General features: G+C 60.0%; 52 protein-coding genes and 1 pseudogene (1 of these 53 running past the window's edge). 22 read left to right on the top strand and 31 right to left on the bottom strand.

Going from position 1 to position 57671, the window contains the following annotated elements:
• Positions 1-119: the final stretch of a Re/Si-specific NAD(P)(+) transhydrogenase subunit alpha gene (locus tag V6R85_RS07575; RefSeq protein ID WP_111834176.1), read on the top strand. 1456 nt of this gene lie to the left of the window's left edge; 119 of the gene's 1575 nt are visible here — the last part of the coding sequence; the start codon falls outside the window, past its left edge; it ends in the stop codon at positions 117-119.
• Between the two features lie 19 nt (positions 120-138).
• Positions 139-1572 (top strand): NAD(P)(+) transhydrogenase (Re/Si-specific) subunit beta, encoded by a 1434-nt coding sequence (locus V6R85_RS07570; protein WP_111785240.1) that lies wholly within the window; start codon positions 139-141, stop codon positions 1570-1572.
• A gap of 179 nt (positions 1573-1751) precedes the next feature.
• Here V6R85_RS07570 and rutF read toward each other — a convergent pair whose 3' ends face one another.
• From rutF to V6R85_RS07535, 7 genes are all read right to left on the bottom strand, one after another.
• On the bottom strand, positions 1752-2276 hold the full coding sequence (rutF, locus tag V6R85_RS07565) for an NADH-dependent FMN reductase RutF (protein ID WP_111792391.1): 525 nt from the start codon (positions 2274-2276) through the stop codon (positions 1752-1754).
• A gap of 26 nt (positions 2277-2302) precedes the next feature.
• A complete protein-coding gene (locus V6R85_RS07560) occupies positions 2303-2893 on the bottom strand; it encodes a malonic semialdehyde reductase (RefSeq protein WP_107675966.1) in 591 nt (196 codons plus the stop codon).
• Between the two features lie 16 nt (positions 2894-2909).
• Positions 2910-3701, bottom strand: coding sequence for a pyrimidine utilization protein D (gene rutD / locus V6R85_RS07555; protein WP_162695502.1), 792 nt, complete (start codon positions 3699-3701; stop codon positions 2910-2912).
• A 13-nt stretch (positions 3702-3714) separates the two neighbouring features.
• Positions 3715-4101, bottom strand: a complete 387-nt coding sequence (gene rutC, locus V6R85_RS07550) for a pyrimidine utilization protein C (protein WP_111792390.1) — start codon at positions 4099-4101, stop codon at positions 3715-3717.
• 26 nt (positions 4102-4127) lie between these two features.
• On the bottom strand, positions 4128-4868 hold the full coding sequence (gene rutB, locus V6R85_RS07545) for a pyrimidine utilization protein B (RefSeq protein WP_060723695.1): 741 nt from the start codon (positions 4866-4868) through the stop codon (positions 4128-4130).
• On the bottom strand, positions 4865-5956 hold the full coding sequence (gene rutA / locus V6R85_RS07540) for a pyrimidine utilization protein A (RefSeq protein WP_111781986.1): 1092 nt from the start codon (positions 5954-5956) through the stop codon (positions 4865-4867). The genes rutB and rutA overlap by 4 nt, the downstream gene beginning before the upstream one ends.
• Before the next feature lie 407 nt (positions 5957-6363).
• On the bottom strand, positions 6364-6975 hold the full coding sequence (locus V6R85_RS07535) for a biliverdin-producing heme oxygenase (protein ID WP_060723697.1): 612 nt from the start codon (positions 6973-6975) through the stop codon (positions 6364-6366).
• 282 nt (positions 6976-7257) lie between these two features.
• Between V6R85_RS07535 and V6R85_RS07530 the strand changes: the two genes are divergently transcribed.
• From V6R85_RS07530 to V6R85_RS07490, 9 genes are all read left to right on the top strand, one after another.
• The gene (locus tag V6R85_RS07530; RefSeq protein ID WP_003504010.1) at positions 7258-8142 is read left to right on the top strand and encodes a dihydrodipicolinate synthase family protein; all 885 of its coding nucleotides are present in this window, start codon (positions 7258-7260) and stop codon (positions 8140-8142) included.
• 21 nt (positions 8143-8163) lie between these two features.
• Positions 8164-8820 (top strand): GntR family transcriptional regulator, encoded by a 657-nt coding sequence (locus tag V6R85_RS07525; protein ID WP_003504009.1) that lies wholly within the window; start codon positions 8164-8166, stop codon positions 8818-8820.
• A 104-nt stretch (positions 8821-8924) separates the two neighbouring features.
• Entirely contained in the window at positions 8925-10256 is a 1332-nt protein-coding gene (locus tag V6R85_RS07520; protein ID WP_111792387.1) for an ABC transporter substrate-binding protein, read from the top strand.
• Positions 10256-11194, top strand: coding sequence for a carbohydrate ABC transporter permease (locus V6R85_RS07515; RefSeq protein ID WP_065662131.1), 939 nt, complete (start codon positions 10256-10258; stop codon positions 11192-11194). The genes V6R85_RS07520 and V6R85_RS07515 overlap by 1 nt, the downstream gene beginning before the upstream one ends.
• A complete protein-coding gene (locus tag V6R85_RS07510; RefSeq protein WP_003504003.1) occupies positions 11194-12030 on the top strand; it encodes a carbohydrate ABC transporter permease in 837 nt (278 codons plus the stop codon). The genes V6R85_RS07515 and V6R85_RS07510 overlap by 1 nt, the downstream gene beginning before the upstream one ends.
• A 32-nt stretch (positions 12031-12062) precedes the next feature.
• A complete protein-coding gene (locus tag V6R85_RS07505; RefSeq protein WP_013636780.1) occupies positions 12063-13121 on the top strand; it encodes an ABC transporter ATP-binding protein in 1059 nt (352 codons plus the stop codon).
• A gap of 49 nt (positions 13122-13170) precedes the next feature.
• Entirely contained in the window at positions 13171-14133 is a 963-nt protein-coding gene (locus V6R85_RS07500; protein WP_111834175.1) for a sugar kinase, read from the top strand.
• Between the two features lie 143 nt (positions 14134-14276).
• Positions 14277-15335: a P1 family peptidase gene (locus tag V6R85_RS07495; RefSeq protein ID WP_111834174.1), complete on the top strand. Its 1059-nt coding sequence runs from the start codon at positions 14277-14279 to the stop codon at positions 15333-15335.
• Positions 15336-15355: 20 nt separating this feature from the next.
• Positions 15356-16222 carry a D-amino-acid transaminase gene (locus V6R85_RS07490; protein WP_111834173.1) on the top strand — a complete coding sequence of 289 codons (867 nt, stop codon included), beginning with the start codon at positions 15356-15358 and terminating at the stop codon, positions 16220-16222.
• A gap of 65 nt (positions 16223-16287) precedes the next feature.
• Here the strand turns inward: V6R85_RS07490 and V6R85_RS07485 are convergent, their stop codons facing one another.
• The 7 genes from V6R85_RS07485 to V6R85_RS07455 all read right to left on the bottom strand — a co-directional run bounded on the left by V6R85_RS07485 (position 16288) and on the right by V6R85_RS07455 (position 24077).
• On the bottom strand, positions 16288-17184 hold the full coding sequence (locus V6R85_RS07485) for a LysR substrate-binding domain-containing protein (RefSeq protein ID WP_111834172.1): 897 nt from the start codon (positions 17182-17184) through the stop codon (positions 16288-16290).
• A gap of 128 nt (positions 17185-17312) precedes the next feature.
• Positions 17313-18824, bottom strand: coding sequence for a serine hydrolase domain-containing protein (locus V6R85_RS07480; RefSeq protein WP_111834171.1), 1512 nt, complete (start codon positions 18822-18824; stop codon positions 17313-17315).
• A 171-nt stretch (positions 18825-18995) separates the two neighbouring features.
• Positions 18996-19736 (bottom strand): ABC transporter ATP-binding protein, encoded by a 741-nt coding sequence (locus V6R85_RS07475; RefSeq protein ID WP_111834170.1) that lies wholly within the window; start codon positions 19734-19736, stop codon positions 18996-18998.
• Complete coding sequence (locus V6R85_RS07470) at positions 19733-20563, bottom strand: ABC transporter ATP-binding protein (RefSeq protein ID WP_111834169.1); 831 nt, start codon at positions 20561-20563, stop codon at positions 19733-19735. Before V6R85_RS07470 ends, V6R85_RS07475 begins: the two co-directional genes overlap by 4 nt.
• A gap of 3 nt (positions 20564-20566) precedes the next feature.
• A complete protein-coding gene (gene nikC / locus V6R85_RS07465; protein ID WP_099085871.1) occupies positions 20567-21469 on the bottom strand; it encodes a nickel transporter permease in 903 nt (300 codons plus the stop codon).
• Positions 21466-22479: an ABC transporter permease gene (locus tag V6R85_RS07460; RefSeq protein ID WP_003503982.1), complete on the bottom strand. Its 1014-nt coding sequence runs from the start codon at positions 22477-22479 to the stop codon at positions 21466-21468. The genes nikC and V6R85_RS07460 overlap by 4 nt, the downstream gene beginning before the upstream one ends.
• Before the next feature lie 2 nt (positions 22480-22481).
• Complete coding sequence (locus V6R85_RS07455) at positions 22482-24077, bottom strand: ABC transporter substrate-binding protein (protein ID WP_111834168.1); 1596 nt, start codon at positions 24075-24077, stop codon at positions 22482-22484.
• A 236-nt stretch (positions 24078-24313) separates the two neighbouring features.
• Here V6R85_RS07455 and V6R85_RS07450 point away from each other — a divergent pair, with 236 nt between their 5' ends.
• Complete coding sequence (locus tag V6R85_RS07450; protein WP_111834180.1) at positions 24314-25354, top strand: dipeptidase; 1041 nt, start codon at positions 24314-24316, stop codon at positions 25352-25354.
• 58 nt (positions 25355-25412) lie between these two features.
• Here the strand turns inward: V6R85_RS07450 and V6R85_RS07445 are convergent, their stop codons facing one another.
• Entirely contained in the window at positions 25413-25706 is a 294-nt protein-coding gene (locus V6R85_RS07445) for a hypothetical protein (RefSeq protein WP_003503976.1), read from the bottom strand.
• 275 nt (positions 25707-25981) lie between these two features.
• Between V6R85_RS07445 and mprF the strand changes: the two genes are divergently transcribed.
• The 3 genes from mprF to V6R85_RS07430 all read left to right on the top strand — a co-directional run bounded on the left by mprF (position 25982) and on the right by V6R85_RS07430 (position 31575).
• Entirely contained in the window at positions 25982-28582 is a 2601-nt protein-coding gene (mprF, locus tag V6R85_RS07440) for a bifunctional lysylphosphatidylglycerol flippase/synthetase MprF (RefSeq protein WP_111834167.1), read from the top strand.
• On the top strand, positions 28579-29949 hold the full coding sequence (locus V6R85_RS07435) for a virulence factor (RefSeq protein ID WP_111834166.1): 1371 nt from the start codon (positions 28579-28581) through the stop codon (positions 29947-29949). The genes mprF and V6R85_RS07435 overlap by 4 nt, the downstream gene beginning before the upstream one ends.
• 297 nt (positions 29950-30246) lie before the next feature.
• Positions 30247-31575, top strand: coding sequence for a telomere resolvase (locus V6R85_RS07430; protein ID WP_111794756.1), 1329 nt, complete (start codon positions 30247-30249; stop codon positions 31573-31575).
• A gap of 106 nt (positions 31576-31681) precedes the next feature.
• Here V6R85_RS07430 and V6R85_RS07425 read toward each other — a convergent pair whose 3' ends face one another.
• The 7 genes from V6R85_RS07425 to graD form a co-directional block, all read right to left on the bottom strand.
• Positions 31682-32968: an MFS transporter gene (locus V6R85_RS07425; protein ID WP_162695501.1), complete on the bottom strand. Its 1287-nt coding sequence runs from the start codon at positions 32966-32968 to the stop codon at positions 31682-31684.
• A gap of 218 nt (positions 32969-33186) precedes the next feature.
• Positions 33187-33525, bottom strand: a complete 339-nt coding sequence (locus tag V6R85_RS07420; protein ID WP_020011713.1) for a YciI family protein — start codon at positions 33523-33525, stop codon at positions 33187-33189.
• Positions 33522-34409: a hydroxyquinol 1,2-dioxygenase gene (graB, locus tag V6R85_RS07415; RefSeq protein ID WP_020810145.1), complete on the bottom strand. Its 888-nt coding sequence runs from the start codon at positions 34407-34409 to the stop codon at positions 33522-33524. Before graB ends, V6R85_RS07420 begins: the two co-directional genes overlap by 4 nt.
• A 12-nt stretch (positions 34410-34421) precedes the next feature.
• Entirely contained in the window at positions 34422-35477 is a 1056-nt protein-coding gene (gene graC, locus V6R85_RS07410; protein ID WP_111834164.1) for a maleylacetate reductase, read from the bottom strand.
• A gap of 3 nt (positions 35478-35480) precedes the next feature.
• Positions 35481-36464, bottom strand: coding sequence for a gamma-resorcylate decarboxylase (gene tsdA, locus V6R85_RS07405; protein ID WP_111834163.1), 984 nt, complete (start codon positions 36462-36464; stop codon positions 35481-35483).
• Between the two features lie 46 nt (positions 36465-36510).
• Positions 36511-37740, bottom strand: a complete 1230-nt coding sequence (gene graA / locus V6R85_RS07400; RefSeq protein ID WP_107675988.1) for an FADH(2)-dependent resorcinol hydroxylase oxygenase component — start codon at positions 37738-37740, stop codon at positions 36511-36513.
• An 81-nt stretch (positions 37741-37821) separates the two neighbouring features.
• Positions 37822-38361: an FADH(2)-dependent resorcinol hydroxylase reductase component gene (gene graD, locus V6R85_RS07395; protein ID WP_003503955.1), complete on the bottom strand. Its 540-nt coding sequence runs from the start codon at positions 38359-38361 to the stop codon at positions 37822-37824.
• A gap of 205 nt (positions 38362-38566) precedes the next feature.
• Here graD and V6R85_RS07390 point away from each other — a divergent pair, with 205 nt between their 5' ends.
• Complete coding sequence (locus V6R85_RS07390; protein WP_003503954.1) at positions 38567-38998, top strand: MarR family winged helix-turn-helix transcriptional regulator; 432 nt, start codon at positions 38567-38569, stop codon at positions 38996-38998.
• Between the two features lie 138 nt (positions 38999-39136).
• On the top strand, positions 39137-39526 hold the full coding sequence (locus V6R85_RS07385) for a hypothetical protein (protein WP_111834179.1): 390 nt from the start codon (positions 39137-39139) through the stop codon (positions 39524-39526).
• 124 nt (positions 39527-39650) lie between these two features.
• On the opposite strand, the gene V6R85_RS07380 is transcribed toward V6R85_RS07385, so the two are convergent.
• From V6R85_RS07380 to V6R85_RS07365, 4 genes are all read right to left on the bottom strand, one after another.
• On the bottom strand, positions 39651-40280 hold the full coding sequence (locus V6R85_RS07380; protein ID WP_003503951.1) for an outer membrane protein: 630 nt from the start codon (positions 40278-40280) through the stop codon (positions 39651-39653).
• Positions 40281-40568: 288 nt separating this feature from the next.
• Positions 40569-41966 (bottom strand): sensor histidine kinase, encoded by a 1398-nt coding sequence (locus tag V6R85_RS07375; RefSeq protein ID WP_174054537.1) that lies wholly within the window; start codon positions 41964-41966, stop codon positions 40569-40571.
• A gap of 35 nt (positions 41967-42001) precedes the next feature.
• Entirely contained in the window at positions 42002-42676 is a 675-nt protein-coding gene (locus V6R85_RS07370; protein ID WP_336377046.1) for a response regulator transcription factor, read from the bottom strand.
• A 157-nt stretch (positions 42677-42833) separates the two neighbouring features.
• Entirely contained in the window at positions 42834-43466 is a 633-nt protein-coding gene (locus V6R85_RS07365; protein ID WP_162695500.1) for a TetR/AcrR family transcriptional regulator, read from the bottom strand.
• A gap of 141 nt (positions 43467-43607) precedes the next feature.
• Here V6R85_RS07365 and V6R85_RS07360 point away from each other — a divergent pair.
• A pseudogene (locus V6R85_RS07360) lies at positions 43608-45639 on the top strand (oxidoreductase).
• Positions 45640-45717: 78 nt separating this feature from the next.
• Here V6R85_RS07360 and V6R85_RS07355 read toward each other — a convergent pair.
• The 4 genes from V6R85_RS07355 to V6R85_RS07340 form a co-directional block, all read right to left on the bottom strand.
• Positions 45718-46779, bottom strand: a complete 1062-nt coding sequence (locus V6R85_RS07355) for an ABC transporter ATP-binding protein (protein ID WP_112958743.1) — start codon at positions 46777-46779, stop codon at positions 45718-45720.
• Positions 46776-49007, bottom strand: coding sequence for an ABC transporter permease (locus V6R85_RS07350; protein WP_111834160.1), 2232 nt, complete (start codon positions 49005-49007; stop codon positions 46776-46778). Before V6R85_RS07350 ends, V6R85_RS07355 begins: the two co-directional genes overlap by 4 nt.
• Before the next feature lie 85 nt (positions 49008-49092).
• Positions 49093-50118: an ABC transporter substrate-binding protein gene (locus tag V6R85_RS07345; RefSeq protein ID WP_020810392.1), complete on the bottom strand. Its 1026-nt coding sequence runs from the start codon at positions 50116-50118 to the stop codon at positions 49093-49095.
• A 113-nt stretch (positions 50119-50231) separates the two neighbouring features.
• Positions 50232-51224 (bottom strand): ABC transporter substrate-binding protein, encoded by a 993-nt coding sequence (locus V6R85_RS07340; RefSeq protein WP_060726764.1) that lies wholly within the window; start codon positions 51222-51224, stop codon positions 50232-50234.
• A gap of 239 nt (positions 51225-51463) precedes the next feature.
• On the opposite strand from V6R85_RS07340, the gene V6R85_RS07335 reads away from it, so the two are divergent.
• Together V6R85_RS07335 and V6R85_RS07330 are read left to right on the top strand one after the other, a co-directional pair.
• A complete protein-coding gene (locus tag V6R85_RS07335; protein WP_060726763.1) occupies positions 51464-52204 on the top strand; it encodes a response regulator transcription factor in 741 nt (246 codons plus the stop codon).
• Positions 52201-54306, top strand: a complete 2106-nt coding sequence (locus tag V6R85_RS07330) for a sensor histidine kinase (protein WP_111834159.1) — start codon at positions 52201-52203, stop codon at positions 54304-54306. Before V6R85_RS07335 ends, V6R85_RS07330 begins: the two co-directional genes overlap by 4 nt.
• Here the strand turns inward: V6R85_RS07330 and V6R85_RS07325 are convergent.
• Entirely contained in the window at positions 54303-55637 is a 1335-nt protein-coding gene (locus tag V6R85_RS07325; protein ID WP_111834158.1) for an aspartate aminotransferase family protein, read from the bottom strand. The genes V6R85_RS07330 and V6R85_RS07325 overlap by 4 nt on opposite strands.
• A gap of 102 nt (positions 55638-55739) precedes the next feature.
• Between V6R85_RS07325 and V6R85_RS07320 the strand changes: the two genes are divergently transcribed.
• Together V6R85_RS07320 and V6R85_RS07315 are read left to right on the top strand one after the other, a co-directional pair.
• The gene (locus V6R85_RS07320; RefSeq protein WP_174054538.1) at positions 55740-56588 is read left to right on the top strand and encodes a LysR family transcriptional regulator; all 849 of its coding nucleotides are present in this window, start codon (positions 55740-55742) and stop codon (positions 56586-56588) included.
• A gap of 292 nt (positions 56589-56880) precedes the next feature.
• Positions 56881-57084, top strand: coding sequence for a cold-shock protein (locus tag V6R85_RS07315; protein WP_003503933.1), 204 nt, complete (start codon positions 56881-56883; stop codon positions 57082-57084).
• The last annotated feature ends 587 nt before the right edge of the window (positions 57085-57671 follow it).

Raw genomic sequence — 57671 nt, 5'->3', positions numbered from 1 at the left:
GTTCCGGCAACTGGCTGGTGGTGCTCCTTGCCTCGCTTTCCGTCCTGATCGCGACGATCAACATCGTCGGCGGTTTCCTCGTGACACGGCGCATGCTCGCCATGTTCCAGAAGTCCTGAGCCGTGTAGGGGACACTTTATGACCATTGGTATCGTTTCCGCGGCCTATGTTGCCGCAGCCGTTCTTTTCATCCTTTCCCTCGGCGGCCTTTCCGGACAGGAAAGCGCCAAACGCGCCGTCTGGTACGGCATAACAGGCATGGGTCTCGCCATTGTCGCCACCGTCTTCGGACCTGACGTCGGCAACTGGTTCATCGTGCTTCTGATGCTGGCGGGTGGCTCCGTTCTCGGTTACTTCGTCGCAAACCGCGTGCAGATGACCGAGATGCCGCAGCTTGTTGCCGCACTCCACTCCTTCGTCGGTCTTGCCGCCGTCTTCATCGGCTTCAATGCCCATATCGAAGAAGCGCATGTCGCTTCGCTCGATGAGACGGCGCGTTCGTTGTTGACCGGCTTTTCCGCCCTCCTCGCCCACAAGACGCCGGTAGAACTGGCCATCATGAAGGTCGAGGTCTTCCTCGGCGTCTTCATCGGTGCCGTCACCTTCACCGGTTCGGTCGTTGCCTTCGGCAAGCTTGCCGGCAAGGTGGACGGCAAGGCGAAGAAGCTGCCGGGCGGACATGTCCTCAATGCAAGCGCTGCGATCCTGTCGCTCGTGCTGCTCCTCATGTATTGCAACGGTGCCGGCGCATGGACGCTGGTGCTGATGACGCTGGCCGCCTTCTTCATCGGCTATCACCTGATCATGGGCATCGGCGGCGCCGACATGCCTGTCGTCGTCTCGATGCTGAACAGCTATTCCGGCTGGGCAGCCGCCGCCATCGGCTTCACGCTCGGCAACGATCTCCTGATCGTGACAGGCGCGCTGGTCGGTTCCTCGGGTGCGATCCTGTCCTACATCATGTGCAAGGCCATGAACCGCTCCTTCGTCTCTGTCATCCTCGGCGGCTTCGGCGGCACGACGGGTCCGGCGATGGAAATCGATGGCGAACAGGTAGCGATCGATGCCGAAGGCGTTGCTTCGGCGCTGAACGATGCCGACAGCGTTATCATCGTGCCCGGTTACGGCATGGCGGTGGCACAGGCACAGAGCGCGGTCTCCGAACTGACCCGCAAGCTGCGCGCTGACGGCAAGACCGTGCGTTTCGCCATCCACCCGGTGGCGGGCCGCCTTCCCGGCCACATGAACGTGCTGCTGGCCGAAGCAAAGGTGCCTTACGACATCGTGCTGGAAATGGACGAGATCAACGACGACTTCCCCAATACCGACGTCGTTATCGTCATCGGCTCCAACGACATCGTCAACCCGGCGGCACAGGACGATCCGAACTCACCCATCGCCGGCATGCCGGTTCTGGAAGTGTGGAAGTCCAAGCTGGTCATCGTCTCCAAGCGCGGTCAGGGAACGGGTTATTCCGGCATCGAGAACCCGCTGTTCTACAAGGACAATACCCGCATGTTCTACGGCGACGCCAAGAAGTCGATCAACGATCTTCTGCCGCTGATCAAGTAACGGAAAGGGCGTTTCCGGGAGACCGGAAACGCCCTTTCGAATTCTGAGAACGCATTCCACCTTGACGTCATCCTCGGGCTTGACCCGAGGATCCATCGCGCGTCGGGTTGTGGATCCTCGGGTCAGGCCCGAGGATACGACGGTGGGGTTCGGGCTGGTAATCAGCCAAAACGGTCGCCTCAAAGCACCCGGTAACGCCGGTTGAAATACAGCAGCGCTTCTTCGCCCTCATTGATCTTCATATCGACGACATCGCAGATCAGGATATCGTGCGTGCCGCCATCATGCGCCTCGCGGATGCGGCAATCGAAGGAAACGAGCGCGTCTTCCAGAACCGGAGCGCCGGTTTCGAGCACGCCCCAGCGCCCGGCGGCGAAACGTTCTTCCACCGGCGTCTTGCCGCCGAACAGGGTGCTCAGCGCCTCGTGCTTCGAGGCAAGCGTGTTGACGCAGATGACGCCGTTGCTCTTCACCACCCTGTAGGCGGAAGCATTGCGATTGAGGCAGACGAGCAAGGTAGGCGGATTGTCGGAAACGCTGCAAACGGCCGTCGCTGCAAAACCCGCACGTCCAGCCACACCATCAGTGGTGACGATGTTGACCGCCGCACCGAGCCGCGCCATGGCGTTTCTGTATTCGAGGCTGCGCTGCTCAGCAGTCTTCGTCTCCATTTCCGCTTCCTTTTCAAGAGACATCATCCGCATCTAACCCATCCTTCCTTAACAGGCCATCAAGCCAGTACACAGGCGTCTTCAAAGCCAAGGCGTGGCAGGCGGCCAAAGAGCTTGGACGGATCGCCGTAGCCGAGATTGATCAGGAAATTGGATTTCCACGTCGTGCCCGCGAAAAACGCCGTATCCACTTTGCCTTTGTCAAAACCGGACATCGCCCCGGTATCCAGTCCCAACGAGCGGGCCGCAATAATGAGATAACCCGCCTGCAAAGTGGCATTGCGGAAGGCCGTTTCCTCGGCGACGGCCGGGCTGGAGGTAAACCACGAACGCGCGTCAGCATGTGGAAACAGCACCGGCAGTTTCTCGTAAAATTCGCGGTCGATAGCAGCGATCACCGTCACCGGTGCAGCCATGGTCTTTTCGAGATTGCCCGAAGAAAGCGCGGGCCTCAGCTTTTCCTTGGCTTCCGGGCTGCGCACGAACACGAAACGCGCCGGCGAGCAATTGGCCGAGGTCGGCCCCATCTTCGTCAGATCGTAAAGTGCTCTCAGTGTCTCGTCGCCGACCGGCTTGTCAGCCCAGCCATTATGGGTGCGTGCCGCGGTGAAAAGTGCTGCAAGTGCCTTGTCGTCGAGTGCTGTCGTCATCGTCTTAAAAATCCTGTCAGAATGGCCGTGTTGCCGGCAGCAGAAACCGCAAAAGCCGCGTGTTGAAAAGGTCAGTCTCGGTGATATTGACCGCATGCGCCCCGAAATCGAGGAGGCAAAGTTCGCTTTGCGGCAAACCCTCCGCAAGACGCAACGACCGGGTGTAGGGCACCAGAAGATCGTCCTTCGTCGCCACCAACAGCACCGGATTGTCGATCTCGCCAAGATGGGTATCGATATCGAAGGCCCTGAGCGCCGCGATGCGCCGAAGCACATTTGCCTTGCCCTGAAAATGCGCGACACCATGCGCGTCGTCCCGCGCCAGCCTCTCCTGATGGTCCGACATCCACGCCGCCGGATAAAGAAACAGCGGCTGGGCTTTCACGAAAGCCTCGACGCCGGATTTTTCCAGAAGCTCGATCCGCACATCGAAACAACGCCCCGAATGCGGATCGGCCTTGCTCCAGGCATTGATAAGAACAAGCCGGTCGATCAGATTAGGCTTGCGCAGCGCGATATCGAGGCCGATCAGACCGCCGAGCGCATGGCCCATGAAATGAAACTTTTCGAGCTTCAGAGCCGAGACGATCTCCAGCACATCATCCGCCATCGCCGATATACCGCCATCCGCCGGCACTTCGCCGCCGGTCCTGCCGGTTCCGCGATGGTCATAGGTGACGATCCGGAAATGATCGGAAAGAGCCTCGATCTGCGGCGTCCAATAGGTGCCCGATCCACCCAGCCCCGAAGACAGCAGGATAGTCGGCGCCTCGACGTCGGTCCGGCCATGAACCTTGAAATGCATCATCTGCCGTTTCGCCCTATTTGCCGATATGGGCGACGGTGGCGATTTCCACCAGCGCATCGGGCTTTACCAGCCCGCACTGGATGCAATAGCGCGCCGGCTTGTCGCCGGGGAAATATTCGGCATAGACGGCGTTGACGGCCTGATAATTCGCCCAGTCGGTGATGAAGATGTGGTTCATCGTCACGTCTTCCATCGTGCCGCCGGCAGTTTCGATGACCGACTTGATGGTTTCAAGAACATGGCGGGTCTGCGCACTGGCATCACCCACATGCACAACATTATTGTCCTTGTCGAAGGGCAGCGTGCCGGAAACATAAACCACGCCATCGGCAAGGGTTCCCGGCGAAAAGGGAGCGATGGGTTTGCTGGTACCGGCAGGCACCACGATCTTCTTCGGCATTTCATTCTCCTCTTTGTGTTTCTCAATCAATCGGTGACGGGTGCGGCCTGCGAAATCACGCCGCAGAAATCATTGACGGTTGCCACCCAGCCGAAAAATTTCTCGACATTGTAGACCGTCGCCTGCTGGATATAGTCCGGCCCCAGATGATGCGTGGCATCCTCCAGCATCACCCCGAAATATTCGAGATGGAAGGCGTCGCGCAGCGAGCTTTCGACGCAGACATTGGTGGCGATGCCGACGAACACCAGATTGCGGATGCCGCGGGCACGCAACACGCTGTCCATATTGGTGTTGAAGAAACCGCTGTAACGTGTCTTCGGCACCAGAATATCGCCGGGCTGCGGCTGCAACTCATCGACGATGGCATAGTCCCACGTTCCCTTGGCCAGCAGCTGGCCCTGCAGTTCCGGCCTTTTGCGCATCGTCTTCAGCGCATTGGACTTGTGCCAGTTGGGCGAACCCGGCCCGCCCGCCTCGACATAATCCTTGTCCCAGCCGTTCTGGAAATAGATGACCTGAACGCCCGCCGCCCGCGCCGCATCCAGCGTCTTCTTGATGTTGGCGATGGTGCCCTTGGCCCCGGAAATATCGAACCCGGCAAGGTCGACATAACCGCCCTCGGTCGAATAGGCGTTCTGCATGTCGACCACGACAACGGCGGTCTCGCTGGGCTTCAGGGTAATCGGCTCAGGCCTTGCGGGAAGCGTCACGCTTTCCGAACGGCTTTCCGGCCCCTTGTAACCCGCCACGACGGCTTCGCTCATTCCGCAGCCTCCAGTTCGGCCTGAACATGCGCCCTACTCTTCATCAGCGGCTGCACATATTTGCCGAATTTTTCGACGCCTTCGAGGAAGTCGTCAAAGGTCAGCATCACGCCGCCCGTTCCCGGCACTTCGCTCATCTCGTCCAGCATGGCCGCCACCTCCTCATAGGAGCCGATCAGCGTTCCCATGTTGATGTTGACCGCCGAGACGGGGTTGGACATGTGCCGGACATTGGTGTCGGAGCCGGATTTGGTGTCGACAGAACTTTGCAGGCCGAGCCACTTGATCGCCTCCTCATCCGCGCCCGCCTTGTAGTGCTCCCACTTCGCCCAGGCATCCTCGGATTTTTCCTCGGCAAGGATCATGGTCAGCACCACGGATTTGACGTCGCGGCCGGTCTTTTCGGTTGCCGCCAGAAGTCGCTCATTGGTGGGCGCAAAAGCCTTGGGCGTATTGACGCCGACGCCGAAGCAGAAGCTGTAATCGGCGAACTTGGCCGAGAACGCCATGCCCGAATTGGAGGAGCCGGCGCAGATGAGTTTTACATCCCCCTGCGGCACTGGCTTCATGCGGCAATCCTCCATCTTGAAGAACTTGCCGTTGAAATCCGATTGGCCGTCGGCCAGAAGCTCTTTCAGAACGGTGGTGTACTCGCCGAGATATTCGTAGCGATCACCGAAATAATCATCGCCCGGCCAAAGCCCCATCTGGCTGTATTCAGGACGCTGCCAGCCGGTAATCAGGTTGATGCCAAAGCGGCCGCCGGAAATGGAGTCGATCGTTGTCGCCATGCGGGCAACGATGGCCGGCGGCATGACCAACGTGGCGGCCGTGCCGAACAGCTTGATCTTGGAGGTGACGGCGGCAAGGCCCGCCATCAGCGTGAAGGATTCCAGATTATAGTCCCAGAATTCGGTCTTGCCGCCGAAGCCGCGCAGCTTGATCATCGATAGCGCGAAGTCGAAACCATATTGCTCCGCCTTCAGCGTGATCGCCTTGTTCAAGTCGAAGCTCGGCTTGTATTGCGGCGCGTTTTCGGAGAGGAGCCACCCATTGTTTCCGATCGGTATAAAAACACCAACTTCCATTTTGCTGTTCCCTTTTTAGCGTCAGGTGTCTCCTGACTTGACAAAAGAGTAGCAGGTTCTGTGCCAGACCAAATAAAATAATTTTATCAAATGGATAAAATTTTGGGACACATTGAGCCTTGACCAAAAGATAAAAAATTTATCATTTGGTCAAAATATTTGCCTGTTTATTCGGCAGTTATAAATAGAAAAAGGACGGCCCTCGAGCCGTCCCCAATATACGCGACGAAAAAGCTCCAACCTCTCCGCCGTCATCCTCGGGCTTGACCCGAGGATCCATAACCCACTGAAATCAATGGATCCTCGGGTCAAGCCCGAGGATGACGTCGAATGCTGAGCGAGTTCTGTCGGCAAATTTTAGCTAACCTACCGGCCGCCATTTTCAATCACGGAGCTATGCCAAAACCTCAGACGAGACGCTGCTGCGCATAGGCATGCACGGCGCGGAAGGCAGCCTCGGCGCCTGCGACAACACGCTCTTCCTCTTCGACCGTCAGCGAAATTTCATCGAGCGCGGCGGTGAAGGTGCGCCAGTGCAGGCCACGCCCTTCCGGAGCGCCGGCCAGATGGCGCGCGCCGAATTCTTCGCTGAGGCCAAGCTTCGCCGCATCTTTCAGGAGGAAAGCCGCACCGAGATTGGAACCTTCGACCACGTAAAGCCAGCCCATGGCCTCCGGCAGATCGAACGGCGTTTCGTCAGTAAAGCGTGGGGCTTCCGTTTCGGGAATAGCGTGACCGAGATCGGCAAGGTCCTGCTCGATCATGGAGAGACGGCGGCGGCCTTTGAGATCAGGCAGCAGGCCATCGAGCGTTGCGTTGGAGAAGAAGGCATCGAGGTCGCGATGGAAAAGATATTGCGTTTCCACGAATTTGCCGAAGTTCTCCCGGCTCTCGAACGGCTTGGCTGCCATGATGAAGGTATCGAGACCGCCATGCGCGCCGCGCGTTGCAGCCCTCAGGCGCTTCACTCGGCTCTGCTCGATCTCTTCCACAGGCGCTGACGGCTCCACAACGGTCATGATACTTCCCTTTATCCCACAAACAGATTGCCTGATAAAAATCTTTACTGAAACAGTCAAATTTTATTTTCGCATTTTTTGGTGTTCCGCGGAAAAATGGCATCTGCGAAAACCGCCGCAAACATACCATGCCCCACCGGACGCAACACACCCCATCAAGCAGCCTCCGGAACCAATCCGCCCACCATTCCAGCCTACCGAACAATCATCTTGCAATTACCGCTTTACAACTAACATGTCAGTGTGCCATCAATCTGCAGCCATCTTGGAGGAGCATCTTAATTGACCCAGAAATTCGGCCTTTCGGCAGCACTGACGACCCCTTTCAAAACTGACGGAACCGTCGATACAGACGCCATGATCGCGCATGCCCGCCGTTGCCTTGCAAATGGTTGCGACAGCGTGACACTCTTCGGCACCACCGGCGAGGGATGCTCCGTCGGCAGCCGCGAACGGCAGGTCATTCTCTCCCGCTTCATTGAGGCAGGCATTGCGCCTTCCCGTCTGGTCACCGGCGTTCTCGTGGATTCCATCGAGGATGCAGCCGACCAGTCCGCCGAGGCCCTGAACGCAGGTGCCCGCAATATTCTTCTCGCCCCACCATCCTATTTCAAGAATGTCAGCGATGACGGCCTGTTTGCCTGGTTCTCGGCGGTTTTCGAAAAGATCGGCAAGGGCGCGCGCGACATTCTCGTCTATAACATCCCTTCCGTGACCATGGTAACACTGTCGGTCGAACTGGTGGGGCGGCTGAGACAAGCGTTTCCGGGCATCGTCACCGGCGTGAAGGACTCCTCAGGCAACTGGAGCCACACAGAGCGCCTGCTGAAAGAACACGGCGATCTCGCCATTCTGATCGGCGATGAGCGTGATCTGGCCAAGGGCGTTCGCCTGGGCGGTCAGGGAGCCATCTCCGGCGTTGCCAATTTCCTGACGCAGGAAGTCCGCGCCATGGCCGTTGACGGCAAGGACGATGCGCGCATCGTCGATCTTGTTGTGGAACTTCTGAAATTTCCGGTTACGCCCGCCGTCAAGGTGCTGGTATCACACACGACAGGGGAAAATATCTGGTCTGACGTGCGCGCGCCGCTCGTTGCCATTTCACCGGAGGGCCGGCGGCAGATCGAAGGCGCTTTCGACGCGCTGTTTCGCAAACAGGCCGCCTGAACAGACCTTGAAAGGTTGAGCATGGACGATACCGGCGAACAGACATTGCGGGAACGGGCGTATGAAAGCTTTACGCATCACCTTCTCTCGCGCGACGTTCGCCCTGGGCAATTCATCTCGCAACGCCGCCTCGTGGAATTGACGGGTCTGCCGCTGGGCGCGATCCGGGAAGCAATTCCACGGCTGGAGGCGGAAGGTCTGATCAAGACCGTGCCGCAGCGGGGATTGCAGGTCGCCCATATCGACATCAACCTCATCCGCGAGGCGTTCCAGTTCCGGATCTTTCTCGAGAAGGAGGCCGTGGCGCTCTTTACGCGTTCGGCCTCGGACGAGACCATCGCCAAGCTGTTGAAACAGCACCGCGATATCGTCGAGGCGACGGAAAACGGTGGGGAATCGCCGGAGCTGGACCAGCACGCGCAGCAGGTGGACTGGGGCATGCACGACGCCTTCATCGATAGTCTCGGCAATTCGATCATCTCGAACGCCTACAGGGTCAATTCCATCAAGATGCGCCTCATCAATCAGGAGCGCTTTCGCATCGCAGGCCATGTCAAATCGGTGATGAAAGAACACCTCGCCATTCTCGAAGCCATTGAGAAGCGATCCGTCGAAGACGCCGTGGAGCGGCTGACCGCCCATATCCGCAACGCAAGGGACAGGGCGCTGGCAGTATAGGGCAATTCCGGTAGGGCAGAAGAAAGGTCCTGCCCGGAATTGCATGAAAATAAGCAACAAGCCGGAGGTGAGGAGAATTTCCGGCTAACTGGAGGAGAACTGACATGACGCATTCATTGCTCAACCCCACGCGTCGCGCCTTTCTGGCAGGCACGGCAGCGATCGGTGGCAGCGCGGTGCTCGGCATCCGCCCCGCATCGGCGGCGGTGAACTGGAAAAAACACGCCGGCACCACGCTTGAAGTCAACCTGGTCAAAAGCCCGCGCAGCGAAACGCTGATCAAATATCTGGGCGAATTCGAGGAACTGACCGGCATCAAGGTCAATGCCGAAGCAACACCTGAACAGCAGCAGCGCCAGAAGGTGGTAATCGAGCTTTCCTCCGGCAAGCCGAGCTTCGACGTCGTTCATCTGAGCTACCACGTGCAGAAGAGACAGTTCGAAAAGGGCAAGTGGCTGGCCGATATCAGCGGCTTCCTGAAGGACCCGTCGCTGACCGATCCGTCCCTCGTCGAAAAGGATTTTGCCGAAGCCGGCATGCTGTTTGCCAAGGATAGCGACGGCGTGCTGCGCTCGCTGCCATTCTCGGTGGATTACTGGATCGTCTACTGGAACAAGGAACTCTTCGAAGCCAAGGGCCTGAAATACCCTGAGACCTTCGAGGAACTGGTGACGGCAGCGGAAAAGATCACCGATCCCGCAACCAACACCTACGGTTTCGTCGCCCGCGGTCTGAAAAATGCCAATACCCCGGTCTGGACTTCGTTGATGCTGGGTTACGGCGCAAAGCCGATCGGCGCGGACGGAAAGGTCGACACCGAATCCAAGGAAGCGGTCGAGGCAGCGAAACTCTATCAACGCTTGATGACCAAAGCCGCCCCTCCCGGCGTTTCCGGCTTCAACTGGGCCGAAGCGCAGTCTGCCTTCCTTCAGGGCAAGATCGGCATGTGGTTCGATGGCGTCGGTTTTGCACCGCCGATCGAAAACCCGGAAAAATCCCGCGTTGTCGGCAAGGTCGGTTACGGTGTCATGCCGAAGGGCCCGGCAGCACAGGCGGCCGGCACCTTCGGCGATGGCCTCGGTGTCGTCGAAGCCAGCAGCAAGAAGGAAGCGGCCTACCTCTTCTGCCAATGGGCGATTTCGCACGACATGGGTGCGCGCCTGCTGCAGGCAGGTGCGGGTGTTCCATTCCGCCAGTCCATCCTCGAAGACCAGAAGGTGCGGGAAGGCGTGAAGATGCCGGCCGCCTGGCTGGATGCGGTCGTCGGTTCCGGCAAGGTCTCGCAGCTTGCCCTGCCGGTCATCATTCCAGTCACGGAATTCCGCGACATCTACGGCGTCGGCCTCACCAACATGATCGGCGGCGCGGACCCGGCAGCTGAGCTGAAAAAAGCGACGGAACAGTTCGCACCCGTTCTGGCGCGTAGCGAGGGATAATGGCCTCCGTGAGCATCGAAAACACCAAAACAAGCGTCAGCCGGAAAGAAGGGAGCAGGCCCGCAAGGCTTGCTCCCAACTACTGGCCTTTCGTCATACCGGCACTTGTCGTCATCTCGGCGGTTATCGTTTTTCCGTGGGTCTTCACCCTGTGGATGAGCGTCCATCGCTGGACGCTCGGACAGGAGCAGAGCTTTATCGGTTTCGATAACTATATAAGGCTCGCAAGCGACGTGAGGTTCTGGGAATCGCTCTGGCACACCCTCATCTATACCGTGCTGTCGGTCGTCGCTCCGCTGTTTCTGGGAACATTGGCGGCGCTGGTTTTCGATGCGCAGTTTCCGCTGCGCGGTTTTCTGCGCGGCGTGTTCGTGATGCCGATGATGGCGACCCCGGTCGCCATCGCGCTCGTCTGGACCATGATGTTCCACCCGCAGCTCGGCGTTCTGAACTATCTCTTGTCCTTCATCCATATCGGACCGCTGGAATGGATCTACAACCAGTCCACCGTCATCCCCTCGCTGGTGCTGGTGGAAACCTGGCAATGGACGCCGCTCGTCATGCTGATCGTGCTCGGCGGACTGGCTGCAGTACCCCGCGAACCCTATGAGAGCGCCGAAATCGATGGTGCCAACGCCTGGCAGAAGTTTCGTTACCTGACCATGCCGATGATCGCGCCGTTCCTGATGATCGCCGTCATCATCCGTTCCATCGATGCCGTCAAAAGCTTCGACATCATCTACGCGATGACGCAGGGCGGCCCTGGCACGGCCTCGGAAACCATCAACATCTACCTCTACAACACGGCGTTTTCCTACTACGATATCGGTTACGGCTCGGCCATGGCCGTCGTCTTCTTCATCATCATCGTGGCGCTGTCCTTTGTGCTGTTGATGGTGCGCCAGCGTGCGCAATGGAACGAGATGGAGGATCGCTGATGGCTCGCCAATTGCTCAAACGTAAAAACCTCGACCGCATCGGCCTGTTTTTCGTGGCGCTGGTGATGATTTCGCCTGTTATCCTGTTCTTCATCTGGATGATCTCGCTGTCGCTGAAATATGAAATCGACAACGGCGCTTATCCGCCGATCCTCATCCCCGAGCGTTTCGCATGGTCGAACTATGTGAAGGTGTTCGAGGAGAATAATTTCTTCCTCTATTTCTGGAATTCGGTGCTCGTCACCGGTGCGGCCACCATTCTGGCGCTGGTGATCGGCGTGCCCGCCGGTTACGGCATCGCCCGGCTGAAGGCGGAAAAGTCGGCTGTCGTCATCATGATCGCCCGCATGACGCCCGGCCTCTCTTTCCTCATTCCGCTATTCCTGCTGTTCCAATGGCTGAACCTGCTCGGCACGCTCTGGCCGCAGATCATCATCCATCTCGTGGTGACGGTTCCGATCGTGGTCTGGATCATGATCGGTTATTTCGAAACCACGCCGAAGGAACTGGAAGAAGCGGCAAGCATCGATGGCGCATCCTCCTGGCAGGTGTTCCGGCTGGTGGCGTTGCCGATTGCCAAGCCCGGCATCGTCGTCTCCTTCATTCTGGCGGTCATCTTCTCGTGGAATAACTTCGTCTTCGGCATCGTGCTGGCAAGCCGTGAAACGCGCACCCTGCCGGTGGCGGTCTACAACATGCTGTCCTTCGAACAGGTGAGCTGGGGACCGCTTGCCGCAGCCGCGCTGATCGTGACGCTGCCGGTGCTGCTGCTCACCATGTTCGCGCAGAAACAGATCGTGGCGGGCCTCACCGCCGGCGCCGTCAAGGGCGGCTGAATCAACCAATTAAAAATACGGGAACCAAAAACATGGCACCGGTCAATATTCTAAACGTCCAGAAGCGCTTCGGCGCGGTCAATATCATCCACGGCATCGATATCGATATCAAGGATGGCGAATTCGTCGTGCTGGTCGGCCCGTCCGGCTGCGGCAAATCCACCCTGCTGCGCATGATTGCGGGCCTAGAAGAAGTCAGCGACGGCGAAATCCACATCGGCGCGCGTGAGGTGAGCAACCTGCCCGCCCGCGACCGCGATATCGCCATGGTCTTCCAGAACTACGCCCTTTATCCGCACATGACGGTGAAGGATAATATGGGCTTCGCGCTGAAGCTGAAGAAGGTGAGCGCCGACGAAACCAAGGCCAAGGTCGACAAGGCTGCCGCCATTCTGGGACTGGACAAGCTGCTCGACCGTTATCCGCGCCAGCTTTCCGGCGGCCAGCGCCAGCGTGTGGCCATGGGACGCGCGCTGGTGCGCGATCCGCAGGTCTTCCTGTTTGACGAACCGCTGTCAAACCTCGACGCCAAGCTGCGCGTGCAGATGCGCGGCGAGATCAAGGCCATGCACCAGCGCATCGGCACCACCACCATCTACGTCACGCACGACCAGGTGGAAGCCATGACCATGGCCGACAAGATCGTGGTGCTGCATGACGGCGTGATCGAGCAGATCGGCGCGCCGCTCGAGCTTTACGACCGTCCGGCCAACCTCTTCGTTGCCGGTTTCATCGGTTCGCCTGCGATGAATTTCATTCGTGGACGCGTCGAAGAAGGCGTGTTCCGCACCGTGAAGGGTTTAAGCCTCCCCCTGCCCGCCAACAGCGACATCGCCGCACTGGGCGGCCGCGACCTCGTCTACGGCGTGCGCCCGGAACATATCCGTGCAGCAAGCGGCGGTATCGAAGGCCGGGTCGAACTGGTCGAAGGCACCGGCTCGGAAATCTATGCCAAGCTGAACTGCAAGGGCGACGAGATCGCCTGCCTGTTCCGTGAGCGGCTGGACGTGCGGTTCGGCGATACGATCCATATCGCCATCGACCCGGAAATGGTTCACCTTTTCGACAAGGCAACCGGCAAGCGCATCTAAGGCGCATGCCGAGTAAAATTGCGTAAGACAATGACATAGGGTGACGGGCATGGACAGCCAACACGAGAGCCGCAAACATGTGCTGTGCGTGGGTGCAGCCGTGCTCGACACCCTGTTTCGCGTCCATGACATGCCAAAGGGCGAAGGCAAGGTCCTGCCCTACGAAATGTTGCAGATCGCCGAGGGCATGGCATCCAGCGCAGCCTATGCGGTGCACCGCATGGGCGGGCACGCCAGCCTTTGGGGTGCTGTGGGCGACGACGAGACCGGAACCCGTATCCTGCGCGATCTCGCCGAAAGCGGTATCGACACCACAGGTATGACAGTCGCCGCCGGCGCACGCTCCGCACTCTCCACAATCATTATCGATGATCGCGGCGAGCGGCTGATCGTGCCTTTTTATGATCACAGGCTGCATGAGAAGAAGCGCTCCTGCACATCAGCGGACCTCGCCGCTTACGACGCCGTGCTGGTGGATGTGCGCTGGCCGGAACTGGCGCTCGATGTTCTTGATGTGGCACGCGCGCTCGGCAAACACGCCATTCTCGACGGCGACGTTGCGCCGGTTGAAATCCTCGAAAAGCTCGCACCCGCCGCGACCCACATCGTTTTTTCTGAACCCGCCGCCGCCCGGCTGGCGGGGGTTGAGACGGTAGAGGACATGCTGCCGGTGCTGCACGCCCGCTACCCGCAAACCTTCATCGCCGTCACCGCCGGACCGGCAGGCTGCTGGTGGACGGAAGCTGGCGATCCCACTGTCCATTTTCAGGAAACGATGCAGGTCAAGGCGGTGGATACGCTGGCGGCAGGCGACATTTTCCACGGCACCTTTGCGCTTGCCATAGCCGAAGGCATGGAAAGCCGCGCGGCCATCCGGCTCTCCTCCGTTGCGGCTGCCCTGAAATGCACCGTCTTCGGTGGTCGCATCGGGGCGCCCACGAGAGCAGAGACCGAAGACGCGATGCGGCAATGGCTGGAGCGTGAACGGGGACCGGCGCTACGCGCCTTCTGAGCGCATCCATTGCCCGCATAAAACTATTCCATTTTTGCGATGCCGTTTCCCGGCGAACTAGGCTAACGTCAAGTCAGAGCAAAGCTTTTCGCAAGCCGCGCTTGTTCCACCTTGAGCCTGCATTCCGCAAAAGTGATCGCCCGATGCATCAGACGACCCGCCCGAGACTGCGCGATATCGGCTTGCCGCCCGGCCATTTCGAGACCGGCCCACTCAATGCCATCACCGATGTCGAAGGCGTGACGATCGGCCATTCGACCGTCATCGAAGGCGACACGATCCGCACCGGCGCAACCGCGATCCTGCCGCATGGCGGCAATCTTTTTCAGGACAAGGTGCCTGCGGGTTTTGCGGTCTATAACGGCTTTGGCAAATTTGCCGGCTCGACACAGATCGAGGAACTTGGCGAACTCGAAACGCCTGTCATCCTCACCAATACGCTTGCAACCGGCCGGGCAATCGAGACGATCAACCGCCACACACTGGCGCAGCCGGGTAACGAAAAAGTGGTGTCGATCAATGCGGTCGTCGGAGAGACCAACGATTCCCGCCTCAACGACATCCGCGCCGGTCGCCCGACCATCGAGGAAATCTCCACCGCGCTGAAAAACGCTGCCACAGGCCCGGTGGCCGAGGGCGGCGTTGGAGCCGGAACCGGCACGGTGGCTTTCGGCATGAAGGGCGGCATCGGAACTGCATCCCGCATCGTCACCATCGCCGGGGAGGCCTACACGCTCGGCGTTCTCGTGCAATCCAATTACGGCGGCCATCTGCTGGTCTGCGGCAAGCCCTATGTCAGCCCTGATCATAAAGACAAGGATGGCTCCATCGTCATCATCGTCGCAACCGATGCGCCGCTCTCTTCCCGCAATCTGAAGCGCCTGGCCGCCAGAAGCTTTGGTGGGCTGGCCCGAACGGGCGCAGCACTAAGCAATGGATCTGGCGATTACGCGCTGGCATTTTCCACCAACGAGCGCCTTCGCCGCACGCCTGCACGCCGCAAGGCCGTCACAGACTATCCCGAGCTTTCCAACGATGCGATCTCGCCGCTCTTCGAAGCGGCAATAGAGGCAACCGAGGAGGCGATCCTCAACTCACTCTGCACGGCCACAACGACATCAGGCTTCAATGCCGGCACCGGCAAGGCCTCCACGGTCGAAGCCATTTCCATCGACGCCCTTAAAACCCTTCTTTTAGCCTGACTTTTCCAGACGGAGTTTTCATGACTAGCCCATCCGGTCGCATCGTATACGTCAACGGCGAATTCCTGCCCGAAGCGGACGCCCGCCTTTCCATCTTCGACCGCGGTTTCCTGTTCGGCGACGGCATTTATGAAGTCACCTCGGTTCTGGAAGGCAAGCTGATCGACAGCGACCTGCATATGGCCCGGCTGGAACGCAGCGCCCGCGAAATCGACGTGGCCCTGCCGGTCACGACGAAGGAAATCGTCGAGGCCGAACGCCGCCTGATCGCCGACAACAACCTCGTCGAAGGCATGATCTACCTGCAGCTGACGCGTGGTGCGGAAGACCGCAACTTCCTGTTCTCCGCTGATATCAAGCCGACGCTTGTCATGTTCACGCAGGCCAAGAAGCTCATCGGCACCCCGGTCGAAGAGGCAGGCATCGCCGTCAAATCCGTTCCCGACCAGCGCTGGGAACGCCGCGACATCAAGACCGTCTGCCTGCTGCCGCAGGTCATGGCAAAACGCATCGCCAAGGCCGAAGGCTGCGACGAGGCCTGGATGATCGAGGATGATTTCGTGACCGAAGGCGCTTCCTCGACCGCTTATATCGTCACCGCCGATAAAAAGATCATCACCCGCGGCAACAGCAACAAGACCCTGCCCGGCTGCACCCGCCTTGCCGCCCTGCAGCTGGCCAAGGAAGCCGGCTTCACGCTGGAAGAACGGCCTTTCACGCTGGAAGAGGCGATGAACGCCGATGAAGCCTGCCTGACCAGCGCCTCCAACTTCGTGGTGTCCGTGACGAAGATCGACGGCAAGCCGGTGGGTGATGGCAAGCCCGGCCCGATGGTGAGCCGCCTGCGCGCGCTTTATCTGGAAAACGCCCGCCGCACGGCGATCTGATCGAAAGCGTTTTGTTTGTCGCATTTCCGGACGGAAAATCGGGGTCCACTTTTCCTGGAAATGCTCTAACCCTCGAGAACCGCCCAGATGCGCTCGACCACGGGCCGGCGGTTCTCCTTCGAACGATAGAGCCTGATATCGACGGCGATATCGAAGGTGGGATCGGCGGCGCGAACCAGCGTGCCGGTATCCAGCTCGTGCCGCATCAGGCTTTCCGGCACCCAGGCGACACCCCAGCCCGCCATCGCCATGGCTTTCAGCCCCACCGACATGCTGCCTTCATGCACCCGCTCGAATTGCGGCAGGCGCGCGCTCAGGAGATCGCGCAGCAAAGGCCCGAAGAACGAGGCCTTTTCATAATCGAGATAGGCGAAGGGTTTTCGCGCATTTTCCACCAGCGCATGCAACGGCGAACCATCTTTCGCCGGCGCGGAAACGGGAATGATGTTTTCCGCGCCGAGCACGCGGAACTCGAAGGTCTGCGCATCAAGCAGCATCGGCACTTCGGGATGGGCATAGGTCAGAAGAAAATCGCTTTGCCCGTCCACCAGCGAATTGAGGTTTTCCTCCATGCTGCCGGAATCGGGGCGCAATACTGAAAATAGCGGCCCGGCCGTCTCGTTCACCCGTTTCAGCCAGTCGGGAAAGAAAGTGAAGGACAGGGTATGAAGGGCCGTCAGCCGAACAGTCCTGGCATCGGCCCCTTCTTCCTGCAGCAGGGTGCGCCGCGCATGATAAAGCTGCTTCAGCGTTTCCTGCGCCACCGGCACGAACTTCACGCCCGCCTCGGTCAGCCGCGACGGATAGGAGGCGCGATCGACCAACGTCGCGCCTACCCAGGCTTCAAGCTGCTTGATACGCCGGCTGAAGGCGGATTGCGTGACATGCCGCTCCTCCGCCGCTTTCGAGAAATTGAGCGTTCCGGCCAGCGCCAGGAAATCCTCGAGCCATTTGACTTCCACGGCTCACACTCCCAACAAAAATATCTTTCCGGTTATTCAGAAGCGTCTTTATTAGGTGCAATGAGGCGTGAATGAAACCCTCTTGTAAGGCGCGGGGCTGCGGCCAATCGCCGGATCGGCCTGACGACCTAGCGGCTTCGATAATATTCGATCATCCGCGCCCGACTGGAGACCAGCTCGATCCGGTCATCGCCCAGCCGGTTGAGGCAGACGCGCTTCGTCCAGGGGCCATCTGTGAGCGTGAAGAGAAAACGGCCGTTACCGAGCGCCTTCAGGGCCATACTGCGGCGGGTCGGACCGATGCCCATCGTCAGCGACGAACCGCTGATCGAAAATTCTGCCCCCTCATCGGAACGCCACGTTCCCGAAAGATCATCCGGCACGGCATGATCGGCGACAGGCAGGAAGCAGCGGGCGGCGTGACCGGCCTCGCCGACAATGGCATCGCCCTCAAGCCTGAGACGCATCGGAGAGGATGCGGAGCGGGAAGAGACCCAGCCATCGGCATCTTCATAAAGCGTGTCGTCGCCATCGATGAAAGTGGAGGTGCTGCCCTTGATCTCCAGCCACCACGGCCCGCTTTCTGTCACGTAAAGACCATCAGGCAGGCTGGCGGCGGGCTTGGGCAGCGGCAGACCGGTCAAAGCCGCCATGCTTTCCAGCGCGATCTTGAAGCCGTTGGTATCCTCGCGATTGGACACCACGACGAAGCCGGTGCCGTTTTCAGGATCGAGCAGGAAATAGGTTTTGTAGCCGGGATGCGAACCGCCATGACCGACGAAACGCGTATCCCCCAAATGCGACCAGCGCAGGCCGAGGCCATATTTGCTCATCCGCCCGTCGGCAAGCGGCCGCTCAGCCGAAAGCCTGTCAAGAACACCCGCAAAACTGCCCTCGCCCCGCATCAGCCCCTGCAGCCAGCGGGTCAGCGCTTCGGCACTGCCGGCAAGACTGCCGGAAGCGGAGATATGCAGACCGGCCGCCGACAGCTGCCAGTTGTCTTCCGACTTCCAGTAACCCGGCACAAGGCCGTCGACCGGATCGTTCCAGACATCCGGCGCCTTCAGGAACACGCCGAACGGACCGGCAATTTGCGTCTGCACGAAATCATCGAACCGGAAACCGCGACGCTCCAGCGCCGCTTCCACCAGACGATAACCGGTATTGGAATAGGACACCTCACTGCCGGCATCGAAATTCAGTCGGGTCAGCCGGGACAGATAGTCGAGAAGCGGTCCGGCCTTCGTTTCGGTGTAAACGGAAAGGCCAAGCAGCGAGAGGCATTCCCGCGTATCCGGCAACCCGCCGCTCATATCCAGCGCCTGCCCGACCGTCACCTCGCGGAGCGACGATTGCAGCTCCGGCAGATGCTTGCCGAGTGGATCGTCAAGACCGATCAGATCGGAATGGGCAAGCACCATGGCGCAGAAGGCATGTTTAGTGACGGAGGCATAACGCACCACGCTTTTCGGCGTGAACGGCGCAAAGGTCGAAAGGCTCTCAACCCCACCCGCATGGGCAAACCGGATGCCGCTGAGATCGAAACCAATCACCGCCCCGCCCGGCTCGTTGCCCGCCCATTGCGAGACGAAGCTCTCGGCAAGCGTTGAAGCGGCGTTCCAGTCGAGTTGCTGTGACATTGTTCGGTCTCTTGTGTCTTCATTGAATGCCGGACGGACATAGGAACCGACACGGCATATTCGGGCTTGACCCGAGGATCCACCTCTCACGGGTGCATGGATCCTCGCCTCAGGGGCGAGGATGACGGAGGAAAGCTTGTGCTGCCTCTCCATCATCCCCAAAGACCTATCTCAGGCCGGCTCTTCCAGCCGGATGCTCAGGCTGCGCAGCTCTTCCGTATGCGGATGTTTGATGCGGCCCTCGCGCAGATCACCGGCGCTCAGTTTCTCGACCATGTCGCCATTCAGCATCACGCCCACCTGTGGGCACAGATGCGCGATAACAGCCAGATTGTGGCTGACGAGGATATAGGTGAGGTTGCGCGCCGCCCGCAAATCCTGCAACAGGTTCAGGATTTCCGCCTGCACCGAAACGTCGAGCGCCGAGGTCGGCTCATCGAGCAGCAGAACCTCAGGATCGGCGATCAGGGCGCGCGCGATGGCGACACGCTGGCGCTGGCCGCCGGAGAGCTGGTGTGGAAACCGGAAGCGCACCGCCTGCGGCAAGGCCACGTCAGACAAAGCCTGCTGGATGCGTTTTTCGATATTGTCCATGCCGTGCACCAACGGCAATTCGCTGAGAATGCGGTCGATGGTCTGGCGCGGATGCAGCGAACCATAGGGGTCCTGAAACACCATCTGCACCTGCCGGAAGAATTCCGGCGTGCGCTTCAGCGGTGCATCCTTGCCGGCAAAGGCGACGCGGCCTTCCCAGCTTTCATTAAGGCCGGCCATGGCGCGCAGGATGGTGGACTTGCCCGAGCCGCTTTCGCCAACGATGCCGAAGCTGCCGCCCTTTTCCACCGAAAAGGACACGCCCTTCACCACTTCACGGTCGCCGAACTTGATACGGAGATTTTCGACGTCGATCATAGGCTGGACCACGCTGCATCACGGTTGAGAACGGGAAGACGCTCGCGCGGATGCGTCAGCGAGGGAATGCAGTTCAAGAGACCCTGCGTGTAAGGATGCTGTGCTTTCAGGAGTTCGGAAGCCTTCAGTTCCTCCATCACCCGGCCGGAATACATGACAGCCACGCGGTCGCAGAAATGCGAGACAAGCGGCAGGTCGTGGCTGATGAGGATAAGGCCCATGCCGCGTTCCGACACCAGTTCCTCGATCAGCCGCAGGATTTCCGCCTGCACCGTGGCGTCGAGAGCGCTCGTCGGTTCGTCGGCGATCAGAAGCTCGGGATCGGGCGCCAGCATCATGGCGATCATGACACGCTGGCCCATGCCGCCGGAAACCTCATGCGCGTAGGACGAGGCGACCTGGCGCGGATTGCGGATCTTCACCTGATCGAGCAGGGCGATTGCCGCTTCCATGGCCGCACGCTTGCTGCCACCCTTGTGGGCGCGCCAGGCTTCCGCGATCTGCGCACCCATGGTCTTGACCGGGTTCAGCGAATATTTCGGGTCCTGCAGGATGAAACCCGCCCGCTTGCCACGGATCTGGCGCATCTGCCTTTCGCTGGCGGACAGCACGTCGATACCGTCGAAGGAGAGCTTGTCGGCGCGGATATCCGCATTGGAAGGCAGAAGCTTCATCAGTGCGCGCGCCGTGAGGCTCTTGCCCGAACCGGATTCACCGACGATGCCGAGCTTTTCTGTGCCCAGTTTCATCGACACACCACGCACCGCCTCGAAACGGCTGGTACGGGTCTGGAATGCGATCTTCAGATTTTCGATTTCGACCAGCATGGCTCAATGTCCCTTCGGGTCGAGCACGTCGCGCAGACCATCGCCAAGGAAGTTGAAGGCGAGCGAAACGAGGAAGATGGCGATGCCCGGAATGGTGGCGACCCACCATTGTTCGAAGATGAAGCGCTTGGCGGTAGCAATCATCGCGCCCCATTCCGGCGACGGCGGCTGCGCGCCCATGCCGAGGAAGCCGAGGCTGGCGGCGGTGATGATGATCGAACTCATGTCGAGCGTGATGCGCACGATAAGGCTCGGCACGCAGAGCGGCGCGATATGGCGGGCGATGATGCGCCAGGCGGAAGCACCCGTCAGCCGGTAGGCCGCGACGAAATCGCTGCCGCGAACCGTCATGGTTTCGGCGCGTGCAAGGCGCGCATAGGGCGGCCAAGCGGTGAGCGCGATAGCGAGAACGGCGCTTTCGACGCCCGGCTTCAGCGCCGCGACGAAGGCAAGCGCCAGGATAAGGCGTGGGAACGCCAGAAACACATCCGTCACCCGCATCAGCACCGTATCGACGATACCGCCGAAATAACCGGCGATACAGCCGATGGCGAGCCCGATCGGCGCGACCAGAACAACGACGGCAATGACCATGCCGAGCGTGACGCGGCCACCATAGAGGATACGCGAAAGGATATCGCGACCCAGCTCATCCGTGCCGAACCAGTGCTCGGCACTCGGAAAGGCGAGGCGGTTGCCGAGGTTCTGCGTCGCCGGATCATAGGGCGCGAGCCATGGCGCCAGCAGCGACAGTGCGATGAAGAGGACGATGATGGTCAGACCGACCACCGCCAGCGGGTTGGACTTGAGGTTGAGCCAGATGCGGTACCGGTTTCCCCAGGCAGCCTGGCTGCGGGAATGCGGCGTCTCATCCAGAGCCCAGTTTCTAAAATTAGCTAACATCATCGAACGCGAGGATCCATAACTCTGTAAAGCACGTCTGCGAGCAGGTTGAGGGCGACATAGATGAAGCCGATCAACAGGGTTGCTCCGACGACCGGGTTCATGTCCGCGTTCATGAGCGAGACGGTGAGATATTGGCCAAGGCCCGGCCAGCTGAACACGGTTTCCGTCACCACGGCGCCTTCGAGAAGGCCGGCATAGGTGAGCGCGAGAACCGTGATGAGCTGCACGGCGACCGTGGGGAAGGCATGGCCCCAGATAACGGTCATGGCGGACAAGCCCTTGGCGCGGGCGGTGATGACATATTCGCCCTTCAGCGCATCGATCATGAAGGCGCGCGTCATGCGGGTGATATAGGCCATGCTGAAATAGGCGAGAATGCAGACGGGCTGCACCATATGGGCGATGGCGTCGTAAAAGGCGTCCCAGTCACCCGCAAGCAGCGTGTCGACCGTCATCAGGCCGGTGACCGGCGAGATCATGCCGTCATAGATGATATCCTGCCGGCCCGGTCCCGGTGCGACGCCGAGCGTGGCGTAAAAGACGAGCAGTGAAATCAGCGCCAGCATGAAGACCGGCACGGAGTGACCGGCAAGGCAGACGACGCGGATGACCTGGTCGGTCAGCTTGCCTTGCTTAACCGCCGCCCAGACACCGAGCGGAATGCCGATCAGCGCAGCAAGGATGAGGGCTGCGGTGGCAAGTTCGAAAGTGGCGGGGAAGACGCGTTTGATGTCGATCCAGACCGGATTGCGGGTCAGGATCGAATTGCCGAAATCGCCATGCAGAACCTGCGAGACATAATGGAAGAACTGCACGACCAGCGGCTGGTCGAGACCCATTTCGGCCCGCACCCGCACGATGACGTCTTCGGGCGCATTGTCGCCGACCGCCGCAATGACGGGATCGACGGGCATCACGCGCCCGATCATGAAGGTGATGATCATCAAACCGAACAGCGTCAGGATGACGCTGCCCAGTATCGACGATATGCTTTTAACGCGCTTGTTCAATGTCACGCTTTCTTCGCATCGTGGTAGGAATTGCCCTCGGAGAGAACGCCCAGTTCGAAACCGGAAACGCCCTTGCGGAAGGCCGCCGTCTTGGTGGTCTGGAACATGAACACGAAGGGGCTGTTTTCCATGTGCTCGCGCTGCAGGGCTTCATAAAGCTCCACGCGCTTTGCCGGGTCCTTCTCGTCACGGGCGGCTTCCGCCTTGGCGGCGAAATCATCGTTCTTGAAACGCGAACGCCACAGGAAGGGCTTCGACTTGGCGTCGTCGCCATTGTCCTTGTTGATGTTGAAGACATCGGCGTTGGAATGCGGATCGAAATAATCCGTGCCCCATGCGGAAAGCGCCATCTGGTGTTCGCGAGCGCGCATCTTGGTCAGGACCTGACGGTTCTCAGCAGACTGCAGACGCACCTTGATGCCGATATCGGCAAGGTTCGCCTGAATGGCCTGCGCCAGATCCGGGTAAGGCTGGGCGGAATAATGATCCATGGTGATCTCGAAACCATCGGCAAGGCCGGCTTCCGCCATCAGCGCCTTGGCCTTTTCGACATCGCGCTGGAACGGCGTATCGTCGACGGCGCCGGGGAAACCTTCCGGCTCGAAGCTCTGGTGAACCTTATGGGACAGCGGCACGATGTTTTCCTGCATACCCTTGTAGTCCAGCGCCCATTTGATCGCCTGCCAGACCTGCGGCTTGGCAAGGTTCTCATTGCCCTGATTGAGCGAGATCAGCACCAGCGAGGCAATGCTCTTGCGCTCCAGCTCAATGTTCGCATCTTTCTGGGCGCTGCGCAGCTGTTCCGAGGTGAGGTCGCGGGCAATGTCGATATCGCCCTTCTGCAGCATGAGAAGCTGGGAAGACGGATCTGTGACGTGGCGCAGGATGACGCGCTTGATGTTGCCCTTGTAGGGGCCGTTCGGGTTGACGGTGAGTGCTACGCTTTCGCTAGGTTTCCAGGCCTGCAGTACGAAATCGCCGGAACCGGCGCTGTTCTTCTGCAGCCAGCCATTGCCGAGGTCTTCGCCCGAAGCATTGGCGAGAACCGCCTTCTTTTCGACGATCGCGCCGATATTGGCAGACAGGCAATAGAGCAGGAAGGAGATGGCGGTCGGCTTTGCCGTCGTCAGCTTCACCGTCTTGTCGTCGGCGGCAACGATGGTCGTCTCGGCATTTTCAGGCGTGAAACCGAACTGGCTGATGATGAAGGCCGGGCTCTTGTTCATCTTGATGGCGCGCTGCAGCGAGAAGGCAACGTCTTCCGCCGTGACTTTCGCACCGCTCGAGAAGGTCGCCTCGTCACCGATCACGAAGGTGAAGACCTTGCTGTCCGCATCGGCTTCCCAGGATTTCGCGATGACGGGATCGACCTTGGTGGAGTCTTCGCGGTTTGCACGCACCAGCTTCTGGTACATGTTGGAGATGATTTCACCGCCCACGGCTTCGAAACCTTCATGCGGATCAAGGCTCGTCATATTGTCCAGCTGCTGGGCGACCACCAGAATATCCTTGGGCGTTGCGGCAAAGGCCGGAATGCGCGCATAGGACAGGAACGGAACGGCAGCGCCGGCAATCAGCAGGTTGCGTCTTGAAATCATCGAAAATCCCCTTTCGGACCTTATTTTTCAGAAACGGTGTGGGTTTGCCCCAATCCAGTCATTTTTTTTATGTTTTCCCGCGATTACCACGAGCAAACGAGGCCCGACCAATTCCAAATTTGGCAGAGCCTATGCACGGATTGCATTTGCTCCCGCCTTGACCTTTCCTCTACCAATTCTCAAAACTCTGAATAGGTGCGCGCCCGCGCCCTCCCCCTATCCGAAGGTGAATGACCATGACCGATCAAAAACCCGTACCCGTCTTCGACGGCCACAACGACGTGCTTCTGCGGTTATGGCGATCGGGCAATGCCTCTCCCGAAACGCTCCTCATCGAAGGGGATACCGTCGGCCACATCGATCTTCCGCGCGCGAAGAAAGGCGGCCTCGCTGGCGGCCTCTGCGCCGCCTATGTGCCTTCACCCAGCATGGACAAGGACGCTAACGGCGACTATCCGACACCCACCGAGGCGGACGCGCTGAAGGCGACGCTCGCCATGGCCGGCCTTTTGTTCCGGGCCGAGAAACAATCAGCAGGCGCGCTCAAGGTCTGCCGCACGGTCGCCGATATCCGCGATGCCATGGCGAAAGGCGCTTTCGCCTCCGTCTTCCATATCGAGGGCGCGGAAGCGATCGGCGCTGATCTGGATGCGCTTTACGTTCTCTATGAAGCGGGTCTTCGCACGCTTGGACCGGTCTGGAGCCGCCCGAACATCTTCGCTTACGGCGTGCCCTTCCGTTTCCCCTCGACGCCGGATATCGGCCCCGGCCTGACGGAGGCCGGCAAGCGGCTGATAAAGACCTGCAACGAACTGAAAATCATGGTCGACCTGTCGCACATGAACGAGCAGGGTTTCTGGGATATCGCCAAGATTTCGGATGCGCCGCTGGTGGCATCCCATTCCAACGCCTATGCGCTCTGCAATCACAGCCGTAACCTGACGGATCGTCAGCTGGACGCCATCCGTGACACGGGCGGTCTCGCCGGCATCAATTTCGGCGTTCTGTTCCTGCGCCAGGACGGCGTGAAGAACCCGAATACCGATCTGAACGAGCTGGTGCGCCATGTAGACTACATCGTCAACCGTATCGGCATCGATCATGTCGCACTCGGCTCGGATTTCGACGGCACCACCATTCCCGCCGCCATGAAGGATGCAGCCGACCTGCAATTGCTGGTCCAGGCCTTGCGAAACGGTGGTTACGACGACGAGGCGCTTGCCAAGATCTGCCACGGCAACTGGATCCGCGTGCTCGAAAAAACCTGGGGCGCGTGAGGCGTAAATTGCAATTCATCTCCGGCGCTGAGCGCCGGAGACAGGAAGCGGCAGGCCCTTAAGCCTTTGCCGCTTTTTTCTTGCCGCTCGCCCGGAAAGCCAGAAGCCCGGCGACAACACCGATCATCGCCCATTTCATCGGCAGCACATCCGCCGTCTCGCTGCGGATCGGCAAAACGGTCACGGTGCCCGGACGGGATTCATAACCCATCTGCCCTTTCGCCTTGGCCTCCGCAATCTGTTGCGGCGAAACGACCCATTCGGCACCGCGCATCTTGTCCACCGCCATGTATCCGCCACCGGCCACGAGGGCGACGACGAGTGAAACAACTATTCTTGTGGGCATGTTCATTGGCATCTCCTTCAATCGAAAGGAGCGTGTAATCGCATCAAACGGCACCACCAAGCAACCACAACGGTCAATTTGCCGCCTTTCGGAACAATCCCGCAAACCATGCATTCCATAGTTGCATTTCTCACTCCAGACTTGTTGAAATTCGCGCATGATCGGACACAAACTTCACATCGACACTTCATGCTTTTCTGCTAATCACATTTCCGCAACAGAAACGAATTAGCGACACAATCCTATGGTTCGCCAACAGGAACGGGCGCTGGGCAAAGTAAATGGCAGACAAGAGCGAAATTACACAAACCGATGTTACTGAATCCGCGGTTGAAAGCTTTTTTGCCAGAAACCGTCCTTATCTGACCGCGATTGCCATCACGCTGGTCTTCGTGATGATGACCTTCGCCATCTATCACCTGACCTCCGAAGTCCGTTATGACGACGTCATCGATGCGCTGACGCAGACCTCGGCTTCGGCGGTGCTGCTCGCCATCGTTTTCACCGCGCTCAGCTTTCTGGCGCTGATATTCTATGATGCCAATGCGATCGAATATATCGGCCGCAAGCTGCCCTTTCCGCCCATGGCGGCAACAGCCTTTGCGGCCTATGCCATAGGCAATACCGCCGGTTTCGGTCCCTTGAGCGGTGGCGCCATCCGCTTTCGCGCCTATTCGCGGCTGGGTCTGTCGCCCGGCGAAATCGCCCGCGTCATCGCCTTCGTCACACTGTCCTTCGGGCTTGGCCTGCTTTCGGTCAGCGCCATCTCCACCTTCATCGTTGCGCCGCGCATCGCCGCCATTATCGGCGTTGATGCCGTCATCCTCAGAGGTGCGGCGCTCGCCGTCATCGCGGTTCTCGCGGTGGCGGCCTATGTCGGGCGTAACGGGCACGCGATCCGGCTCGGCAAATGGCGCCTGCGCCTCCCCGACAGCCGAACCTCTTCCCGCCAGTTCCTCGTCTCCGCCTTCGATATAGCCGCCTCCGCCTCCGTGCTTTATGTCCTCCTGCCCGACACGCATCTCGGCTGGCCGACATTTTTTGCAATCTACGCCACCGCGGTCGGCCTCGGCGTCCTCAGCCATGTACCGGCCGGTCTTGGCGTCTTCGAAACCGTGATGGTCGCGGGGCTTGGCAACGCCATCAGCGTCGACCAGCTGCTCGGAAGCCTCGTTCTCTACCGCGTGATCTATCACGTCCTGCCGCTGGTGGTGGCCATTCTGGTCATGCTCGTCTCGGAGATGAAGCAGTTCGCGGCAAAGCCTGTTGTCTCCGATATCAGCCAGCTTGCCGTGCGGCTCGCGCCGCCGCTGTTATCGACCTTCGCGATGATCCTCGGCACCATGCTGATCTTCTCGAGCGTGACGCCGACACCCGACAGCAATCTGGATTTCCTGTCCAATTTCGTGCCGCTGCCGATCGTTGAGGCGGCGCATTTTCTGACCAGCATTCTCGGCCTCGTGCTTGTCGTCGCCTCGCGCGGCCTCGGGCAGCGGCTGGATGGCGCCTGGTGGATTGCGCTGGTCGCCGCCTCGCTGGCGCTGGTTCTCTCCCTCCTCAAGGCCATTGCCGTGTTCGAAGCCGCCATTCTCGGCGTCTTCATTGCGGCACTTTCCGTCAATATGCGCAGCTTCAACCGTCATGCCTCGCTGGTGAAACAGGCGCTGGGCCCAAGCTGGCTCGCCGCCATGGCCGTCATCATTGCCGGCGCAGCGACAATCCTGCTCTTCGTTTACCGCGACACGGATTACAGCCAGACATTATGGTGGCAGTTCGAATTCTCCGGAGAAGCGCCGCGCGGATTGCGCGCCCTTTTGGGCCTCGTGCTTGCCTCCTCCACCATCGCCATCTTCAGCCTGATGCGGCCGGTAGCCTTCCGGCCGGACGCCATCAAGGCCGACGACGTCACGAGCGCAACCGGCATCGTCATGACACAGGATGCGGCCGACGCCAATCTGGTGCGCATGGGCGACAAGCATGTGATGTTTTCCGAAAGCGGCAACGCCTTCATCATGTACGGCATTCAGGGCCGCTCCTGGATCGCGTTTGCCGATCCGGTCGGCGATGAGGATGATTTCCCGGATCTGGTCTGGCAATTTGTGGAAGCCGCCCGCGCTGCTGGTGCACGCGCCGCCTTCTATCAGATTTCACCTTTCCTCCTCTCCCATTGCGCCGATGCGGGCCTGCGCGCCTTCAAGCTGGGCGAACTGGCGCTGGTCGATCTCACCGCATTCGAGCTGAAGGGCGGCAAGCTCGCCAATCTTCGCCAGTCGCTGAGCCGCGGCGCGCGCGACGGACTGACCTTCGAGGTGATCGAGCAAGCGCAGGTGGCGGATATTATGGATGAGCTGAAACAGGTCTCCGACGGCTGGCTCGCCCACCACAATACCCGGGAAAAGCGCTTCTCGCTCGGCGCTTTCGAGCCGGATTACATCCTGTCGCAACCCGTCGCCGTGCTGCGCAAGGATGGAAAGATCACCGCTTTCGCCAATCTGATGGTGACCGCCACGAAAAAGGAAGCCACCGTCGATCTCATGCGTTTTTCGCCGGATGCGCCACGCGGCTCGATGGATTTTCTCTTCGTCAGCATCATGCAATATCTGCGCGAGGCCGGCTATGAGAGCTTCAATCTCGGCATGGCGCCGATGTCCGGCATGTCGAAGCGCGATGCGGCACCCGTCTGGGACCGCATCGGCAGCACGCTGTTCGAACACGGCGAACGTTTCTACAACTTCAAGGGACTTCGCGCCTTCAAGGCAAAGTTCCACCCGAAATGGGAACCGCGTTACCTTGCCGTGCAGAACGGCGCAGACGCCGCTCTGGCGCTGATGGACGCGACGGTTCTGATTAGCGGCGGCGTCCGAGGAGTGATCGGAAAATGAGAAAATCCAGCATGTTGAAAGCGGTCCTTGCCGCCTCCGCCCTGTTTGCCTCCACCGCAGTTTTTGCTGAGGAAAAGCCCGCTTACGAGACTGGCATGATCCCCGCCGAGCACATCATGGTGCCGGATGGCGAAATTCTCGCCAGCGTCTTCCTGATTTCCGACGCGGACGGATGGACGAGCGCCGACGAGACCCGCGCCAAGGCGCTCGTGGAAAAAGGCGCCGCCGTGGTCGGCATCGACTTCAGGGAATATCTGAAGGCGCTCGAGGCCGATGAAGACGAATGCATCTATATGATCTCGGACATCGAGTCGCTGTCGCAGCAGATCCAGCGCACCGCCGGCACCAGCAGCTATCGCCAGCCCATTCTCACCGGCATCGGCAAGGGCGGAACGCTGGCACTGGCGATGATTGCGCAGAGCCCGGTCTCGACCATCAGGGAAGCCATAGCCGTCGACCCCAAGGCCGGCCTGCCGCTGGAAAAGATCCTCTGCACCCCCGCCACCAAGGACAAAGCCGATGGCGAAACGGTCTATGGCCTGACCGATGGCCCGCTGCCCGCCCCCGTGAGCGTGCTGTTCACGCCGGCTGCGGACCAGAAGGGCCGCGACCACGTCAACGCGCTCGTCAAGCTGCATCCCGATATCGACGTGACGGATGTGGATGACAAGGCGGACGAGGTTCTGACCCAGACCCTGTCCGATCAGGTCGATGCCGCAGGCGACACCGACAGCCCGCTCGGCCTGCCGATCAAGGTTCTGGAAACCAGCCCGGTGATGGACACCATGGCGGTGATCTATTCCGGCGACGGCGGCTGGCGCGATCTTGATGAAGAAGTGGGCGGCGCATTGCAGAAGCAGGGTATTCCCGTGATCGGCGTCGATGCGCTGCGTTATTTCTGGAAAGAAAAACAGCCACAGGAAGTGGCGGGCGACCTTGCACGCATCATCGACACCTATCGCAAGGAATGGAAGGCTCGCAACGTCGTGCTGATCGGCTATTCCTTCGGCGCCGACATCATTCCCGCCACCTATAACCTCCTGCCGGAACGGGCGAAATCACATGTCGTGCAGCTCACTCTCATGGGCCTGTCCACGGAAGTGGATTTCGAAATTTCCGTTCAGGGCTGGCTCGGCGTTGCCGGAGAGGGCAAGGGCGGCAAGACCGTAGATGATATCGCCAAGATCGATCCGAGACTGGTGCAGTGCATCTATGGCACGGAGGAAGAGGATGAAGACCCCTGCCCCGGCCTGAAGGCGAAGGGCGTGGAAACGCTCGGCATCGAAGGCGGCCATCATTTCGACGAGGATTACGAGGCGCTTGCCAACAAGATCGTGGCAGCGCTGAAGACCCGACTGCCGAAGTAAGCCGGCCAATCGCGGCAGGCTTGGCAGACATTCCGAAGCCGCGCGAATAATTCCGCTGGATTTTACCGGTATGAACCATGGAAGCCGGCAGCATTTTCCAGCTTCCTGGGCGAGCGACGCCGCTCGGAAACCGTTTCCCATATTTTCCTAAATCACCGCCATGCTTGCGGAATCGGTCAAACTATTATTCAAAAGAAATCGGCCTGCGGCGAATGTTCATCATATTCCCGCAACCATGCTGTTGTTGATCGCCAAAGATGGATTTTATATTTCCCGACCGGTTCAGGGAGCCGCCGCATGCCCGCCTTAAAACGAAAAACAAAAACACCGGTCCTCGTCGAACGCATCGATCAATTCGTTGGTGAGGTCAGGGAGGCGATGAAAAGCGATGAGACGCTGCGAAACAGAAAAATCCGTGATCTGTGGGATGCCGAGGTCCGCTACCATTTCGACAATGGCCGCACCGAAAAGACGCTCGAACTCTACATCATGAAATACCGCTATGCCCTGAAGGCTGAATTCGGCGCAAAGAGCACCCCGCTTGCCATCTGCAACATGAAGAAGCTGCGCGAGCGGCTGAAAACCTATATCGAACGGGCCGACTATCCGAAAAACGGCGTCGCGACATCGATTGTCGAAAAAATCGAGCGGGCGGAATTCAATACCGCCGGCCGCAAGCCGACCGTTCTTCTGCGCATCGCGGATTTCATTTCGGCGATGAATGGCATGGGAACGAAAGACGAGATGCAGACCCTGTGGAATGCTGAAATCAGCACCATGAAGGGCAGAGCCCAGACCACGATCATCTCCTATATCACCAAATATCGTAACGCCATCCGCGAGGCCTTCGGCGACGATCACCCGATGTTGAAGATCGCCACCGGCGATGCCGCGATGTATGACGATGCACGCCGGGTGAAGATGGAGAAGATCGCCAGAAAGCACGGCGCACTGATCACCTTCGAGAATTACCGGCAGGTTCTGAAGATCTGCGCCGATAAACTCCTGTCCGCCGATCCCCTGATGATCGGCATCGGCCTGATCGGCATGACCGGACGCCGCCCCTATGAGGTCTTTACCCAGGCGGAATTTTCACCTGCCCCCTATGGCAAGGGCGTTTCCAAATGGAGCCTCCTGTTCAACGGCCAGGCCAAGACGAAGCAGGGTGAGGGAACGAAATTCGGGGTGACCTATGAAATCCCGGTGCTTGCCCGCTCGGAAACCATTCTGGCGGCCTATAAGCGCCTGCGCGAAAGCGGGCAGGGAAAATTGTGGCACGGCATGTCGATCGATGATTTTTCATCGGAAACCCGCCTGCTGCTCAGGGACACGGTTTTTAACCTGTTCGAGGATCTCTGGCCGAAGGAAGAACTTCCCAAGCCCTATGGCCTCCGGCACCTCTATGCCGAGGTGGCCTTTCACAATTTCGCGCCGCCCCATGTAACCAAGAACAGCTATTTCGCCGCCATTCTCGGACACAACAATAACGACCTCGAAACCTCGCTTTCCTATATGACCTACACCCTGCCGGAAGATCGCGACGATGCGCTGGCACGGGCCAAACGCACGAACGAACGGACGTTGCAGCAGATGGCGACGATCGCACCGGTTTCCCGTAAGGCATGATGAGTTAGAGTTTTCTAGTATTCTCCGGGCGTAAAACCGCTCCGCAGCTTTGCCGGAAATGCTCCGGCCGCGGATTTCAGTCCTCCGCGGCCAGCCGTTTCATTCATCAAACCCGCGCGTCACCGGAGGTGCGGTAAAGCAGGGTCAACACCGTCAGCATCAGCCCCACGAGTGCGACCGACCCGAAAATGTAGAAATTCCACTCGGGCGCCAGACCCCGCTGCAGCACGAGGCCGCCGATCATCGGGCCGGCAATGCCGCCGAGCCGACCGACCGCCAGCGAAAAGCCGAGACCCGTACCGCGAATATGGACGGGGTAAAGCCGTCCCACCAGAACATTGGCGAGAATCTGCGTGCCGATGGTGCCCGCACCCGCAAGGGCGACGAAGGCATAAAGAAGCGGACCCTTGTTCACCGTCAGGGCAAAGATCGAGGCGGCGCCGATGGCAAACAGGATCGCCACGACCACCTTGACGTTGCCTTTGTCAGCAAATCGCCCGCCGATGAGGATGCCGATCGCGGCCCCGACATTGAGCATGACGGAAAAGCTGAGCGCCGAACTGATGTCATAACCCATCCTGTTCATGATGGTGGGCAGCCAGTTGACCATGCCGAAGGTGAGAAGCAGCGAGCAGAAGTGGATGCCCCAGGCATTCAGCGTCGAGAGCAGCCGGCCTTCCGAGAACAGCGCGCCGACGCCGCCCTTTTGAATTTTCGCATGCGGCATGATGCGTTGCAGACCGTAGCTGTCGCAAATGCCGTCAGCCTCCGCCTGCCGCCCCTTGCTTGCCAGCCATTCGGGCGATTCCGGCAGGAACCGCATGAAGATAGGCAGAAGAATAAGCGGCAGGCCGCCGATCAGCATCAAGGGCCGCCAGCCATAGGTCTCCAGAAGAAGGATGCCCATGACGCCGGAAATGATGCCGCCGATAAGATAACCGAGGAACGACAGGGAATTGGCCTGCGCCCTGCGATGCGGCGGCGAAAATTCCAGCACCAGCGCGGTGACCGTCGGCAAAAGCGCGCCAAGCCCGAGACCGGCGAAGAAGCGCGTGATTTCGAAGGCGAGAAAATTCGGCGTCATGGCCGAGGCGATCATCATCGCCGAAAAGCCGGCGAGGCTGAGAAGAACCACTTTGCGGCGGCCGATGCGGTCGGCCATGGTGCCGGCAAATAGCGCCCCCAGCAGCATGCCCACCAGCGTCAGCGCGGCGGCGCGCCCGACCATGGCGGGATTGAGCGCCCATGCGCTTTCTTTCAAGAGTGCCGGTGCGACGGCGCCGTAAACGACCAGATCGTAACCGTCAAACATGATCATCAGGCCGCATGTCGCGATAACGCCGGCCGGGTTCTTCGTCCGCGCTGACGCGGCGCTCAGATAATTCGTGGACATGTTCCTCCCTTTCACGCATGAACGCGCCATCCGGTATGGATAAGCGTCTCCCGTTCCTGCGATATCCTCCGTGAGTGCCCGGCGCGCTCCACACTGATATGTGTCCTGCTCCTGTCAAGCACATATCGCCAGCATCACCCGCCTTCGATTAAATGTTGCATTTGCAAAAATTGCAAATGAAATATTAACAAATGCCAGGCGCATCGCGCCGACGAAATTCAGCCGGGCCCCAGCCCGGAAATCGTCGACAGCGTCGGCGTCCAGCTCAAAATATGAATGCGGTTATAAACACCGTGAATGACGAATGGATCGGCATCGCTGAAGGCGATGACGTCTTCGATCGAGCGCGCCTGCGCGATAATGAGAGCGGCGGATGGGCCGTCGGCAACCGCACTCATCGGACCGGACACAAGAATCTTGAACCCTTCCGCCATCGCCTCGCCATTGCGCAGATGGGCCTTGTGAGCCTCTATCTGCGCCGCCCGTTGCACGGCCGCAGCGGGATCGCTTTCGGCGAAACGCACGTAAAGCCGGGTTCGGTCGCTCCCGCCTCTCATCGGGCGAGCACGAAATCGTGGTTCACCGACCAGAACCAGTCGCCGATGAAACCCAGATCCCGCGCCTTCTGCGCATCCTCCACCCGCTGGAAATCGGCGAGCAGACTTTCTTTTACGCCGAAGACCGCATCCGAACGGATATAGGGATCGTCGGGATCGAAGATATGGGTGACGAGCGTGGTAAAGCCTTCCGCCGAAACGATATAGTGCAGATGCGCCGGCCGGTAGGGATGCCGCCCCATGGCGCGCAGCAACTGCCCAACCGGACCGTCATCGGGGATCGGATAATATTTCGGCTTGGCGGCCCGGAACCAGTAGCGCCCGTCCTCGCCGGTGATGAAGACGCCGCGAAGGTTGAAATCGGGCTGGATGCCCTTCTGCTGCACGTCATAAAAACCTTCGTCATTGGCCTGCCAGACATCGATACGCGCGCCGGCGACCGGCGCTCCCTCGGTATCGAGAATGCGGCCGGTGACCACCATATCCTCACCCTTGCCATCGAGGCAGATATTCGCACCCATCGGCATTTCCGGCGCATCTGCGACATGGAAGGGGCCGAGAACGGTCGATTCCGACGCGCCGCTCGGTTTGCGATGGTTGATGGCGTCGACCAGCATGGAGACGCCGAGAATATCGGAAAACAGGATCCATTCCTGCCGCCATTCATTGCAGATCTGGCCGACCTCGGTGAGGAAATGAATGGCCTTCATCCACTCCTCCTCGGTCGGTTCGATTTCCTTCACCGCCTCGTGCAGCTTGCGCGTCACCACCGCCATGATTTCCTTCAGACGCGGATCGTCACAGTCGCGCATCCGCGCAATCACGGTTTCAGCCGAACGTTCCTCGACGAAATAGCCGTCATCATTGCTCATCTTCATATCCATCGTCTCCTCCCATCACTCCGGCCGCGCGCCCTCGAAGGCGCGTTGCAAAAGGTCGCGGATCGCAGTTTTTTCGATTGGCCGCGGGCACCAGTAAGGATTGGCAGTCGCCAGCGCTGCCATGGGGTCGAGATCGTCCGACCGGACCCCAAGAGCCGCAAGGCTTGCCGGCGCGCCAAGCCGGGCGGCAAAATCATAGAGCCCGGCCCCTGCCCTGCCGCCGACAAGAGCGGCGAGCGGTGCGAGCAGATCCGGCACCGCCTGTTCCACATAGGCGATGGTGTGTGGCAGAAGCACCGCATGGGTTTCCGCATGCGGCAGATCGAGACTGCCGCCCAGCGTGTGACAAAGCTTGTGATGCAGCGACATGCCGACGGCGCCAAGCACCGAACCGCACAGCCACGCACCATAAAGCGTGGTTTCGCGCGCCTTGATATCCCGCGGCTCGGCCTTCACGCCGGGAAGGGCCTCGATCATCGCCCGCAGCCCCTCGACCGCCATCAGGCTGGCGATGGGATTGCGATCCCGCGCGTAGAGCGCCTCCGCCGCATGGGCCATGGCGTTGAGGCCGCTCGTCATGCTGATGGCGACAGGCAGCCCAAGCGTCAGTTCCGCATCGTAAATCACCACCTCCGGCAGGATTTCCGGCCCGCGCATGGTGGTCTTCACCCCGTTTTCCGTCTGGCCGAGAATGGGCGTCACCTCGGAACCGGCATAGGTGGTCGGAATGACGATCTGCGCCGTATCGGTGCGCAGCGCAATGGCCTTGCCGAGGCCGGTGGTGGAACCGCCGCCGAGCGCCACGACGCAATCCGCACCGGCGGTGCGATAGGCTTCGACCGCGTTTTTCGTCACCTCGACCGGCGTATGCATGGTTGCATCGCCGAAGACACCGGCAGCAAGCCGGCCGAGCCGGGCCGCAAGCGCCTCCGCGTCGCCCTTCTGCTGCGGCGTGGAAAGCACCAGTGCCCGCGACAGGCCAAGGCGGCGGATTTCCTCCACCAAGCCCGCCGAGCTGCCCGTGCCGAAAACGATACGGGCGGGAGCGGCCGCATAGACGAACGACTGCATGGTTCAGTGTCCGCCGAGCTTGAACAGGCGGCGCGCATTGGTGCGGCCGATCTTCACCCGGTCGGCCTCGGCAATGGTGGTCGCATTAAACCAGTCGGAGGCGTGGTCGATATTCTCGAAGGGCCAGTCGGTGGAAAACAGGATGCGATCCGCACCGATTTCCAGAATGGCGTCGATCAGCGTCTGGGTGCGGAAATTACCAGAGGTGGTGATGTGGAAATTCTCGTTGAAATAATCCACGAAACGACGCTTGGCCGGATAACGCGGCGGCAGCTTCACCCAGGCATTACGATGGTCGATGCGCCACATCATGTAAGGCAGGCCTTCGCCCATATGGCCGAGAATGATGTTGAGGCGCGGATATTCGTCAAACAGGCCTGAGGCCATGAGACGCAGCGCATGGACCGCCGTTTCCTGCGCGAAAGCCCAGGTGGGGCCGAGCAGCCAGGGATGGCCGTCATAGATGCGCGAATCCTGCGGCAGCGGATTGCGCGGATGCAGGTAGAAAGGCACGTCGAGCTTTTCGACTTCACCCCAGAACGGGCGATATTGTGGCAGATCGTAATAAAGCGGCGTCTGGCCATCGCCCTCCTGGCTGAAGCCGTTGACGAGCGCGCCGACGAAGCCGAGATCGTTGACGCAGCGCTGCAATTCCTCGGTTGCCGCATCGGGGTCCTGCAAAGGCAATGCTGCGAAGGCAAGGAAGCGATCCGGCCGCTTGGCGCATTCTTCGGCGAGAAAGTCATTCGCCCGTCGCGCGATTTCGATTGCCTTCTTCCTGTCAGGAATAGCCTGCACCGCCGGCGCATTGAGCGACAGGATCATGGTTTCGATGCCGTGCGCATCCATCAGCTTCAAGCGCGTATCCTGAATGTCGAGCAGGCGATGCTGCAATTCCTTCCAGTAGTCGCCGGGCACGAAACCGGCCGAATCCTGAAGTGTTTCCGGGATTGCGAAATGCTCCTCGAGAGCGACCTTGCCTTGCATGTAGTTTCCTCCGAATTCACTGTGTGATGTGCCGCCCGAGAGGCGATCAATATTGACCCTTGGGTTCCAGCCCGAGCATGCTCTGGCCGATCATCGTACCCACGGCATCCCAGTTCATGCTGATGTGGCGACCGACCGCATTCGCATCCCGCCACGCCCGCTGCACGGGGTTGGAAAGATCGAGCCCGACGCCGCCGGTGGAATCGTTGAGCGCCTGTACGGCGCGCAGTGCCAGAGACACCGCAAAGGACTGGCCGCGACGGCTGAGAAGCCGGTCATCCACCGTAAATTCCGCCCGACCTTCGACACGGGCCTGCGCCAGTGCCTGTGCCCGGGCAACATCGCGCAGCAGGATTTCGCAGGCCGCATCGACGCTCGCCGCAGCTTCCGCAACGCGCAGCTGGATGGTCGGGAATTCGGCCATGCGATTGTTGCCGCCCGCCACCGCGCCGCGTGTGACCCGGCCGCCGACATGATCTACATAGGCGGCAAGCGCACCCTTGGCCGCGCCGACGCCAGCCGCCGCGAGACAGGAGGGAATGCCGGTCAGAAGCGGCATGTTGAACAGGCCTTCCTCCGCATAATAATGCCCGCCGGGCGTCTTTCCGCTGGTGGCGTCGGGAAAGGTCAGAACCCGGTGTTCGGGAATAAAGACATCATCGAGAACGAGCGTCTTGGAACCCGTGCCGGCCAGGCCCACCACATGCCAGGTGTCTTCAACCACATATTGCCCGGCAGGAACGAGCAGGAAGGCCGGAACCGGTTTTCCTTCACCCCGCGGCGGCAGTATGGCGGCGCAGAGCGACCATTGTGCGTTTTCGCAGCCGGAGGCGAAGGCCCATTTGCCGCTCAGGCGGTAACCGCCATCGGCGAGCTCTGCCATCTTCACCGGCGCATAGGAACCGCACAGAAGCGCATCGGGGTTTTCACCCCAGACATCGGCCTGCGCCTCTTCCGGAAACATCGCCAGCAGCCATTGATGGGCCGACAGCAGGCCGGCGACCCAACCGGTCGACGCACAGGCGGCCGAAAGCTCGATATTAGCCTCGACCAGTTCGGCGAAATCTCCACCCTTGCCGCCGAAAGCGCGAGGCTTGACGATATCGAAATATCCAATGCCGCGCAGCGCCTCGATATGGCTTGCGGGAACACGCCGGGCCTCCTCCGTCTGTCTGGCGCTCATCCGGAAAAGATCGGCTATGCCGGCGACGCGGCTTGCGAGGCGGACACGCGGGGTCGTTTGCGCCGGCAGCGGCGCATGGCTCATATCGTTCATGATTGTCTCCTTCCGGACGTTACTGGGGCCGGACGTTGCTGGCCGGCGGTTATCCCGCCGGAATTGTCTGAGCGGTAATGATCAGGCGGGCAGGCTCGCGGGGCTTGCGGCGCAATATTGGGCGTTTTCGTAAAGCAGCGGCCGCGTCGTCTCGCTGACATCGGCCGAAACCACCTGGCCGATAAAGACGGTATGGGTTCCATAGGGCATGGCAGCAACCCGACGGCAGGCGATGGCGGCATGGGCCGTCGGCAGATAGAGAACGCCATTGTCATGGCGCTGCCATTGACCGTCGCGGAAACGCTCTTCCGGCGGCACCTTGCCGCTAAAGGCATCCGACAGGGCCATCTGGTCCTGCGTCAGCACATTGACGATGAAATCAGGCCGGCACAGCAGCAATTCATGCAGCAGGGTGCGATTGTTCAGGCAAACCAGCAGAGACGGCGGCTCCATCGAGACTGAAGTGACAGCCGTCACCGTCATGCCGTGGTCGCGCTGATCACCCGAAGCACACGCCGTAATGACGGTGACGGTGGCTGGAAAACGGCGCATCGTCGAACGAAAATTCTGGCCGACGCCTTCGGGTGCAAGGCCGCTCAGGCCAAACAATGCTGATGTCATGAGATCCTCCCAAATCCTGCGTTCCTATTTATTTGCGTTTGCAACATTTGTCAATGCAAATGTTTTTCGTCATTTATTGAGCGAGCGAGGACCTCGCATTCCCCGTCTTGTGGGGCGAAGCTATTGAAACGGATGGATTGTGCCGGTACAGCCGATAGGCGCACATCAGCATTTGCGCAAATGGTTCTCAAACGGGGATTTGCTCGTGTCTTATCAATTCACCGACTCGGTACCCTACCTGCTCAACTGGGTGGGCGTTCGGCTTGGCGAGCGCTTTTCCGTGAGACTGGCCTCCTATGACATCACCCTGCCGATGTACCGCGTGCTGGCGACGCTGCGGCAGCAGGAGAGCAAGACGCTGACCGAGCTTTCGGACATGGTGTCTGTGGAAATTTCCACACTGTCCCGGCTCGTTGGGCTCATGGTCCGGCGTAACCTCGTCAGCCGTGAACGGCCTCTCGACAATGCCCGCATCGTGCGCATCACCCTCACCCCGAAGGGTGAGGAACTGGCCGATGAACTCATGCCTATCGCCGCCATGTTCGAAAAAACCGCCATCGAAGGTCTCGATCCCACCGAGGCAAAACTTTTCAAAAGCATCCTGCGCCATATCGGCCGCAACATCGCCGGCCTCTGACACAGATAGCCGGCGAACTAGCTCATCAGCTGAAACCGATCGGCAGTCACGGCTCGCCCGACGATCTTCCCGTGCAATGTACTTGCAACAAGCTGTTCCTATCCCTGCGGTATGTCCCCGCAGCTGAAAGGAATTTCCATGTCCAGCAGAGCATCACTCACAGTCCCGACAGCAATCATCCTTATCGCCGGCGCGTCCATGCTGCTCACGGCCTGCGCCTCGACCGTCATGAAAACCTATATCGGCGCGCCGATTACCAGCGTGATGCTGGACTATGGGCCGCCGGACAATATTTACAGCCTGGGTCCCGGCCAGCAGGCCTTCCAATGGCGGAAGAAAAAGACACAGGTCGTTGCCGGGTCTTCGAGTGGCGAGGTGCGGACAACCCGGCGCGGCGAGCGATATGAAGTGTCGGAAACGCCAGGTTATGTTGAACGCATCGATTGCTATTATACGTTCTATACGCGCGGTTCCGGCAACGAGTGGTACGTAACAAGCTTCCGGCAGCCTTCGCTTGAATGCGAATGATCATTTCCGGATTTCATCCGGCGCCGCATGTTTTGCGGTCCATGCTATTCTACCGCCGCCTTCACGCTGAAAGCGGCGGGTTTCTTTTGAAAATTCTCCCTGGGCCTGTCATGGGGCGGGCCGATCAGAAACGATAGTTCAGGCCGGCCTTGATGACATGATCGCTGACATCGGTCTTCGACCTGCCGCTTGAAGTCGTCGTGGCCACATTTCCTGTGCTCACATAATTATATTCAAACTTTGCCGACAGGCCGCCGCCGAAGCTCTGTTCGACGCCTGCCCCGACCAGATAGCCCTGTTTCCAGCCATCGGGACCCGTCACGCCATTGCCGTCCTTGAACTTCGTCGTGGTCAGGCCGGCAGTGCCGTAAATGAGCGTCTGGTCAAGCGCCACGCCGGCCTTCATCTTGGCCGCGCCGCGGAAACGCTCCCGCAACCGGCCGTTGGGCACACGCGCCTCATTTCCGAGATAGGAACCTTCGAGTTCCGCGCCGACCACGCCCGAACCGAACTGGAAGTTATAACCGGCCTGAACACCGCCCGTCAGGCCGCGGCCGCTGGCCAATGGGTTGAATTTCGGGGAAGCGACGCCACCATGCACACCGACATAGGCCCCGCCCCAGGAGAAGGCCGGCTGACTGCCATAATCGAAGGACTGCTGCGTATTATAGTTCGTAAGATCGGCGGAATAGGCATTGCCTGCAACCGCAACAGCGACGGTCGCGGCGACAAGCGATTTCTTGATGATCGACATGAATAACTCCAGACGAAACCGATGCGCCTTCTTCCGGCGCAGCCAAGTTTCAGTTCGCGTTGAAGAACCGGAAACCGGCTCCCGTTTGTCTGCTGCGCCGGCCGACATGACGTGCGGATGCGTTCAGCAGATAAGGGGATTTTCCCCGCGAGAATTGCGCTTGCATTGCATGGAGCGCGCATTATTCAAAATAATTTATTTATTTAAACAAGTTAGAGGAGTTTCCTTAACCAAATCGCAAGTAATTTCGTCATCGGAGCTCGTTCGGGCACTCGAGAATCTCATCAGCTAAACGGTGCCAGCCGCAATGCCTTTTGAGGAGATCGAGCGAATTTCGAGCCGAACACAAAAACCGGGATCGAGATCGAGGAACAAGACACGGCCGCACTGAAGCTCCGCTGCCTTCTGGACCAGATTTAACCCAAGGCCGGCTCCGGGCGAGTTGGTGTTGATGCGGTGAAACGGCTCGAATACCTGCTCGCGTTCGGAAACCGGGATGCCCGGCCCTTCATCACGGACCTCAATCGCACCTGCCGGGTCGACCCGGATCGTGATTGCGCCTCTGCCGCCCGCATGATCGATTGCATTGCGCAGGAGGTTGACGACCGCCATCTCGATAATTGATGCCTGCACCGTAAAGATGGCCGCATCCGCGCTTGGCTCGAAATCGAATTCATATCCGGCATCCATTGCAATCGGGGCAAGGTCTGTTGCGATGCGTTCGACAAGCTTATTGAGATCCCGCGGCTCCGCCGGCAGTTCCACCGCACCCACAGCCTGCATCTCCAGCAACTGATGCGCAACGCGGGTGAGGCGATCGATATCAGCCCTGATCTGATGGCTCAGCGCGTCATCGGGCAAGAGGTCGGCTCTGGTACGTACAATTGCAATCGGCGTCCTGAGCTCATGCGCCGCATCGGCGAGAAAGCGGTTACGGCGATTATACCCGTCATCAAGCCTCGACAGCGCGACGTTGAAGGCATCCACCAGCGGGATGATTTCAAGGGGAACTTTCGAACGGTCGATACGCTCGGACCGGTTCTCGAAATCAATGGACTGCGCCTGCTTCACGGTTTCCATCAGCCCGCTTAGGGAGCGCCCGACCGCCCGCGGGGTCACGAGCAATGTCGCGATACCCGTCAGGATCAGCATGGGCACGACGGCGATGAGAATGATGAAACCCAGCGCCGGCAGCACGGTCAGCCAGCGGATGGCGCCCTCGGCATCCTTTTCCAGGTCCAGCTGAACATTGATCCAGATACTCAGACCGTCGTTGGGAATTCCTTCCTCCGTCCCGGCAATGAACTGAAGCCGCCCGGCGGCTGTATCGCGGTTTTCCACGGTGGCGCGGAGCGTTCCGGCCGCCTCCAGGCGTGCGCGGTCAAAACTCGGGGGAAACACCGCCGACAGGGCGGGCGGCGGGACAACCCCATATTGCAATACGATGTCATCGGCGTCGCGCACCACAAACCAGAGATTTGGATAACGCCGTTTCAGCTCCGCCAGCTCCGGCGTCGCCGACAATTGCGGCCTGCCCTGTCCATCCTTTGTCACGCTCTCCGCGACGATGCGGGCGGCCTCTTCATTCGCACCTTCCAGCCGCGGATCGATGATCCATATCCAGCCGATGAGAAGGATGACGAAAAGGACGAGCAGGAATGCCTGCAGTGCAAAAAGGCGCTTCATCAGCCCCCATCGCAGGGATCGATCGGGCGCTCTCTTCATGTCTTCGACCGGATGAGGTAACCAATATTGCGCACGGCTCTTATTTCCACCGTGGCTTCAGCCTGCGCCAGTTTCTTCCTGATACGGGAAATGTGCGCATCGAGAGCGTTGGACTCGATCTCGTCATCGAGCGTATAGACCACCTCGATCAGGTTCGACCGCGTGACGATGCGGTTCGGACGCCGCATCAGCGCTTCAAGAACAAGATATTCCCGACGCCGCAACTCGATGATGGAGCCGGCAATGCTGACTTCATTGGCGCGCGGGTCAATGCTCAGATTTCCGAAATGCGCATATTTGTCGGAAAGAGAAGGGCCGCGTCTGTGGAGCGCCCTGAGGCGGGCGAGCAGCTCCTCGATCGCAAAGGGTTTGGCAAGATAATCGTCCGCCCCGGCATCGAGCCCATCGACACGATGATCGACACTTCCGAGCGCCGTCAAAACAAGGATGGGCACGGTATGTCTGCTCCGGCGAAGCGAAGCCACGAGGTTAAGCCCTTCGCCATCGGGAAGGCGGCGATCCAGAACCAGAACATCGTAAGACCCGTCCCGCGCAAGGGCGTCAGCGTCGCTGATTGTGCTGACATGATCAGCAAGCACATCGCGCCGGCGCAGGGCTTCGAGAAGTGCGCGCGCCATTTCGGGTTCATCCTCAAGAAGCAAGATTCGCAATGACGTTCCCCAGATGAATCCTTGCCATCTCCCACCACTGTTCGGTGAATGTTGCAGCTACATTGCAGGAGGACGGGCAGACAATTCGTCTTGTATCACCTTGCCCGTCACAATCCGACGGCATTGCGTGTGTTTTCGCGACGTCGTCGCGTCAGGTTCACGAACCCGGCCGGTACCCATGCCTCGCATAAAACCGGTCAAGCTCACGCTGCTGTGGCGCCTCGCCGGTATAGATGGCGATATAGTCCGGAATTCTATGCATCCGCACCGACACATCTTCCTCGGACTGCATGGAAATGTAGCCGATCTGCACCAGATAGGTGGTCCGGGCACGCACATCCGCCGTGTTTTCATTGTGGCCGAACCGCACGAACATGCGGGAAAGCGCCGCCATTCTCATCTCGTCAGCCTTGCGAACCTCCGCAAGAATCTCGTCGGACTGAAGGGCCCAGCTTCGAACCGCAAATTCAAATCTGCTGTCGAAAAGCGAGGAATCCAGCCAGCAATCGAAAACATTCAGCATGGCTTCGGCCAACGTCTCGGCATAGGCTTCCGACTGCCTGACGATGTTCCCGGTATTTTTTTCCCGCCAGCGGGCGACGAGCGCGGCCAGCAGTTCCTCCCGGTCCTTGAAAAACCAGTAGAAGCTCGTGCGCGACAGATTGAGCTTTTTTGCCAATGGCAAGATTTTGACGGAATCCACGCCCGATTCCAGCAAAGCCTGATAGGCGGCCTCAAGCCACCCCTCCTGCGATCCACGCCAACCCGTTTCGTTCAATGTCGCTTCCATGACGAGTTCGTAGCAAATTGGTCTCTGCGCGACAAGCGGGATGTACACTCATGTCAAAAAGAAAGACAATTGTGTTTTGCAAATTGACACAAGTGTACATTCGCGCTTAGCCTTGGAACAGAAACCCTTTTGGAGCAGGCTATGTCGAGTGATCCCCTTCTTCAGCCCTACCAGCTAAAACACCTCACCCTGCGCAACCGCATCATCGTCACCTCGCACGAACCCGCCTATCCCGAGGATGGCATGCCGAAGGGGCGTTACCGCGCCTACACGGTGGAGCGGGCGAAGGGCGGCGTTGCGCTCACAATGACGGCCGGTTCCGCCGCCGTCTCCAGGGACAGCCCGCCCGTCTTCAACAACCTGCTCGCCTACAAGGATGAAATCGTCCCGTGGATCCGGGAAATGACCGACGCCGTGCATGAACAGGGCGCGGCGATCATGATCCAGCTCACGCATCTCGGCCGCCGGACCCGCTGGGACAAGGGCGACTGGCTGCCGATCCTTGCCCCGTCCCATCATCGCGAAACGGCGCATCGGGCCGAAGAAGATCGAGGACTGGGATATCGAGCGTATCATCAAGGACTTCGCCGACGCCGCGGAGCGTATGAAGGCGGGTGGGATGGACGGTGTGGAGCTGGAAGCCTATGGCCATCTGATCGACCAGTTCGTCTCGCCGCTGACCAACGAACTGGACGGCCCCTATGGCGGCCCGCTTGAAAACCGCATGCGCTTCTGTCTCGACGTTTTCAGGGCGATGCGCGAACGCGTGGGCGACGATTTCATCCTCGGTGTCCGTTATACCGCCGACGAATGTCTCGAGGGCGGCACCGGAAAGGCTGAGGGCATCGAAATCGCCAGACGATTGAAGGACAGCGGCCTGATCGATTATCTCAATGTCATCAGGGGCCATATCGACACCGACCCGGGCCTGACCGACGTCATCCCCATTCAGGGCATGGCCAACGCGCCGCATCTCGATTTCGCCGGTGAAATCCGCGCCGCGACCAGCTTCCCGACATTCCACGCCGCCAAGATCCCCGATGTCGCCACCGCCCGCCACGCCATCGCTGCCGGCAAGGTGGACATGGTGGGCATGACCCGCGCGCACATGACCGATCCGCATATCGTGCGCAAGATCATGGAAAAACGGGAGGACGATATTCGCCCCTGTGTTGGCGCCAATTACTGTCTCGACCGCATCTATCAGGGCGGTCTCGCCTTCTGCATCCATAATGCGGCAACGGGCCGTGAGGAAACCATGCCGCACGAGATACCCAAAGCGGCAGAACGCCGGAAGGTGGTGATTGTCGGCGCAGGGCCGGCCGGGCTCGAGGCCGCACGCGTCTGCGCCGAGCGCGGCCATGAAGTCGTCGTTTTCGAGGCCGCCAACAATCCCGGCGGCCAGATCCGGCTGACGGCGCAAAGCGAACGCCGCCGTGAGATGATCAGCATCATCGACTGGCGCATGAGCCAGTGCGAAAGACTGGGCGTCACCTTTCACTTCAACAACTGGGCGGAGGCGGACACGGTTCTCTCGGAGAACCCAGAGGTGGTCATCATCGCCACCGGCGGCTTGCCGCATACCGATGTGCTTTCCAGAGGCAACGATCTCGTGGTCTCGGCCTGGGATATCATTTCCGGCGACGTCAAGCCGGGAACGAATGTGCTGGTTTTCGACGACGCTGGCGACCATGCCGGCCTGCAGGCCGCCGAATGTCTGGCAAAGGCCGGGGCGAAAGTGGAGATCATGACGCCTGACCGCGCCTTCGCCCCGGAAGTCATGGCCATGAACCTCGTTCCCTATATGCGCTCCCTGCAAAAGCTCGATGTCACCTTCACCGTTACCTACCGGCTGGAAGCCGCGGAAAGAAACGGCAATCAGCTTATTGCCCATGTCGGCAGCGATTATGGCGGCGTGACAAAATCGAGGACCGTCGACCAGATCGTCGTCAACCACGGCACGATCCCGCTGGATGACCTTTATTTCGACCTCAAGCCCGGCTCGAAGAACCTTGGCGAAATCTCCTACGACGCCCTGCTTGCGGGAACCACCCAAACGGTCGAGCGCAATCCTGATGGCGCCTACCGGCTCTTCCGGATCGGCGATGCGGTCGCCGCGCGCAATACCCATGCGGCAATCTACGATGCGCTTCGTCTGGCAAAGGACATTTGAGGCTGGCGTTCCCGACACACAGAGGCAGACCAAAGCTGCCTCTGTCGCAATGAAATCCTGAATGCGGGACCGGCGGCATCAAGCCTGAATCAAGGCGATACCCCGGTTCCTGAACCCCAGCGTCACGTCGCTCGCCGCCGGCAGGCTGGTCTCCACGGCATGATCGACGATGAACAGCGTACCGATATCGGTTTCCACCTCATATTCGACGTGACCGCCGAGATAGGCGCTGTGCAACACCCGCCCGGCCAGCCCCTGCCCACCCGGCTGTCCGATGGAAATCGAGCCGGGACGAACCGCGAGTTTGGCCGGGCCTGGCCGGGCATTGCGGGCCGAGACCCGATGATCGATCCCGCCGACACGGATCAGCGCATCGGCGCCCTCAACGCCGATGACCTCGCAACTGACGACATTGGCCTCACCCATGAAATCGGCGATGAAGGCGGAGGCCGGCGCTTCGTAGAGATCGCGTGGCGCACCCGACTGGGCGATCTCGCCATCCCTCATCACGATGATCCGGTCGGAAACAGCCAGCGCCTCATCCTGATCATGCGTGACATAGACGGCAGTAAAGCCAAGCCGCTGCTGCAACTCGCGGATTTCGGTGCGGACCTGGCGGCGAAGGCGGGCATCGAGGTTGGAAAGCGGTTCATCCAGCAGCAGCACCTGCGGCTCCAGCACCAGAGCGCGGGCGACCGCGACACGCTGCTGCTGGCCGCCGGAAAGTTCGGCCGGAAGACGGTGCCCCATGCTGGCAAGGCCGACGAGCTTCAACCCCTCTTCCGCCTTTTCCCGCGCCTCTGCCTTGCGCAGCCCGGAGGATTGCAGACCGTAGGCGACGTTATCGAGCGCCGTCATATGCGGGAAAAGCGCATAGGACTGGAAGACCATCGAGACATCGCGCTCATTGGCGGGCAGCATGGTCACATCCTTGTCGCCGATCAGGATGCGTCCGTTGGTCGGATGTTCGAGGCCGGCCAGCATGCGCAGCGTCGTCGTCTTGCCGCAACCGGAGGGGCCGAGCAGCGTCACCAGCGTGCCGGGCTCGATGGTGAGCGACAGGTCGGGAATGGCGGTGAAAGCGCCGAAGGTCTTGCGGACATTCTCGAAGGTGACGGAACCGGGCTTTACGGAAATCATGCGGTTTTCTCCTGGGCAAGAGGAACGGAGGAAGTGGCGGGCAGGCCGGCGACGCGGTTTTCGCGCCGCAGGCGACGCTCGCCGACAATGAGCTGGAAGCCGGTAATGACGGTGATCATCACCACGATCAGCATGGAGGAATAGGCAATCGCCACCCCATATTCGCCATTCTCGACAAGGCCGACGATGTAGGAGGTCGCCATGTTGTATTCGGCGCTGACGAGGAAGATGACGGCGCTGATCGAGGTGATGGCGCGGACGAAGGAATAGACCAGCGCGGCCGTGATCGCGGGCCTGAGCAGCGGCAGGATGACCTTGCGGATGGTGCGGAAACTATTGGCCCGCAGCGTCAGCGAGGCCTCGTCAAGGCTCTTGTCGAGCTGGCTCATCGCCGCGATGCCGCCGCGCACGCCGACCGGCATGTTGCGGAACACGAAGCAGGCGATCAGGATCAGCGCCGAGCCCGTCATTTCCACCGGTGGCAGGTTGAAGGCCATGATGTAGCTGACGCCGATGACCGTGCCGGGAATGGCAAAGCTCATCATCAGAGCGAATTCGAAGAGGTTCCGCCCGGCGAACTTCTGCCGCACGATGATATAGGCGGTCAAAAGACCGACGGCAGCCGTCAGCGGCGCAGAAACCAGCGCGATCTTCATGGTCGTCCAGAACGAGTTCCAGGCTACACCGGTCCAGGCGATCGAGCCATTGGAGAAGCTGACGGAAAAGGCGCGGGTGTAGTGGTCGAAGGTCAGGGAATTGTCGAGACCCCAGGTCTTCACGAAACCGCCCACAAGGATCATGCCATAAACAACGATGGTGAAGATCATCCATGGCACGACGACGGCGTGGACGCCGATGGACAGCCCGCGCGGAAGCGCGATATGCGCGCCGCTGTCGCCCTTCCCCGTCACCGTCGCGAAATTCTTGCCTGCCAGCCAGAAACGCTGGGCAAGGAAGGCCGAAAGCGTGAAGCACAGCAGGATGATCGCCAGAACCGCGGCGCGGGACGGATCATTCTGTGAGCCGACGACGGCAAAGAAGATTTCCGTCGACAGAACACCATGCGTGCCGCCGAGCACCAGCGGATTGCCGAAATCCGCCATGCTCTCGATGAAGCCGATCAGGAAGGCATTGGCGAGACCGGGCTTCATCAGCGGCAGCGACACCCGCCAGAAAGTGCGCCAGCGGTCGGCACGCAGCGTCTGCGAGGCTTCTTCCATCGACGGGCTGACACCTTCGACGACGCCGATCAGCACCAGAAACGAGATGGGCGTGAAGGAAAGGACCTGCGCAATCCAGATGCCGGTCATGCCATAAAGCCAGCGGCCCGGTTCGATACCGAAGAGATAGGAAAGCCATTCGGTGACGACGCCGGCGCGACCGAAAAGCAGCGTCAAAGCAAGGCCGATGACGAAAGGCGGCGTGATGATCGGCAGAACCGTCAGAAGCCGCAGGCCTTTCTTAAAGGGAAAGCGCGTGCGGGTGGCGATCAACGCAAAGCCAAGGCCGAGCACGGTCGAACCGAAGGCTGTCATCAGCGCCAGAAACAGCGTGCGCCAGGCAACACCGCAGCGCTCTTCACCCACTACGCAGCCAAGGCTCCAGATGCCGGGATCCTTGATATTGCGGATGAAGCCATCGGCGTTGAAGGAGCCGTCGAAATCCTGAACGGAGGCGACCAGCATGCTGCCGATCGGATAAAAGACAAAAACCGTGACAAGGAAAACCAGAACGGAAATGGCGCCGACGACGAAGGCGTCGCCCTTCATGACGCCGCGTTCGGCAAGGCCGAAGGCAAAAAGAAGCACGAAGACGAACGACATGACGACGGTGCCGGCACCCATGGACGGCTGGCCATCGGCAAGCATGCCGAAGAGGTTTTCGCTCACCGTCCAGCTCCAGCCGGTAAAGCCGATGGCCAGCCCCTGCAAGGCGAGGAAAACAAGTCCGATGGCTCCGATAATCGCAAGAAGCCTGCCACGTCGCATCGGATCACGGATAGGCCGGACAAGGCATGCGGCGAGGAAAAAGACAACCACGCCGACAAGCCATGGTTTGCCATAGGACAATATCTGCAGCACACCGGGCGCATTGCTGGCCGACGAGAAAAATCCGGATAGCCAGCGGAAGCTGAAAAAGCCGCCTTCGATGCGATACCAGGGAAGAAAGACCAGAGCAAAAGCCCCGAGCGCCAGGACCATGTCCAGCCTGCGATTGCCACGTGTCATGGCCGACCTCGCTTATTTCATGCCGATGAAAGAATGGCGGACACCCCGGCTTTAAAAGCCGGGATGCCGATCGCCGGAGTTTAGATCAGTTCGCGACCGCACCGACCTCACGGTCCCAGCGTTCCAGCAGCGCCTTGCGCTTGGCCGGATCGCCATAGGTCTTGAAGTCGTAGTCGATGAGCTTGATGTCTTCGAACTTCGGCGCTTCCTTGGGCACTTCCGCCGTCTTGTTGGAGGGAAGCTGGAAGGACTTGGCGTCCTTCATGCGCGACTGCACTTCCGGCTTCAGCGCCCAGTCGTACCAAGCCTTCGCATTGTCGAGATTGCGGGCGCCCTTGATGATCGACATGGAGCCGATCTCGTAACCCGTGCCTTCGCAGGGCGCGATTGATTTGACCGGGAAGCCTTCCGCCGTCTGCGCCACCGCATCATGCATGAAGACGATGCCGAGCGCGGTTTCGCCACGCGCCGCCGCCTTGACCGGTGCCGAACCGGACTTGGTATATTGCGAGATATTGGCGTTGAGCTTCTTCAGATAGTCGATCGCCTGATCCTCGCCCATGATCTGCACGAGCGACGCCAGCGCCGTATAGGCGGTGCCAGACGAATTCGGATTGGCGATCTGGATTTCGCCCTTCAGCTCCGGCGCCAGCAGATCGGCCCAGCACTTCGGCTCCTTGTAGCCCTTGGACTTGAAGATTTCAGTGTTGTAGCCCCAGCCCAGCGCGCCGGCATAAACGCCGACAGTCCTGTAACCGGTGCTTTCCGCCTGTTTTACGGCCCAGTCCTGCAGCTGATCCAGCATCGGCGATTTGTATTCGAGCGTCAGGTTCTCGGATGCCGCCTGCATGTGCGGATCGCCGGTGCCGGCCCACCAGATGTCGGTCTTCGGGTTGCGGGCTTCCGCGCGCACCTTGGCATAGGTCTCGCCCGAAGACAGGCGCACCATATTGACCTTGATGTCGTGTGACTTTTCGAAATCGCCCTTCATCTGTTCGCAGATGACGACATCGGCCGAGCAGATCAGGTTAAGTTCGCCTGCCGCCTGCGCCGATACGGCACTGAGCGCCGTGCCGGCAAAAAGCAGGGTGGAAAGTATTGTCAGTCGCATGGTTATCCTCCTGTAGCTTGCGTCTGAATTCTTGGGCCACGCGCAGACATGGCGCTGCCGGTCGCGGCACCCTGCGGCGCGCGCGCTGTCTTTTGGGATGTTGGTTTTCTGCCCTACTGGGTCGGGTGGATTTCGCTGTCGAAGCGGCTCAATAGCCGACTTCGCTCTTCAGGCTGGCCGAAGGTGGCGAAGTCGTAATCCACCATCTTGATCATCGATATGTCAGGTGCGGTCAGCGGCAATGTCGCCCGGGCATTGGAAGGCACCTGGTTCTGGCCGGCCGCGGCCCCGGTCGCCTGCCCTTGCGGGCTCAGCGCAAATTCCACGAAGCTTTGCGCAAGGGCAGGATTGCGATTGCCCTTGACGATGCTGACGGCCCCGATTTCATAACCGGTGCCCTCGCACGGCGCGACGATGACAAGCGGGAAACCCTCGATCTTCTGGGTCACGGCATCATGCATGAAGGAAATCCCGATCAAGATCTCGCCCCGCGCCGCCGCCTTGACCGGCGCTGCACCAACCTTGGTATAGCTCACGACGTTCTGGTTGAGCTTTGCCATGAAACCAAAAGCCTCCTCCTCGCCAAACAGCTGGACGAGAGTGGCCAGCATGGTGAAGGCTGTACCGGAGTAGTTCGGATTGCCAGTCAGGATATGGCCGCGATAAACATCCTTCGCCAAGTCCTTCCAGCAGGTCGGCGCCGGCAGATTGTTCTTCGCAAGCAGTTCCGAATTATAGGCAAAACCCAGCGCGCCGGCATAGATTCCGGCAGACCGAGACCCAGACATCACGGAGAAATTCTGCGCCCAGGGCAGCAAATCCTGCTGATGGACGGGCCGGTATTCATCCAGCAACCCTTCCGAATCCGCCTGCAAATGGGTGTCGCCGGTACCACCCCACCAGACATCAACCGTGGGATGGGATCGTTCGGCGCGGATCTGATCGAGGATTTCGCCGGTGCTCTTCCGCACCATTGATATCTCGAGACCGACCTTGGCTTCGAAAGCCCGCTTCATGGTCAAACACCAGGCCTCGTCGACGCCGCACAGGACGTTCAACTTCGGCTCGGCCATGCCATGCCCTGCGCCGCACAGCCATAGGACCATGCTCGCCGCAAGTGCGGTCAATGCTTTCAATTAAGCCTCCCTGCCTGGAACCTCCCCGTTCCAGTCTCCACCAACAGCATGTCACATCCAGCCCGCACCGCAATCGAAGAATGGTTACCAATCTTTCACCGCACCGCCGAACAAGATTACAGTTATTACAATTATGACAGGGGAGATAACCAGCGAACCTTTGAAGATCGTCGCCGCCGCGCCTATGATGACAGCGGGAGGAATATGCAGTGCTTAATCAGAAGGTTCGCATTCTGATCGTTGAGGACGATCCGGATATGGCCGAGCTCATCTCGGACCTCATCGAGGCGGAGGGCTGGCTGCCCACCTGCGCGCGCTCCGCCGAGGAGGCGAACGAGATATTGGCAAAGGACAGGATGGAGCTCGTCCTCGTCGACCACAATCTGCCCGGCACATCCGGGCGCACCTTTGCCCAGCGGCTGCGCAGCCAGATCGACATCGGTATCGTCATGGTCACCGCCGCCGGCAGTGCTGCCGATAGGGTACTCGGTCTTGAAACCGCCGCCGATGATTATGTGGTCAAACCCTTCGAACCGATTGAACTCACGGCGCGGATCAAGGCCGTCCTGCGGCGAACAATCCCGTCGCTGAAACAGGACAAGGACAGCGAGCGTGACCACGGCCGCACAGCGCTGCGCCTCGGCGACTGGGCGATCGATCTCGATGCGCGCCGCGCCGTCTGCCTCGCTGACCGCAGCCGCACGCTCACCAGCGCCGAATTCGCACTTCTGGAAATTCTCGCAGAAACACCCAACCAGCCCGTCAGCCGCTCCCAGATTCTCGACAGGCTGGGTTCGGAAAGCGACCGTTATATCGACAGAAATGTCGACGTGCTGGTGCTGCGGCTCAGGCGCAAGATCGAGCGTAACCCGGATCTTCCACGTCACATCAAGACGCGACGCGGCAAGGGTTATGTCCTGCATACCGATGAGGGCGAGCTTTCCCCGTGATCAGCCGCTCCTTCCTTTCCTCCATCGCCTTTCGCCTGCCCTTTGCGATCGTCTTTACCTGCATCCTCGTCTTCAGCCTTTCCGCCATCGCCATTTACGGCCTGCAGCGCGCCCGCGATGAAATGGCAGCCTACGGCTTGCAGGCCTTTTCCAGTCTCGCCAAGGCCTCATTGGTCTCGCGGCAGGTCTCCGATCTCGTCTCCAGCGCCCCGTTTCTGATGAATGCCGCCTCGCCCTATCGCGTTTCCAGCGAAAGCCGCTCCGTGGTCCAGCAGGTCGACCTGCTGTTGCAGATGACGGGTCCAGACAGCGGCGAACGGGCCGCACGCGGTTTTGCGAGCGAGCGTATCGTTGAACTGCTCCAGCTTATCAGGGCGCAGACACTGGACCTCGCAAAGGATGCCGACGCGGCGCAGGGGCACAAGGCGGAAGCGGCAGCAGCGCTCGGCGAAATCGCCACCGGTCAGGGCATCCTCGATCCGGAACTGCGTCGAAGAATGAACGGCATCGTGCAGGCCGCATCCGCATCCGACAGCCTTTTCCAGCTTGGCGAACTGCGCCGCCGCTACGTGGCGGAAACAACGGCGCGCCAGCAGGGTTATCCGGGCGAGCGCCTGCCCTTGGCCGAACTCCAGCCCTATGAGCGGGTATTCGAGGCCCAGAGCCGTTACCTTCTGGAAATGTTCGCGATCCGCGCCTCTGTCTCCCGGCTTCACACCGTCTCGCGCGATCTTTCCCATGTGACCGAAACCCAGGGTGACGCTGTTGCGCGAAGCCTGAACGAAGACCTGATCTCGACGTCCGATGCTCTCAACCGGCTGCTGATCATTGTCGCCGTCGCCTCCCTTCTGGTTCTCATCGTGGCAATCTTCTCGATCCGTTCAGTGATGCGTGTCTCGCGCGGGATCGTGACGCTCTCCAACGGCATGAATGCCCTCGCCAAGGGGGAAAAGGACGTCGGGCCGCCCTCCTATACGGGTCCCGAGACGGAGTTGATCCGGCTGCTCGATGCATTCCGCGCCTTCCACGACAGCGTCGATCGCGTCTCGCGCCTCAGGCGCACGGCGGAAGCGGCGGCCCGCACCATCCGCTCGACCTTCCGCAACATGAATGAGGGAATAGCGCTGTTCGATCCGGCTGGCAGACCAATCACCATGAACCGCCGCATCATCGAACTCGTCGGACGCTCCGGCTCGTCGCGAAAACTGCCGCTTCGCCGGTTTGTCGAACCCATCCCGGAAATCGACCCGGCTCTACTGCCCTTCGATACAGAGCCGGGGGAGTTGCTCGACCGCGCAGTCGTGCGCCATCGCACTGACGATCAGCGGGTGATCGAAGTCTCGATGTCGCGCCAGCCGGATGGCGGCATCGTGCTGCTCGCCCGCGATGTGACCGCTCTCGATCGCCAGGAAGCGGAAGCCGTGAAGGCCCAACGGCTTGATGGCATTATGCGCATGACCCACCAGCTCAGCCATGAGGTGGGCAACATGATCGGCATCATCACCGGCAGCCTCGGCCTTCTGGAACGGGAAGCCGGTTTCAACGATCGCCAGAAGCGGCACATCGCCCGTATCCGCAAGGCGGCAGACCGCGGCCGGTCTCTGGCCAGCAGCATGCTCACCATCGGCAGCCAGCAGCCGATCCATCCAAGCGTCATCAATGTCGCAAGCCTGCTGCGGGGCATGGCCGATATTCTGGAAATCGCCGTCGGCCCCAAATGCCGGATCGCGCTTGATACCGATGACAATCTTCCCTCGATACCGCTGGACCCTGCCCTCTTCGAGCAATCCATTCTCAATCTATGCCTCAATGCCGCAGCCGCCATGCCCGATGGCGGCCTGATTTCGATCGAGGCCGCCTCTGGAAAAGATACGCTGGTGATCACCGTCACCGACGAGGGCATCGGCATGACACCGGAGGCCGTGGACAAGGCGTTCGAGCCCTATTTCACCACGCGGGGCGATCATGGCGGTGCGGGCCTTGGCCTCGCCATGGTCTACGGGTTCGTCCGCCAGAGCGGCGGTGAAGCGCATATCAGTTCCAGACCCGGCGAAGGCGCAAGGGTGGAACTGACATTCCCGGCAAATGCCGGCCACACCTAGCGGGCAAGCTGTGCGGATTCGATAGAATCCGCCAGTATCTCCAGCCCAAGGTCGATTTCCGAATCCGATACCGTCAGCGCCGGCGCAATGCGGAAAACGCCGCCCATGCCGGGCAGCTTGACGATGTTCATGCTGAGGCCACGCAACATCGCCTCCTGCATGATGCGCGCACCAAGTTCGAAACCCGAGGCTTTCGTGTGGCGGTCTGCGACGACTTCAAGTCCGAGCAAAAGCCCGCGCCCGCGCACATCTCCAACGCATTCGAACCGTTGCTGCAGCGAGAGCAGCCCCTCCTTCAAACGATTTCCGCGGGCAATCGTCTGTTCCACCAGACCATCTCGCGCCACCACATCGAGAACCGTCACGCCGACAGCCGCCGGCAGGGGATCGGAAACATGGGTCGTATAGAACAGAAAACCCCTCTCGAAAGCCTTCTGCTCGACCTCCGCACGCGTCATCACCGCCGCAAGCGGCAGGCCGGCGCCGAGCGTCTTCGACAGCGTCATGATATCAGGCGTCACGCCATCGCGCTGAAAGGCGAACATGTGTCCGGTCCGGCCGACGCCGGTCTGCGCCTCATCGAGGATGAGCAACATGCCCCGCTCCTCGCACTTTTTCTTCAGGGCAGCGAGATAACCGAGGGGCAATTCGAGGATACCGCCGCTCGACAGGATCGGTTCGGCAATGAAGGCGGCGAGATTGCCCGTCGACTGGCGATCGATCAATTCGAAGGCATCGTCAAGCTCCGCCTGCCAGTCATTCGATCCATCGGGGTTCTTGAAGCGCGGACGATAGGCATTCGGCGCGGGAATAACGAGTGAGCCGGCCGTCGCCGGGCCATACCCCCGGCGGCCGGCGCTATAGGTGGCGGAGGCCGCAGCACCGGTCATGCCGTGCCAGCTCTGTGCGAAGGCGACGATCTCATGCCCGCCGGTCACGAGCTTCGCCATGCGGATCGCCGCTTCGTTGGATTCAGCGCCTGTTGTCAGCAATTGCACGCGATCGAGACCCGGCGCCAGAGCCGCCAGCCGCGCCGCAAGTTCAACGACCGGGCGGGACAACATGCCGGAAAACAGATGCGCAACCGATGCCATCTGCCGGTTGACGGTGGCGACAATATCCGGATGGGTATGTCCGAGCAAAGCGCTCATCTGGCCGGAGGTGAAATCGAGAATGGCGCGGCCATCCGCATCATAAACGAAACTTCCCTCGGCCCGCTCGACGATGATCTCCTCAAAGGCGGGTCCGTAACGGGTCAGGTGTTTATTGGCAGCGTCCCAGAATGCCGGTTCGTCGTTGAGCGAGGCGAAGTTCTTCGCGAGATTGTCCATGGCTCGTTCCCCAAAGTTTATCTTGCCGAAACATAACAACCCATTGCCACCCCGGTCCAATTGATAGTATTTTATTCCGATATCGATAATTTTGATATCGCCATGCTCGACCTTACGCTCCTGAAGAACTTTACCATTGTCGCGCGAGCTGGCTCCATCAGCGTCGCCGCCACACAGATCGGGCGCACCCAATCCGCGCTCAGCACGCAGATGCAGCGGCTGGAGGAACTGGTCGGCCACACGCTGCTGCAGCGAACGGGTTCGGGAATACGTATAACCGCGGCGGGCGAGAAGCTGCTCGCCCATGCCAGCGCCCTTCTTGCCCGGCATGATGAAATTCTTGCCGATATGGGCGAGGCGACCCTGCAGGGAACCGTCAGCCTGGGCTGCCCTGAAGATTACTCCATCGCCTTCCTGCCGGAACTCCTGAAAGGTTTCTTCAGCACCTACCCGAAAGTCGATCTGCGCATGGTCTGCGCCCCCACGACGGAATTACGTCCCCTCCTGCAGCGCCGCCAGATTGACATGGCGCTGGTTTCGCAATCCGATCCTGAACACCGCGACGTGCTCCGCAGGGAAAGTTTCGTCTGGGTGACGAACAGGCCGGAACCGGACCTCATCACAAAGGATGTGCTGCCGCTGGCGCTCTCAGCACCCGTGACGCTCGATCATCGCGCGGCGTGCGACGCCATGGAAACCGCCAATCGCCGCTACCGTGTCGCCTTTGCCAGCAACAGCCTTGCCGGCCTCATCGCGATCGCGCGTTCCGGCCTTGCCATCAGCGTTCTGACCAGGACGGCCGTTCCACCGGACCTTCATATTGTCAAAAGCGGACTGCCACCCCTGCCGACGATCGGTATCGCAATCGAGTTTGCCGATCCGCAGACGTCATCGGCAGCCAGGGCGCTCGGCGAGCACATCCGCGCTGTTCTTCCGGGTCTCAGCCTTTAACGCCGGTCGATCCCTCGCTCCGACCTGCAGTCGTTTGGTCCTGAATTTGAAATGAGAACGTCTTTATGGGCAAATCCAATCTCTTCGCGATCTTAAGCGTAAGAAGATCGGAACGACAGACATGTGACCGTTCATGAAGAAAACGGCTCATCGCGATGCTCTTTGCTACAAGCGGCAACGCGGTAAACGCGCCTTTTTCCAGCTTTGTTATTGCCAAGGTGGGACCGCTGACTTGATGCGGATCACCGCAACCGCTATGCGATGATGTCGCACATCAAAAAACGAGGACATCATGGCAACTGGTATCGTAAAATTCTTCGCTCAAGATAAAGGCTTCGGCTTCATCACTCCCGACAGTGGTGGCCCTGACGTCTTCGTCCATATCTCAGCCGTCGGATTTGGCGGCGCCCTGCAGGATGGCCAGAAGGTCAGCTACGACGTGGGACAGGATCGCAAGACCGGCAAGTCCAAGGCAGAAAACGTGACTGTCCTCTGACAGGCCACTCTGTCGTCGAATGTGAGTGCCCGTTCGAAATGACCAGTGTCACTTCGAACGGGCATCTGCTTTTCGGTCCGGCAGATCGGAAAAACAAGGACGACAGGCAAAGAACTGAAATATACATGCCGCACGAGGATCTTGGAAACCGGCAGATATCTTCCCAACCGTGTCGTATTATCGCCGAATCTCGATGTATAGCGCGGTCTCCGGAGCGCCTACATCAAGTCGCGACAGGGGTTCAGACACGTTATTTCTACGAGAACTAGAACTAGATAGACTTGGCCTTCGATGCCGCGCATAAGGCAATTGATGCTGCCGGGGCTGCAGCGCCGGACTACCCCTCTTGCAGCGCACAGAGGACGATCACGTCCGCGCTGTTCTTCCGGGTCTCGGTCTATCCCTGCGATCCTGCAAATCCAGCTTCTGTATAATCTCAGGCATTGAGAGGTTGGAGATCTGGCCGACCATCGCGGTTTGACGGAATATCGTAATTTCCGCGGTCCAGAAACGCCAAAAAGGGCTCGGAGTTTCCCCGGAGCCCTTTGATATGTTTGGTAGGAATTGGTTGCGGGGGCAGGATTTGA

The organism is Agrobacterium sp. CCNWLW32, from assembly GCF_037083425.1.
Lineage (GTDB): Bacteria > Pseudomonadota > Alphaproteobacteria > Rhizobiales > Rhizobiaceae > Agrobacterium > Agrobacterium radiobacter.
This window is presented reverse-complemented; position numbering and strand designations above follow the sequence as displayed.

Excerpts from the sequence above, each read along its gene's own strand:
- V6R85_RS07570 (WP_111785240.1), top strand. The coding sequence starts at position 139 with ATGACCATTGGTATCGTTTCCGCGGCCTATGTTGCCGCAGCCGTTCTT.
- rutF (WP_111792391.1), bottom strand. The coding sequence starts at position 2,276 with ATGCGGATGATGTCTCTTGAAAAGGAAGCGGAAATGGAGACGAAGACT.
- V6R85_RS07560 (WP_107675966.1), bottom strand. The coding sequence starts at position 2,893 with ATGACGACAGCACTCGACGACAAGGCACTTGCAGCACTTTTCACCGCG.
- rutD (WP_162695502.1), bottom strand. The coding sequence starts at position 3,701 with ATGATGCATTTCAAGGTTCATGGCCGGACCGACGTCGAGGCGCCGACT.
- rutC (WP_111792390.1), bottom strand. The coding sequence starts at position 4,101 with ATGCCGAAGAAGATCGTGGTGCCTGCCGGTACCAGCAAACCCATCGCT.
- rutB (WP_060723695.1), bottom strand. The coding sequence starts at position 4,868 with ATGAGCGAAGCCGTCGTGGCGGGTTACAAGGGGCCGGAAAGCCGTTCG.
- rutA (WP_111781986.1), bottom strand. The coding sequence starts at position 5,956 with ATGGAAGTTGGTGTTTTTATACCGATCGGAAACAATGGGTGGCTCCTC.
- V6R85_RS07535 (WP_060723697.1), bottom strand. The coding sequence starts at position 6,975 with ATGACCGTTGTGGAGCCGTCAGCGCCTGTGGAAGAGATCGAGCAGAGC.
- V6R85_RS07525 (WP_003504009.1), top strand. The coding sequence starts at position 8,164 with ATGGACGATACCGGCGAACAGACATTGCGGGAACGGGCGTATGAAAGC.
- V6R85_RS07520 (WP_111792387.1), top strand. The coding sequence starts at position 8,925 with ATGACGCATTCATTGCTCAACCCCACGCGTCGCGCCTTTCTGGCAGGC.
- V6R85_RS07515 (WP_065662131.1), top strand. The coding sequence starts at position 10,256 with ATGGCCTCCGTGAGCATCGAAAACACCAAAACAAGCGTCAGCCGGAAA.
- V6R85_RS07510 (WP_003504003.1), top strand. The coding sequence starts at position 11,194 with ATGGCTCGCCAATTGCTCAAACGTAAAAACCTCGACCGCATCGGCCTG.
- V6R85_RS07505 (WP_013636780.1), top strand. The coding sequence starts at position 12,063 with ATGGCACCGGTCAATATTCTAAACGTCCAGAAGCGCTTCGGCGCGGTC.
- V6R85_RS07500 (WP_111834175.1), top strand. The coding sequence starts at position 13,171 with ATGGACAGCCAACACGAGAGCCGCAAACATGTGCTGTGCGTGGGTGCA.
- V6R85_RS07495 (WP_111834174.1), top strand. The coding sequence starts at position 14,277 with ATGCATCAGACGACCCGCCCGAGACTGCGCGATATCGGCTTGCCGCCC.
- V6R85_RS07490 (WP_111834173.1), top strand. The coding sequence starts at position 15,356 with ATGACTAGCCCATCCGGTCGCATCGTATACGTCAACGGCGAATTCCTG.
- V6R85_RS07480 (WP_111834171.1), bottom strand. The coding sequence starts at position 18,824 with ATGTCACAGCAACTCGACTGGAACGCCGCTTCAACGCTTGCCGAGAGC.
- V6R85_RS07475 (WP_111834170.1), bottom strand. The coding sequence starts at position 19,736 with ATGATCGACGTCGAAAATCTCCGTATCAAGTTCGGCGACCGTGAAGTG.
- V6R85_RS07470 (WP_111834169.1), bottom strand. The coding sequence starts at position 20,563 with ATGCTGGTCGAAATCGAAAATCTGAAGATCGCATTCCAGACCCGTACC.
- nikC (WP_099085871.1), bottom strand. The coding sequence starts at position 21,469 with ATGATGTTAGCTAATTTTAGAAACTGGGCTCTGGATGAGACGCCGCAT.
- V6R85_RS07455 (WP_111834168.1), bottom strand. The coding sequence starts at position 24,077 with ATGATTTCAAGACGCAACCTGCTGATTGCCGGCGCTGCCGTTCCGTTC.
- V6R85_RS07450 (WP_111834180.1), top strand. The coding sequence starts at position 24,314 with ATGACCGATCAAAAACCCGTACCCGTCTTCGACGGCCACAACGACGTG.
- V6R85_RS07445 (WP_003503976.1), bottom strand. The coding sequence starts at position 25,706 with ATGAACATGCCCACAAGAATAGTTGTTTCACTCGTCGTCGCCCTCGTG.
- mprF (WP_111834167.1), top strand. The coding sequence starts at position 25,982 with ATGGCAGACAAGAGCGAAATTACACAAACCGATGTTACTGAATCCGCG.
- V6R85_RS07435 (WP_111834166.1), top strand. The coding sequence starts at position 28,579 with ATGAGAAAATCCAGCATGTTGAAAGCGGTCCTTGCCGCCTCCGCCCTG.
- V6R85_RS07430 (WP_111794756.1), top strand. The coding sequence starts at position 30,247 with ATGCCCGCCTTAAAACGAAAAACAAAAACACCGGTCCTCGTCGAACGC.
- V6R85_RS07425 (WP_162695501.1), bottom strand. The coding sequence starts at position 32,968 with ATGTCCACGAATTATCTGAGCGCCGCGTCAGCGCGGACGAAGAACCCG.
- V6R85_RS07420 (WP_020011713.1), bottom strand. The coding sequence starts at position 33,525 with ATGAGAGGCGGGAGCGACCGAACCCGGCTTTACGTGCGTTTCGCCGAA.
- graB (WP_020810145.1), bottom strand. The coding sequence starts at position 34,409 with ATGGATATGAAGATGAGCAATGATGACGGCTATTTCGTCGAGGAACGT.
- graC (WP_111834164.1), bottom strand. The coding sequence starts at position 35,477 with ATGCAGTCGTTCGTCTATGCGGCCGCTCCCGCCCGTATCGTTTTCGGC.
- tsdA (WP_111834163.1), bottom strand. The coding sequence starts at position 36,464 with ATGCAAGGCAAGGTCGCTCTCGAGGAGCATTTCGCAATCCCGGAAACA.
- graA (WP_107675988.1), bottom strand. The coding sequence starts at position 37,740 with ATGAACGATATGAGCCATGCGCCGCTGCCGGCGCAAACGACCCCGCGT.
- graD (WP_003503955.1), bottom strand. The coding sequence starts at position 38,361 with ATGACATCAGCATTGTTTGGCCTGAGCGGCCTTGCACCCGAAGGCGTC.
- V6R85_RS07385 (WP_111834179.1), top strand. The coding sequence starts at position 39,137 with ATGTCCAGCAGAGCATCACTCACAGTCCCGACAGCAATCATCCTTATC.
- V6R85_RS07380 (WP_003503951.1), bottom strand. The coding sequence starts at position 40,280 with ATGTCGATCATCAAGAAATCGCTTGTCGCCGCGACCGTCGCTGTTGCG.
- V6R85_RS07375 (WP_174054537.1), bottom strand. The coding sequence starts at position 41,966 with ATGAAGCGCCTTTTTGCACTGCAGGCATTCCTGCTCGTCCTTTTCGTC.
- V6R85_RS07365 (WP_162695500.1), bottom strand. The coding sequence starts at position 43,466 with ATGGAAGCGACATTGAACGAAACGGGTTGGCGTGGATCGCAGGAGGGG.
- V6R85_RS07355 (WP_112958743.1), bottom strand. The coding sequence starts at position 46,779 with ATGATTTCCGTAAAGCCCGGTTCCGTCACCTTCGAGAATGTCCGCAAG.
- V6R85_RS07350 (WP_111834160.1), bottom strand. The coding sequence starts at position 49,007 with ATGACACGTGGCAATCGCAGGCTGGACATGGTCCTGGCGCTCGGGGCT.
- V6R85_RS07345 (WP_020810392.1), bottom strand. The coding sequence starts at position 50,118 with ATGCGACTGACAATACTTTCCACCCTGCTTTTTGCCGGCACGGCGCTC.
- V6R85_RS07340 (WP_060726764.1), bottom strand. The coding sequence starts at position 51,224 with ATGGTCCTATGGCTGTGCGGCGCAGGGCATGGCATGGCCGAGCCGAAG.
- V6R85_RS07325 (WP_111834158.1), bottom strand. The coding sequence starts at position 55,637 with ATGGACAATCTCGCGAAGAACTTCGCCTCGCTCAACGACGAACCGGCA.
- V6R85_RS07320 (WP_174054538.1), top strand. The coding sequence starts at position 55,740 with ATGCTCGACCTTACGCTCCTGAAGAACTTTACCATTGTCGCGCGAGCT.
- V6R85_RS07315 (WP_003503933.1), top strand. The coding sequence starts at position 56,881 with ATGGCAACTGGTATCGTAAAATTCTTCGCTCAAGATAAAGGCTTCGGC.